Raw genomic sequence first — 57,671 nt, 5'->3', positions numbered from 1 at the left:
TGACTGTTCATATTTTAAAATGCCAAAAACTCGTACCGAATTCTGGAGCAGTAAGATAGCTGCAAATATCCGACGGGATGAAAGTGCAATTTGCGCATTACACAGTCTGGGATGGCGCGTCCTAGTGGTTTGGGAGTGTGCACTGAGAAAAAAAGATGATGCATTAACCGCTCATGTAGACGAAATAGAAAAATGGATATGCGGTGGACTATCCGCAAAAGACGCTGCTTATGATCGATAACTTATGAAAAAGACGAATTCTCTATTTCCTGAATTAACTCAAAAAAAATTAGCCCTCGAAACCGTTGAAGAACCGGCTGTAAATGCTTTGAGCATTTTGATGGACAGCTCAGAGGAACTGTTTATAAAAAAAATGTCCCTCAATGACTGGGAGTGGACAATAAAGAAAAACAAGCATCAAAACGGTCCTCTTATTCCAAAAGAACAGAGAGACAGTGATTTTTTTCCCGCCCGCGCCCTTCTTGATCGTGAACCTGGAAAAGCTGAAATCTGGCTTGCAAGATTCGACATCGTATGGCCACAGACCGGCGAGGTAAAACTTGCCTCGTTGCGTTATTTCACGAGTAAGAACGAAGCGCATTTAACCGGCGTACCAAGCTATCTTTTTTCAGAAATTGCTCCGGCATCCTTTATCGTAATCGGTAAAAACACGAAAGATTCGGCAGAGCACGCCAGCTATCTGGCAGTTGTGATCGATTCAGAAAGTGAGGAGGCAGATGCTTTAGTAGATATGTTCAGTTTGGGGCCTAAATTCCAAAGTGGATTATTTATTCCAGCGATAGCTGTACGGTCCTACCAGGATAAAGTTTTCGACTTCGTTGATCAAGCTCTTGCTGCTTTCAAGGCAGGAAATCTGGATACATTCGCCAGAAATCATGCTTCACTACCGGAGCCGAATGAGATTGCATTGATGGCGCAACGAGAGTATCAAAAACGAGTCGGAAAGCTCACTAACTTTGATCCATTTTTAATGTCCACCCCAGGCGATTGTCTGCTGGAAATAAGTCGGGGTATTGAGCTTGAAATATTTCGCGAATACGAACTTCGTCAACGATCACTTGAGTTAGTAAAAGTAATTTTGGGATCCAGCCCGAACGGCAATAGCATTGAATCGGTATTCCGCAACATCATTCAAAACTTCCCGCTAATCGATAAGATACTTCTATCTGCATCTCAAACTAGGAAGTCGAGAGCAGGTAGGTCATTTGAATTTCACATTCAAACAATGTTGGAAGACGGTAAGGTGCCACATGAAGTTCAAGTCGTCATGGCTTCGAAACGACGCCCTGATTTTATATTGCCAAGTTTTGATCTTTATAACCGAAGAGGTAGAGAGCATAAACATGCATTAGTCTTAAGCGCCAAAACTACCTTGCGCGAACGCTGGAAGCAAGTAGAGGGAGAAATTAAAGATTGCGACCTCTATCTTGCCACCGTGGATGACAAAATTGCTGAGAATGCAATCCAATCAATGCAAGCTTCAGGGATAAAATTGGTCGTCCCAGAGTCACTAAAAAAATCGGAAATTACCACATACAAAAATCAAGAGAATGTAATTTCTTTTAAAGAATTTTTTCATCGTCATCTAAAAGATGATCGATATCCAGACTGGCGCTCTATGGGGATTATTATTTAATAAAAAATATTAATCCGGTAGATGATCTATGTCCAGAAGCTTGATCGAAAGCACCAGCGGTTGCTAGCTCTGTCGAAATATCTGCTCCGAGTGCTGAGCCTTGCATGTCTTTGTTCAGACGGATCAATTCAAAACAGACGAACAATACGACAACGGCCGCACCATCCCACTACCAAGCCCCAGCGCAGATCTTCGTGTACTGAACAAAGCCGCCCTAGGGGGTTTAAAAAAAATATTCATACCAGAATTACGCTACAAAAAAGCCGGTGTCATCCTGATGAACCTCGAGCCGCGCAAGGCAATGCAAGGGATTTTGTTTGAAAACGGTGTATCAAAACAAGACTCCCCTGCCTTAATGAATGCCATGGATGCGATAAACAAGCGCTACGGACACGACACCTTACGCTTAGGGTCTGGTGCTGGTTTTGGACGATGGAAAGCCCGTTTCGACAATAAAACATTCCACTACACGACGGATTGGTCTGAGCTACCAAAAGCGTTTTAGTAAAAACCGTTGATACAGCTATTTTTAGCCGTGAACTTCACCGAAGCATGCTGCTGATATTTGTTTGATTGGCAATGGCGTGCAAATTTCGAACATCAATACTTTACTAAAGGGCTGGTAGGAAGCATAACCGGAAAAGAGATAGTAAATATCTTCGTCGGCAACTCATCAAAAGCCCTCCAAAATCACGAGACTTCCATCCTGAAGTATTCAGAACTTACCTCGGCATATGCGGGAAATTCGCATTGAAAATTTTTCGATTTTTTGGACGTAAAAAAAGGCCCTCACAAACGGAGGGCCTTTTTTTAGTAATACTGGTGCTGGCTGCAGGACTTGAACCCGCCACCCCCTGATTACGAATCAGTTGCTCTACCAACTGAGCTACATCAGCGCGGACGAAATTATAGCGTTTTCATCAATTTCAACGCAAACCTCAAGCGCTCGCTTCATCGGCTGCAATCCCCTCCCCCAGCTCACGCAAGCGATCATTCAGACGGCCTAACAAACGCGCCAGCTGGGCCTTCTCTTCATTGCTGAGAACTTCAAATAATTGCTCGGTAAAACGTTCTCGCAAGGGCTCGGACTGCTGTAACGCCGTCACGCCTTCCGGAGTCAGCGAGATGTATTTGACGCGGCGGTCTACCGTGTCGACAACGCGCTCTACCAACCCATCCTTTTCCAACGCATCAAGCGCTTCGGTAATGGTGCGCGGTGCAAAACCGAATGCTTCCACCAGATCGGCAGAACGTACTTTGCCCTGCCGATGAATGAACAGCATCGTTTTGGTCTTGGCCAGCGAGACCCCTTTGGATGACATCAAACGGTTCAGCGTGCGCTGTGATGTCTGATAAAAGTCACGCATCGCGTCAACCGCAGCCGTGTGCTCCGCTGCAGATGAGAAGGTGTTGGACATAATTTCCTTTAATAGCATATTATATGGCACCTCCACTAATTATTGGTGCCATGATTTATTCCCTGGTGCCGAGTGTTTCATATTGATCAGGACAGAACAAGCATGAGTGCAACGGACAACACCACTGATACTCCCGGGAAACGCCTTGGCGGCGGAGCCACTATCGTCTTGCGCTGTGGCGCAGCGCTGGCGGTCATCGCACTGGGAGGCTGGCTCTTTTATCACGAAACACGCGGCAAGTATCTTGAAGGCACCGACGATGCCTACGTCTACGCTGATACGGTGACGGTGTCACCGAAGGTGTCGGGCTATGTCGAGCAGGTCTATGTTGCCGACAATCAAGAAGTCAAGGCTGGCCAGCCGCTGGTACGGATCGACCCGCGCGATTACGCGGCGCAAAGTGCCCAGTTCAAGGCACAAATCGCGGCCGCAGCGGCCAGCGAAGATGCCGCCAAGGCTTCCCTGCTGGAACAAAAAAGTGCGATTGAGCAGGCGCGTGCGCAGCTGAGCTCCGCCGAGGAAGATGCGCGTTACGCCAATACTGAAGCGCAGCGTTATACGCCATTGGCGGCCAGCGGAGCAGAAACCCAGGAAAAACTGAACTCACTCCGTAGCAAAGCGATACAGGCCAATGCCACCGTGCAGCAACGGCGTGCTGCATTGGATGCGGCCGAGGCCAAAATCAGTTCGATTCAGGCGCAGGTCCGTCAGGCACAAGCGCAGGGTGAAAATGCGCACGCCCAGCAAGACGCTGCCAACGTCAATCTGGCGGCAACCGATATCAAGGCCAGTACCGATGGCCGTATCGGTGACAAGTCGGTGCGCGTCGGCCAGTTTGTGGCCGCGGGTACGCGCCTGATGTCGGTGGTGCCATCGGCGTTCTATGTGGTGGCCAACTTCAAGGAAACCCAGATCGGCCTGATGCGCGTTGGGCAGACGGCAAGCATCAAGCTCGATGCACTGCCGGACCAGCCAGTGATCGGTCATGTGGATAGTATTTCGCCAGGCACAGGTGCGCAGTTCTCTCTGTTGCCACCGCAGAATGCGACGGGCAACTTTACCAAGATCGTGCAGCGCGTCCCGGTGAAGATCGCCATCGATGCCACACCGGCGTTGCGTCGCCTGCTGGTGGCTGGTCTGTCGGTGACGGTGGAGGTCAACACCCGCACTGACCAGAATCAACCAGAGCAAAGCAAATGAGTACGCCATCGCAGGCATCCTTGCCTGAACGCGCTGATGCAGCGGCGTGGCTGGCGGTTGCTGCCGGCACGCTGGGTGCCTTGATGGCAACGCTGGATATTTCCATCGTCAATTCATCACTGCCAACCATTCAAGGGGAAATCGGGGCCAGTGGTACCGAAGGCACCTGGATTGCGACTGCCTATCTGGTGGCGGAAATCATTGTGATTCCCTTGTCCGGCTGGCTGGTGAAACTGCTGGGCTTACGCACACTGCTATTAACGGCGGCCAGTTTGTTTACCGGCTTTTCAATGTTGTGCGGTATCGCGGACAGCCTGCCGACCATGATCATCGGTCGGGTTGGTCAAGGCTTTACCGGTGGCGTGCTGATCCCGACGGCAATGACGATTATTGCGACGCGTCTGCCGCGCTGGCAGCAGCCGGTTGGTAATTCAATGTTCGGCGCCACGGTCATTTTAGGGCCGGTATTGGGGCCGGTGCTGGGTGGCTGGCTGACCGAGAATATCAACTGGCACTATGCATTTTTTATCAACCTGCCGGTTGGTATCGCCTTAATTACGCTGCTGCTGGTGGCCATGCCAGCGGCGCGACCAAAGTGGGAACAACTGCGAGAAGCTGACTGGCTGGGCATTCTCGGCATGGCGCTGGGCTTGGGGGGATTGACCGTCGTTCTGGAAGAAGGCGAGCGCGCGCAATGGTTTGCCTCGACCGATATGCGCTGGCTGGCGGCAACATCGCTGCTGGGATTCGTGTTGCTTGGTATCGGCCAGTTACGCGCCAGCCATCCGGTGATTCAGTTGCGCCTGCTGCGTGACCGTCAATTTGGTGCGGTAGTGGTCATGGCCATGGTAGTGGGTGTGGCGCTGTATGGCACGGCGTATGTCATCCCGCAGTTCCTCTCGGGGATTGCTGACTACAACTCGCTGCAGTCCGGTGAGATTGTGTTGCTCTCAGGTGTGCCGATGATTTTGATGATGCCGTTCACGCCGCTATTGATGCGTAAGGTGCATATCCGGCTGGCGGTGGGTGGTGGTTTGCTGATGCTGGCCATGAGTGCGTTTCTACAGACGGATCTGACGCCTCTGTCCACCGGTGGCTCGTTTGTGGCTTCACAATTATTGCGTGGGCTGGGAACAGTGTTGTCGATGATGTTCCTGAATCAGGCGGCGATCCGTTCGGTACCAGCTTCACAGGCCGGTGATGCGGCAGGTTTATATAGCGCCGCACGTAACTTGGGTGGATCGCTGGCACTGGCGGGGATCGCCGTGATTCAGGATCAACGGGTCTGGCTGCATAGCCGTCGTCTGGAAGAAAGCATGTCGGCCAATTCGGTGCTGGTGCAGAACTACATGCATGCGCAAACCAGCGCTCTGGGTAGTCAGGCGACCGCCTTCCAGGCGCTGGGCGGCAGCATTCAGATTCAGGCCCTTACCATGACCTATGCCGATCTGTTCTGGATGCTGGGCGTGGGAATCATGTTCATCACGCCGCTGGTGTTTTTTCTGCGCCCCCTGCCAATGTCGGCACCTCCGGTGGCGGCTCATTAAAGAATATTATGCAACCTTTGACTCCTTTCACTCGACGTTTCCTTCAGCAGTTCACACTGCTGGCACCTCTGGCATTGTTCACATTGCTGTCGGCATGCACCCTCGGGCCTGACTATGCAGGACCACCCGAGGCGGCTCCCCATGCGCTACAAAGCGCGCATTTTGTGCGTGCCGATGGCGCATCGATGTCAGCCAGCATGCCTGTCAATCAATGGTGGCAAGGCTTGTCGGACCCTGTGCTCAATGACTTGATTGCACGCGCCTTGCAGGCCAACCCCAACCTCAATATTGCCAAGGCACGCCTGCAGCAGTCGCGTGCGGCACTGCATCTGGAGCAGGCCAATGCGCTACCTTCCGGCGGTGCCTCGGCAATTGCCGCACGTGCTGACCTGCCATCATTGACGACCAGCGGAAAGTCGACCGACTTCAACCTGTTCACTACCGGTTTCGATGCCACCTGGGAAGTCGATATTTTTGGCGGGCACCGTCGCAGTATCGAAGCTGCCAATGCCAGCGCAGCAGCGGCCGAAGCCTCGCTGGCAGACGTTCAGGTCAGTCTGGCGGCGGAAGTGGCCAATGCCTACATCAGCCTGCGCGAACGCCAGCAACGTCTGGCGCTGGGCGAGCGCATCATGCAGTTGCAGCAACAAATGATTGCTCTCACGCAGCAACGGGTGACGCATGGCACAGCAACCAGTCTTGATCTGATCCGCGCCCAGAATCAGCTTGATGCAACGCGTGCTGATCAGGTCCCGCTCCATACCGATTGCGAGATCTATGAGAATCAACTGGCAACCTTGCTGGGACAAGAGCCTGGCGCGCTGGACCAGCAATTGAACCTGCTTGCGCCCTTGCCATTGCCACCTGTCTCGGTGGCAATCGGTGACCCGGTGCAGCTGTTGCGACATCGTCCCGATATCCGCGCGGCAGAGCGTACCCTGGCAGCCGATACGGCCAAAATTGGTCAGGCCGAAGCCGCACGTTATCCAAGCATCAAATTATTGGGCGTGATTGGCCTGGGTGGTACACAAGTCTCCGATATGACGCATCTGGATGATTTTTCAGGGATCATCGCCCCGACCCTGAGCTGGAGTTTCCTCGACTTCGGTCGCAATGCGGCGCGTGTGGATCAGGCCGAACAGGTACGTAACGAGGCGGAAATCAAATACCGTCAGAGCGTACTGGAAGCCCTGCGTGATGCCGAAGATTCGCTGTCACGCTTTGGCCATGGACGAACTTCGGTGGCGACGCTGGCGCGCACCAAGGCAGCGGCGGATCAATCGCTGGGACTGGTGCAGCAGCGCTATCATGCCGGTACTACCACCAGTATCGATGTGCTCGACACCACGCGCCAGCAACTGGTCGCGCAGCAGAATCTGCTCCAGGCAGAAGCCAATCTGACCCGCAGTTTTGTGGCGATTCAAAAAGCCCTTGGTCTGGGCTGGGGTAGCTGAAGGGAATAGCGGAAGAAGTGGCAGAAGCGGCAGCGGGTAAAATAGAATTTCACCGCTTCCTGTTTTTTGCGTTCTCTACTCTGCCCGCTCCATGAAACTCTCTGCTCTGGCTCACTCTCCCGGCGTCAAAGCCGCCTTGCTGGCGGCTTTGCTGTTTGGCGCTGCCACACCGCTGGCAAAACTGTTCCTTCTCAACAACTCGCCTTGGATGCTGGCTGGTTTGTTCTATATGGGTTCAGGACTGGGCCTGACCGTCTATCGACGCCTCACGCACGCTGAACCGGTGGTATTGCCTGCTGGCGAACGCTGGTGGTTTCTCGGTGCGGTCGCCGCTGGTGGTGTGATCGCGCCGGTACTGATGATGGTCGGTCTGACGCATATGCCAGCTTCGGGCGCTTCCTTGCTTTTGAATGCAGAAGGAGTTTTGACGGCCTTGCTGGCATGGTGCGTCTTCAAGGAAAACGTGGATCGTCGTATCGCGCTGGGCATGCTCGCCATCGTTGCCGGTGCGGTGATCCTGAGCTGGCCGGAGCAAGCTTCACTGCGTGCGCAGTGGCCAGCATTGTTGATTGTGGCAGCCTGCCTGGCATGGGCCATCGACAATAATCTGACGCGCAAGGTGTCACTCAATGACGCTACCTGGGTGGCCTCAGTCAAAGGGTTGATTGCCGGTACCAGCAATCTGCTAATGGCGACGCTGGCTGGTGCTAGCCTGCCCTCTTTGCCGGTGATCGGCGGCGCCATGTTGCTTGGTTTGCTGGCGTATGGCGTGAGCCTGACCCTGTTTGTAATTGCGCTGCGTCACCTCGGTACTGCACGTACGGGAGCATACTTTTCCGTCGCGCCGTTTCTAGGGGCGGTATTGGCGCTGATCCTGGGTGAACCGGTGACTCCGGGACTGCTGCTTGCCGGCGGCTTGATGGCCTGGGGTGTCTGGCTGCATCTTTCGGAGCAGCATGCTCATGAACACGTGCATCCCGACACGGCGCATGAGCATGAACACACGCACGACGAGCATCATCAGCATGCGCATGATTTCCCGGTCCCAGCGGGGACCCGCCACCGGCATTTCCATCAACACGAACGGCTGGAGCATCGGCATGCGCATTATCCAGATGCACATCATCAGCATCGGCATTGATACTGATTTCGCCACACATCGTTGATCTCCCCTCTTCCCTGCATTCCAGAAAGGAATCTGCATGTCCAGCGCAACGGCATTACTCGTCATCGATGTTCAGCACGGCTTGTTTGTGACCTCTCCACCACCAGCGCAATCGGTGGAGGTCATTGAGCGGATCAATCTCTTGACTGAACGCGCTCGCGCCCATGCGGTGCCGGTCATCTTCATCCAGCATGAACAAGCCAGCGACGGTTTGATTCCCGGCTCTGCCGCGCATGCCCTGGATGCACGTCTACAGGTTACGGATGGCGACCTCCGGATTGGGAAAACCACGCCAGACTCGTTCTTGCGCACCCCGCTTGGCGACACGCTGAACGCGCTTCAGGTGAAACAACTGGTGGTCTGTGGTTACTCCACGGAGTTCTGTGTCGACAGTACCGTCCGGCGTGCTGCCGGACTGGGTTACCACGTCACGATCGCCGCTGACGCCCATACGGCACACGACAAACCACACGCCAGCGGTGAAGCGATACGCCGTCACCACAATGCAACCTTGCCGGCGATTTCCAGTTTCGGGGTCCGTATCGCCGCGATCGACAGCGCGGCAATTGGCTTTCGTGCAGGTGCACTGGCAGCATAAATCTGCGGTGTACCTTGAACTCAGGCTTTATCCAGAAACTTTCTGCGCCAGGGCTTGAGCACCAGCAATGCCAACACAGCGGTGACGATATCGAGTGTGATCGCGCTACTGAAAACCGGTACCCAGCTACCGGTTTTTTCATGCATCAAGGCAGCTAGCGGGCCGCCAAGAATCGAGCCGATCCCTTGTGAAATATAGAGCCAGCCATAATTGGCAGTGGCGTAGCGGGTACCAAAGGTGTCAGTCAGCGTTGAGGGAAACAAGGAAAAAATTTCACCCCAGCCAAAGAACACAACGCCCGACAACAGGACGAACAGTACTGCATTGTCGCGCGTGAGCAGCCACAGCGCCATGGCGATACCTTCTAGCGCAAAGGCCATGAACATGGTGTTTTCGCGGCCAAAGCGATCGGATACCCAGCCAAAGAAAGGCCGTGTCAGACCATTGGTCAGGCGATCGATGGTCAGTGCCAGTGGCAATGCAGCGAGCCCGAGCACCATCACGCTGGCAACACCAAAGTCACGCGCAAACGTTGCCATTTGTGAGGTCACCATCAGCCCGGAGGTGGACATCATTGTCATCATGGTGAACATCAACCAGAACAGCGGCGTACGCAACATTTGCCGCGGGGCCATGTCCCTGCCGTTGTTTTGACCCAATGCAGGCGCTGGCAAAACAGTGGTGGCGTCCGGCGAACGCAAGGCTTGTGAGGCAATCACGCCAATGACAGCAAACAGCAAGCCAAATTGCCATAGCGTGGTTTCCAGCCCCTTACCGGCCAGTGCAGCTGAAATCGGGAACGTCGTCAGAATCGCTCCCATGCCGTAACCTGCGGCGACCATGCCGACCGCGAATCCGCGACGGTCTGGGAACCAGCGCACCATCTGCCCGACCACACCAACATAAACAATTCCGGTACCGAGGCCGCCGACCAGACCATAACTGAGGTAGAGCATGCCAATAGTGCTGGCCTGGGATGCCAGCACCCAGCTCAAACCCGACATCAGCGTACCAAGCCCGATCAGACGTCGTGCGCCGAAGCGCTCAATCAGACTGCCTTGAAATGGCGAGAAAAACGTTTGCAGCACGATTAACATGGAAAAGGTGATCTGCAACTGCGACAGAGGAACACCCAGTTTGACAGCCAGCGGCTTGGTGAAGAGGGTCCAGACATACTGCGGGCTGGAAATCGCCATCATGCAGATCAGGCTGATGATCAGTTGCAGCCAGCGGTTTTGCAATTGCCCGGCAGCCCGGGCGGATGCCGGCGGGAGGGATTCGGTCAAGGTAGCCATACATTTCTCCTGGAAGATGAATTGCGTAACGTAGTACCGACAGAAATTTATGTATGCATAAATTTTGACGAACTAGTTGCACGATTCATGCCACCAGGAGAGGCGATGACAAAGCACGAGGATAAGGATTAATCGTCGCTAATAAATTATTTTAGGCAAGAAATAGCCATGAATACGCACCACAATCAACCAAAGCGCTTGCGCCGTCCGGGTGCGGCAGCCGGTTGCTGGCCCAGCTCGGTGCGCACCTGCTCGAGGCGGTCAATGGTGATCTGTTCGACCACGGTATGACTGTCCTGAATATGCTGGAGCAGCAATACCTCGGTCTGAGCGACATCACCGGCATCGAGTGCGTCGAGAATGGCGATATGTTCTTCGTAGGTATCGCGGATGCAATCGCCATAGGCGAAATCGAGACGGCGCATGATGCGGATATGCTCGGTCACTTGCCGATAGACCAGATCGGTTTCCGGATTGCCTGCGGCCGCTACCAGGGCGATATGAAAACCTTCATCCAGCACTGCGAGCTCAAGTCCGTCGGTTTCGCGCTGATTTGTAGCAACACGCCACCTTGCTGCGACGTCTCCCAGCAGTTCCTCGCATGCCGGGCTGCGCGGCTGCTTCTCGGCGATACTCTTGGCAACGCGCTTGGCGGCGTGCAACTCAATCATTTCACGTAACTCGTAAAGCGCCGCGAAGCGTCCCAGATCAAGCGGTACCACTTCCCAGCCGTTACGAAAATAACCGCGTACCAGACCTTCACTCTGCAAACGCATGAGCGCTTCCCGAACCGGTGTGCGCGAGACTTGCAGGCGCTCAGCCACATCATTCTCCGCAAAGCGGTCACCGGGCATGAGTCGGAATGCAAAAATATCTTCACGCAAACGCTCGTAGACCGACTCGGCTAGTCGAATGATGGGACGACGGGTGGATTTATCAGCGCTGATGAGAGGCAAAATCTGTTTCATACACGAACCATAAACCTTGAATGGAGACCCTAGGAAAGGAACCAGAAAACAAAGCAAGACAACACAAAAGAACGCAAAACAAGTTGCACGATGCTACAACAAACAATAGCAGCGGCGCGACATGGTATCGCAGGCGCTGGCAGAGTTGTTATCAGGGAATTTCTGAGCTGTGGTAAGGATTGGCGATTACCAAATCCGCACATCGTCATGAATGGCCGAAGATAAGCATACTTGGTGCCAGCTTACACCCGTGGTGAAGGTTAAAATTGCAGGATTGCCAAAAAAACTCGTTTTTATTTCCCGCATGACAACTTCCAACACAGTACGTGGTATCACCCTGTCGGTGAGCGCGTCCATCCTGTTCGCCACCATGTCTGCCTATACCCAATGGCTGTCACCGCTGAGCGGTCTCGATCTGCTGGCATGGCGAGTACTGTGGACTTTACCAGCACTACTGGTGCTGCTGTGGTGGAAGGGGCTCGGGCAAGCATTGATAGACGCCATCGGCAGTATGCTAAGACGCCCTTTGCTCGGACTTTTCTTTCTGGCGCTGGCAGCAATGCTGGGTGTGCAGGTATGGCTGTTTCTGTGGGGCTCAGTCAATGGACGTGCCCTGGAAGTGTCGCTCGGTTATTTTATGCTGCCCTTGACGATGGTGCTGGTGGGACGCTTCTACTATCGGGAACAGCTTGATATCTGGCAGCAACTCGCCGTCTTTTGCGCCTGCGTGGGTGTATTGCATGAGCTCTGGCTGACGCGCGCGTTCGCCTGGCCAAGCCTGGTGGTGGCTCTGGGTTATCCACCTTACCTTGTCATGCGTCGCCAAGTCTCCTTGAATTCATTGGTGACGTTCGCGCTGGAGATGCTATTGCTGGCCCCAGCTGCAATATGGGTGCTGGCGCACAGCCCCAATCTGGCTATTGTGACAGCACGACCACCATTGCTGTGGTTGCTGCTGCCGGTGCTGGGTCTGCTGAGCACCATGGCACTGGCGTGTTACCTGCGGGCCAGCGGCATGTTGCCGATGGCCTTGTTCGGCATTCTTGGTTATGTGGAGCCGGTGTTGCTGGTGATTGTGGCAACCGCCTTGCTGCATGAATCACTGACGCTGGCAAAACTGGGAACCTATGTGCCGATCTGGCTGGCTGTCGGCTTTACCGCTATCCATAGCGTCAAGCTGATGCAGAAGCGCTGACCGGTTTGTCCACAAAAAAGCCGTTACCCGAATCGCGGTAACGGCTTCAACTGAACAGCGGTGATGCTTATTGCTGGTGATACGAAGTCACGCGTTCAACTTCGTTTTTCGAGCCCAGGAACACGGCGACACGTTGATGCAGCTTCTCGGGCTGGATGTCGAGAATACGTTGCTTACCATTGGTCGCAGCACCACCGGCCTGCTCGACGATGAAGGCCATTGGATTGGCTTCATACATCAGACGCAGCTTACCCGCCTTGTCCGGTTCACGGGCATCGGCTGGATACATGAATACACCACCGCGGTTGAGGATACGATGGACATCCGCCACCATGGAGGCGATCCAGCGCATGTTGAAATCCTTTTGGCGTGGTCCAGTCGTGCCGGCCAGCACTTCGTCAACATAACGTTTGACCGGTGGATACCAGTGCCGTGCATTGGAGGCATTGATGGCGAATTCCTTGGTATCTTCAGGAATCTGCATGTCACGCTGGGTCAGTACCCAGGCCCCCATTTCACGGTCCAGCGTGAAGCAGTGGACACCGTCGCCAGTGGTGAGCACCAGAACGGTTTGTGGACCATAGACGGCATAACCGGCAGCAACCTGCTTGCTGCCGGGCTGCAGGAAATCCTTTTCGGTTGGCTGTGTCATGCCTTCAGGCGCCTTGAGAACCGAGAAAATGGTACCGATCGAGACGTTCACATCGATATTGCTGGAACCATCCAGCGGATCGAACATCAGCAGATATTCGCCCTTGGGATAACGGTTGGGGATCGGATGGATGGTTTCCATTTCTTCCGACGCCATACCTGCCAGATGTCCGCCCCATTCATTAGCTTCGAGCAGAATTTCGTTGGAAATTACATCGAGCTTCTTTTGCACTTCGCCTTGCACGTTCTCGCTGCCGGCGCTGCCCAGTACTTCACCCAGTGCGCCCTTGCCGACGGCATGGCTGATGCTCTTGCAGGCGCGACCGACCACTTCGATCAACAGGCGCAGCTCCGAAGGAATCTTGTTATGCAGGCGCTGCTGCTCAATCAAGTGTTGGGTAAGGCTGATACGTTTGCTCATGATGCTCTCTCTTTCAATAACAAATTTTTAATGCAATTCAGTTGGCGAGCGATTTGCTGACCACTTCGGCCACATCGCGCGATAAGTTGGGACTATCGGCCACTTGTCGCAAGGCCGCACGCATACGCTCCTGCAGCGCTGGGGCAAATTTGCGCCAACGGTCCAGGCTGCGTGCCAGACGGGCTGCAACCTGCGGATTAGTGGCGTTCAGGGCAATAACCTGTTCGGCCCAGAACGCGTAGCCGCTGCCATCGATGGCATGAAACGCCGAAGGATTACCGTTGCAGAAACTGAAAATCAGGCTACGTGCACGGTTCGGGTTCTTGAGGGTAAAGGCAGGATGCTGCGCCAATGTCCGGATCGTTTGTACATCAGCAATACGGGCCGTCGCTTGCAGGGTGAACCATTTGTCGATCACCAATGCCTCTTGCTCAAACTCGGTGTAGAACGATTCTAGCGCGCTCGCCTTGCCAGGAGCCTGACTATTGGTCAACGCAGCCAATGCTGCAAGCCGGTCGGTCATGTTGTTGGCGGCATCATTTTGCTGTTGAGCCAGCGCATGCGTTTGTTCGTCGTCCAGCTCTGATAGATAGGACAACACGATATTTTGCAGTGCGCGCTTGCCGCAGGAAACCGCATCCGGACGATATGCGCCTTCGGAGCGATTGGCTTGGTAGGCGGCCAGCAGGTCTGCACGCAGTGCACGTGCCAGCGAGCGACGCAGGAATTGACGGGCCACGTGGATGGCTTGCGGATCGATGACCTCCATCTGCTCGGCAATCATGGTCTCCGATGGCAAGGTCAGTACGACCTCACGGAAGGCTGGGTCCAGTGTGGTGTCGTTGAGGGTAGCGCGCAGAGCATCAGTCAACGCGCTGTCCTGCTGCTCATTGACCAATGCCGCTTCCAGCGAGACCACTTGTCCCGACTGGCGTGCTGCCTGTACTGCGCTCGTGAGACTGAGCAAACGACGCGTCGCCAGTCGCTGACCGGCTTCCCAACGATTGAAAGGATCGCTGTCATGTGCCATCAGGAAGGCCAGCTCAGCATCGCTATAGGCCACGTCCAGTACCACAGGAGCGGAGAATCCGCGCAGGATGGAGGGCACCGGTGCCTGTTCGACATTGATGAAGGTAAAACTCTGTTGCGCCTTGGTGAGCTCCAGCACGCGCGTGGTCGGACTGGCTTGCTTGCCGGAACGGTCACCGGCCAATGTCAGCGGGATGTCGCGACCGTGGCTATCGAGCAAACCGATGGCCACTGGAATATGGAACGGTAACTTTTTCTTTTGTCCGGGTGTAGCCGGGCACGACTGGGTCAAGGTCAGTTCGGCGGTCTTGCTGGCGGCGTCATAACGCAACTCTGCGCTCAGACGTGGCGTACCTGCCTGACTGTACCAACGCTCAAACTGCGATAGATCGCGCCCATTGGCGTCGGCCATGGCAGCACGGAAATCGTCGCAGGTAACGGCTTGTCCGTCATGACGGGCGAAGTACAGGTCCATCCCCTTGCGGAAGCCTTCACGGCCGAGCAGGGTCTGATACATGCGCACCACTTCGGCACCCTTTTCATAGACCGTGACGGTGTAGAAATTGTTGATTTCCACAAACGAGTCAGGACGCACCGGATGTGCCATCGGACCGGCATCTTCCGGGAACTGTGCCTGACGCAGTACGCGTACGTCGTCGATGCGCTTGACAGCGCGGCCGCTGTCGGAGCCGATCATGTCAGCCGAGAATTCCTGATCCCGGAATACCGTCAAGCCTTCTTTGAGCGAGAGCTGGAACCAGTCGCGGCACGTCACGCGGTTACCAGTCCAGTTATGGAAGTATTCATGTCCGACCACAGCTTCGATATTGGCGTAGTCGACATCAGTGGCAATCCGTGGATTGGCCAGCACGAACTTGGTGTTGAAAATGTTCAGGCCCTTGTTTTCCATGGCGCCCATGTTGAAGTCACCGACGGCGACGATCATGAAACGATCCAGATCAAGTTCCAGGCCGAAGCGTTCTTCATCCCAGCGAATACTATTCTTGAGCGACTCCATGGCGTGCTGGGTCTTGTCCAGGTTGCCGTGTTCTACCCAGACCTGCAGCAATACCTCGCGGCCGGACTGGAGACGGTAGGTTTCTTCCTGACAGACAAGATTGCCAGCCACCAGTGCAAACAGATAGGAGGGTTTTTTGAACGGGTCTTCCCATTTGGCGTAATGACGGCCGTCACCGAGATCGCCCTGTTCGATCAGATTGCCGTTCGACAGCAAGACCGGATAGGCTTTCTTGTCAGCGCGCAGCATCACGGTGTATTTACCCATGACGTCAGGGCGATCCGGGAAATAGGTAATCTTGCGGAAACCTTCGGCTTCGCATTGGGTGAAAAAATTGCCACTCGACACGTACAAGCCCATGAGCGACGTGTTGATCTCGGGCACCGTGGTGGTTTCGATTTCAAGAACCACCTTGGCAGGCGCGCCAGAGATGCGTAACACGCCGTTGTCTATTTGATATTGCCGCTTGTTCAGGACCTTACCGTTGAGGCGCAGACTGACCAGGTCAAGTTCTTCGCCGTAAAGTTCGATGTCCTTGCCGGCCGCATCGGGATTGCGCCGCATCTCAATGCGGGTGGCAACACGAGTCAGTTCTGGCGCCAGATCGAAGCCCATTTCGACGGTATCGACAAAATAGGTGGGAGCCGCATAATCTTTACGGTAAATCGTTGGGAGCGTAGCGTTGCGCATGGATAAAATCCGATAATTTGAATGCGAGGGAACGAACAGAACTGTCAGCAGGTCCAGATTTTACCAATCTGGCGCCCGAATAGGCAGAAAAGGGCGACAATAACCGCCGCCAGCATTTTTGGAGATCTTGATGAAACGCTTTTTTTGCATCTTCTTTGCCTGTACCAGCCTGTTACTGGGCGGTTGTGCCAGCACCATTACCAGTGACGTCACTACGTTCCACGCGTGGCCTGCATCACTGAGCGACAAGTCCTTCGTCTTTGCGCCAGAACCACAACAGGAAGGTAGTCTGGAATACCGTAACTACGCACAATTGATTGGCGGGGAGTTATTGCGACTGGGATTTTCCGACGGTCAGGATCTGAATCAGGGGCAGGACGGCAAGATCCCAGCACTGACAGTGCGCTTCCAGTTTGGGATGCGTACCGGCACACTGGTAGTGACTGAGCCTGCCTACGACCCCTATATGTTTGGCCCTGGCCGCCCATGGCGTCGAGATCCGTTCTATGACCCTTTCTGGCCGCGTCCGGTGCAACAAACGGCGTTTCCTGTGTTCCACAGACAACTGCATTTGACGATAGAACAGACCCGTACTACCGAGAAACTTTATGATGTCACCGTCGATAGTGCAGGTTATGAAGGTACCCTGCCGATGGCCATGCCATATATGGTCCGTAGCGCGTTTGCCGACTTTCCTGGGCCAAGTGGTGTGACGCGCCACATAGCGCTGGACGTCAAATAAAAAAGGCCACGACCGAGTCAACTTCGGTCGTGGCCTTTTTCACGTTCGTGCAATGGCAGTTGTTACCCTGCAAGCATCTTCAGGAATAGTAAGCCTCACTGCCAAAGGTAATCAGCACAATCAGCAATACCGTCAAAATCAGCACCACCAGCAGACGCCCGAATTTGGGCGATCCATCAACACCCGTGGGCTGCTCATCGGGATGCCGCATAGGGCTTTTCCCAGCTTCACCTTGTTGGTCCATCGCCATTCTCCTTGAGCTTCAGATTGTCACTCAAGGAATCAGGATTGTCGAACCAGTCGTCTTGCGCGCTTCCAGATCGCGGTGCGCCTGCGCCACATCCTTGAGTGCATAACGCTGGTTGATGTCGATCTTGATCTTGCCACTTTCGACCATCGCAAACAGCTCGCCGGCAGTCGCATCGAGCGCTGCACGGGTGGCCGTATAGCTTCCCAACGAGGGGCGCGTCAGGTAGAGCGATCCGCGCGAAGCCAGCTCACCCGTACCAAATGGTGGTACCGGCCCGGAGGCATTGCCGAAACTGACCATCAGGCCACGTGGCTGCAGGCAGTCGAGCGAACTACTGAAAGTGTCCTTGCCAATGGAGTCATAGACCACCTGTACGCCCTTGCCACCGGTAATTTCCTTGACGCGCTCAACAAAGTTTTCGGTTTTGTAATTGATCACGTGAGTGCAGCCGTGGTCCTTGGCCAGCGCCGCTTTTTCATCGGTGCTGACGGTACCAATCATGTTCACGCCCAAGGCCTTGGCCCATTGGCAGGCAATCAGGCCGATACCACCAGCGGCAGCGTGAAACAGAATCGTCTCGCCAGCTTTGAGTGGGTAGGTTTGACGCAACAGATATTGCACAGTCATGCCTTGCAGCATCATGGCGGCGGCTGTCTCAAAATTGATGCTGTCTGGTAGCTTGACCAGACAATCAGCAACCATCACCCGTGCCTCCGCATAGGCACCATTACCCCCACGTCCAGCATAGGCAACGCGATCGCCAACCTTGAAATCGGTCACTCCGGGACCAACGGCTTCAACCGTACCCGCCCCTTCTTGCCCGAGTCCGGAAGGCAATGGCTGCGGATACAGCCCGGTGCGGAAATACACATCAATGTAATTGAGACCGCAAGCTGCATGACGGAGTCGCACTTCGCCGGGACCAGGTTCACCAACCTCGACATCGACATATTCCATCACTTCGGGCCCACCCACCTTGAACAACTTGATCGCTTTTGTCATTTCCGTCTCCTGTCTCTGATCAACCAACAACTAATAACCAATAAGAACTTCAAGCCAACATCAAACCTTCTTGCGTGACAGCATATAAATTCCCGACAAGACCAGTGCCGTACCGATCAGCTGGATCATCGTGATCGGTTCATCGAGCAGCATCGCTCCCAGGAACAAGGTCGAAACCGGCCCCACCAACCCTGCCTGTGCCGCGTTAGGCGCACCAATTCGAGCCACCGCCACCATGGTCAGACACACCGGCAAGACGGTACAGAATACGGCATTGATCAAGGACAGCTGATAGACCTCAACCGGCACCAGCAGCGCCGATGGTGCACGCAGGATAAAAAACTGGACGATACAGGCAATCGAGGAAACACACATCGCATACGCCACCAGACGCATCGCACCGACGCGTCGCACCAGTTCACCCGAGAAAATCAGATACAAGCCGTAGGAGATTGCAGCACCCAGTACCAGTGTGCTGCCCAGCAGGACGTTGCTACCGCTCCTGAGATCGTGCAGCAGCACCAGTGCAGTACCGGCATAAGACACCAGCAAGGCACCCCACTCCAGCAACGTGACGCGGCGCTTGAGGAAGAAAAACGAAATCAGCAATACAAAGGAAGGCGTCAGAAACAGGATCAGCCGCTCCAGACCAGCTGAAATATATTGCAGCCCCAGAAAATCCAGAAAGCTCGACAGGTAATAGCCAATCAAGCCAAGAAAAATGATGCGGCCGTAGTCACGTTTGGCCAGTGGTGGTGACTTGCGTGCCTGCCACACTGCCAGCGCCGCAAACATCGGTAGCGACAGCATCATGCGCAGCGACAGCACCATCACGGCATCAACGTGATATCGGTACATCAGCTTGGCGACAATCGCCTTGGCGGAAAAGAAGATGGCGCCGACCACGGCCATCGCTAGACCAGTCAAAAAACTACGACGACTGGCGGTTGAGTGAGCAAGAGTGAGCGTAGACATCGGGCGATTGTAAACCGTCTTCGATTTGGCTGCCTTAGCCTACCCGCAGTGGACTGAGCAAATCGGCCAGTTCAGCTTCACCGAATTTGGGCGCCAGCCCTGCATCACTGCCCAGAATCCCCTCAGCCAACACCGCCTTACGCTGCTGCAGGTGTTGAATACGCTCTTCGATACTGCCTTCGATGATGAGCTTGTAGACCACGACCGGCTGCTGCTGGCCGATGCGGTGCGCACGGGCGATGGCTTGCTCCTCCACCGCTGGATTCCACCATGGATCGACCAGAATCACGGTATCGGCAGCTGTCAGGTTGAGACCGACGCCACCTGCCTTGAGACTCACAAGCATCAAGGCTACCTCGCCGTCCTGAAACGCTCGCACCACCTCAGCGCGCCGGCTTGCCTGAACGGCGCCAGTCAGACTGCTATAAGGCAATTGCAGATCGTCCAGTTCCACCGCAATCAGGCTGAGCATGGACGTGAATTGCGAAAATACCAGCACACGTCGTCCCTGCTCAAGCAGCGCCGGCAGCATGTCGCGCAGCATGGCGATCTTGGCAGATTCGACCGGCACGATTGACGTCACCCGTTCTTCCGCTCTGAGCAAACGCGGATCACAACAGACCTGGCGTAACTTGAGCAAGACATCCATGATGCTGATCTGGGTGGTGTTCACGCCGCGCCGTTTGAGCAACTCTCTGACCTGCTTATCGGCTGCTACGCGGACACTTTCATACAGGTCACGTTGCCCGGCCTCAAACCGCAATAGCTTGATGGCATCGGTTCTCGGAGGTAATTCAGTGGCAACCTCGGCCTTACGCCGCCGCAGCAAAAACGGCCGCACCCGGGCTGCCAGCAATTGGGCACGTGCAAGATCCCCGTTTTCTTCAATCGGCTTGCGCCACCAGCGCGTAAAACTACGTGCCTCACCAAGAAATCCCGGCATCAGAAAATGAAACTGACTCCATAGTTCGCCCAGATGATTTTCCAGCGGCGTGCCGGTCATGCACAGACGATGCCGCGCCCGTAACCGGCGTACCGCTCTGGCGGCCTGCGCTGTCGGATTCTTGGTGATTTGTGCCTCATCCAGAATCAGGAGATGAAACGACTGCGATAGCAAGGCATCAAGATCGCGCCACACCAGCGCATAAGTCGTCAGGATCAGGTCATATTGCGCCATGCGGGCAAAGTCATGGTGGCGCTGTTCGCCTTGCAAAGCCAGCACCCGCAAACCCGGTGCAATGCGCTGCGCCTCGGCCTGCCAGTTGAATACCAGCGACGTCGGTAGCACTACCAGGGCGGGGCAATCGAGTCTGCCCGCCTGCTTTTCCAGCAAGATATGCGCGAGAACCTGCGCGGTTTTACCCAAGCCCATATCATCCGCAAGAATGCCGCCCAAACCCTGTGCGCGCAGATATTGCAGCCAGGCCACACCATGTAACTGATAAGCACGTAGCTGTATCCCCAGTCCATTTGGCGGCGCTATCGAAGGCGGCGTCCCGGCCGCACGCAAACGCTGCGCCAGCGAACGCAAACCCGTATCAGGAAGATAGCGCCAGGCACCGAGCGACGTTCCGTCCGCCAACTGCTGACCAAGCTCATCGATGCGACACGCATCCCACGCCGATGCTTTTAATACACCCTGCTTGCGGCGTGGATCCGTCAGCAAATCGAGCATCGCGCTCATGATCAATTTGAGTGTGGTCGCTGGCGCGTTGACCCTCCGGCCACCAGGCATGCGTAAGGAAATCACAGCTTTGGCATCGATTTGTGCGATTTTTTGCAGGTCTAGCCAGCGTGCATCGCGCCGCATCAGATCCGTGAGCATCGGCAACAGATCGCAGCGTTCGCCCTCGATCTCGACGCCGAGCGTAATCAGCCAGCCGGCACCGCGGCCTGCAGCGCGCAAGCCACCGAGGTTGGCGAGTTGCCGGACGGCTTGCTGAGGTATGGCAGAGGCAGGTTCCTTACCGAGGACCTCGCCGCTGACAGGGCTGACAATCAACCGCCAGGCATCCACGTTGACGCTTTCATGGGCAAAACCCGGGCTGACCACAATACGCCACCCCTGTTGTTGCAGAAGTGGCACAACATCGGCCCAGAAATCGCTGAAATGTTCTTCCTGCACCAGCGACCACAGGGATGCCGGCAAATTACTCAGCGCCACACCACGCCACTGGATTGCGCCCTCGTGCAACGCGTGCATCCCGTGACTGAGGATCAGTTCCAGCGCTGCCGCTTCCGCCGCCAGATCACGCTGTATCAGCCAGCGCTGGCCATGCTCATCCTGTAGCTCCTGGCTGGCCGCTGGTGCAACCGTCATCAGGGTGACCGGCGCGGGGGTTTCCCAAGTCAGCCCATGCGCTACCTGATAGGTCCAGTCGATACTGGCAACGGTGACATTGCCACCGCGCGGTCCGAACAAGCCTCCGGGGCGCAAACCCAGCACGCCATCGCCACGTGTCAAGGTTTGCAAATGCAAACGGGGCTGGAAGCGGCAAGGAAGATCGGACATCGGCATGCGACTTGTGCAGGAGCAAAAAGCAATAGGGAAGCGTTGTGGGTGGGCTTGAGGATCGGACGGTATGATAAAATTCCGGGTCGATTATAACTAGAACACCTTTCGTCAATCGGCTGCAATCGCGTTCAATCCGGGAAATTCGACGAAGTTCTTTGACTTCCCCGGCTTCCCTGACGATACGCGAGGCTGTTCGAAGGTGCTTCATCAAGGCAGGAAAGATTCATCATGGCTGGACACAGCAAATGGGCCAATATTCAACACCGTAAGGGCCGTCAGGACGAAAAGCGCGGCAAGATCTGGACGCGCCTGATCAAGGAAATCACTGTTGCTGCCCGTATGGGGGGGGGCGACGCAGATGCCAACCCGCGTCTGCGTCTGGCGGTCGACAAGGCGGCCGATGCCAACATGCCCAAGGACAACGTCACCCGTGCGATTCAGCGCGGCACCGGCACCCTGGATGGCGTGAACTATGAAGAAGTGCGTTACGAGGGCTATGGCATCAATGGTGCGGCCATTATCGTTGACTGCATGACTGATAACCGTATCCGCACCGTGGCTGAAGTGCGTCACGCGTTCTCCAAGTTTGGCGGCAACATGGGTACCGAAGGCTCGGTCTCCTTCATGTTCAAGCACTGTGGTCAATTGCTCTACGCGCCCGGCACCAACGAAGATGCAGTCATGGAAGCTGCCCTCGAAGCGGGCGCTGAAGACGTCATTACCGACGACGAAGGTGGTATCGAAGTGTTGACGCCACCGCACGATTTTGCGGCCGTCAAGAGCGCCATGGAACAAGCTGGCTTCAAGGCCGAAATGGCAGAAATCATCATGAAACCGGCTACCGAGACCGTCTTCACCGGCGACGATGCAATCAAGATGCAGAAACTGCTCGACGCCCTGGAAAACCTCGATGATGTCCAAGAGATCTATAGCAACGCCGTGATCGAAGAGTAAGCTGGTCAACCTTTAAAGATAGTGCTTCCCATGAAAATTCTCGTTGTAGGTTCTGGCGGTCGCGAACACGCACTGGCCTGGAAAATCGCCCAATCGCCCCGCATCCAGACCGTCTATGTGGCGCCCGGCAACGGCGGTACTGCACTCGATGAGCGCCTGGAAAATATCGCCATTACCGATCTCCATGAGCTGGCCGACTTTGTCGAAAAAGAACATGTCGCCATCACGCTGGTTGGCCCTGAAGTGCCGCTGGCAGCTGGTATCGTGAATGTGTTTCGCGCCCGTGGCCTGAAGATTTTTGGTCCCACACGGGAAGCCGCGCAACTGGAAAGCTCCAAGGACTTCGCCAAGTCCTTCATGCATCGCCACAACATCCCAACTGCCGAATACCAGACCTTTTCCGAACTCAAGGCGGCCCACGACTACATCGATCAAAAAGGTGCACCGATCGTGATCAAGGCCGACGGCCTGGCTGCTGGCAAGGGCGTCGTGGTTGCGATGACGCTGCAGGAAGCGCACGACGCAGTCGACATGATGCTGTCCGACAACAAGCTGGGTGACGCTGGTGCACGCGTGGTGATCGAGGAATTCCTGGCCGGCGAAGAAGCCAGCTTCATTGTCATGGTCGATGGCAAGAACATCCTGCCACTGGCAACCAGCCAGGACCACAAGCGGCTGCAAGATAACGATCAGGGTCCCAATACCGGCGGTATGGGTGCTTACTCGCCAGCGCCAATCGTCACGCCAGCACTGCATGCACGTGTAATGCGTGAAATCATCGTGCCGACCGTACAAGGGATGGCCAAGGATGGTATCAACTTCACCGGTTTCCTGTATGCGGGCCTGATGATCGACGACAAGGGCAATCCGAAGACACTGGAATTCAACTGTCGTATGGGTGACCCGGAAACCCAGCCGATCATGGCGCGTCTGAAGACCGACCTGTTGACGGTACTGGAACACTCGGTGAGTGGCACGCTCGACTCGATTGAGCTGGAATGGGATCGCCGCACTGCACTAGGCGTAGTGATGGCTGCGGCCGGTTACCCTGATGCACCGCGCAAGGGCGATCTGATCACCGACATCCCGGCCGAGACTGAAGATTGCGTCACCTTCCATGCTGGCACCACTTTGCATGACAGCAAGCTGACCACCTCCGGTGGCCGTGTGCTGTGCGTGGTGGGACTGGGCGACAGCGTCAAGATGGCACAGAAACAAGCCTATGCCGCTACTGATCTGATTCACTTCGAAGGTGCGCAACTGCGCCGCGATATCGGCTGGCGCGCACTCAAGCGCTGAGCCGAAGCGCGGCTCACCAGAAGCCTGCGCGCTGAAACCTCGCAAAACCAGTGTTTGCGAGGTTTTTTCAATTTTGTACTTAGCCCGGTGCAACAAATCAGCCTAGTTGGTGCACTAAATCAGCACCTGACTACCCAAGAACAAAGGAAATACCGTGGAAAAACATCTGCTCAATCTGGACAACCTTATCAACAATATCCTGATGCCATTTGGCCTCAAGGTATTACTGGCGATCGCGATCTGGGTCGTCGGCAGCATGGCCGTCAATACGTTCGCCAAGGTCATTCGGCGTATGCTCAATACGCGTCTGCTAGAGCCGACGCTGGTCAACTATGCCATCTCTGCAATACAGGTCGGTCTGCGGATCTTCCTGGTGATGGGCATTCTGGAAGTGTGCGGCGTACCAACCACCTCATTTGCAGCCATGATCGGAGCGGTTGGCGTCGCGCTGGGCGTGGCCTGGTCGGGCCTGCTCTCGAACTTTGCTGCAGGGGTATTTCTGGTGGTGCTGCGCCCGTTCAAGGTCGGTGACTACATCAGCGCAGCCGGTCAGACTGGCAGCATCACCGAGATTGGACTGGTGACCACCACCATGCTCACCGACAACAACCTGCGCGTGACCATCGGCAACAACAAGCTGTTCTCTGACATCATCATCAACTACAACGTTCAGCCAACCCGCCGCATTGATCTGCGTTGCCAGATCGCCTATGGCGTTGATCCCAGCGCAGCCATTGAGCGTCTGAGCGCCAATGTGGCAAAGATTGCCAACGTGCTGGAGACCCCTGCGCCATCGGTACTGATTGTGGAATTCAATGCGCTCGGTACCTTGCTGGCGGTACGCGTGCATGCGCCGACGCCCTCCTATGGCCAGGTCTATAACGATACCAACCGTATCATTGCCGCAACTTGCGCTGAAGCAGGATGGCCGGCACCGGCTGCTTATCAGGTTATCAATCAAGGCCGCATTGCACCAACCCCACAATCACCTGAGCTCAAGCAGGCTGACTGAACACCGTAAAAACCGGACGGGCTATCCCCGGACGGGCCGGCAGGGTACAATCGCGGGGTATTTTTGCGTGACAAGCCTGTCAGATCATTGTTGCAGAGTCTGATGTTCAGACTGAAGTGACGTCTCAACCTGATTTTGATGATAAGCACACTGCACGCCTTCCCACCCATGCCTCGCTACCGTTTCGCGCCGTGACATCAACCACCCCTGTTGCTTCTGCATCTATTGTCAAAGCCTATCTGCAAGATCTGCAACACCGCATCGTCGCGGCACTGGAGCAGATCGATGGCACCCCTTTCCTGAGCGACTCCTGGCAACGTCCAGAAGGCGGTGGCGGGACATCACGCATCATTGAGGAAGGCCAGGTTTTCGAGCGCGGCGGCGTGGGATTTTCCCATGTCATGGGTACCAGCCTGCCGCCCTCAGCCGCCGCTAATCGGCCTGACATTGCTGGACGTCAATGGGAAGCGATGGGCGTGTCGCTGGTGCTGCATCCACGCAATCCTTATGCGCCAACGGTACACATGAATGTGCGCTTCTTCATCGCCAGTGCCGAGGGCCAGGAACCGGTCTGGTGGTTTGGCGGTGGAATGGATCTCACACCGTATTATGGTTTTGTGGAAGATGCTCAACACTTCCACCGCAGTTGCCGTGATGCGCTGGCACCGTTTGGTGACGATCTGCATGCCCGCTACAAGCAATGGTGTGACGACTACTTCTACCTCAAACACCGCCAGGAACCGCGCGGGGTTGGCGGGATCTTCTTTGACGACCTCAATCACCTGCCCTTCGAGGACAGCTTTGCGCTGCTGCGTAACGTCGGCGACAGTTTCATCGGTGCCTATGCACCAATTGTGCAACAGCGCAAGGATCTGCCGTTCGGTGAGCGCGAACGTGATTTCCAGGCGTATCGCCGGGGTCGCTATGTCGAATTCAATCTGGTGCTTGATCGCGGCACCCTGTTTGGCTTGCAATCAGGAGGCCGCACCGAATCCATTCTGATGTCGCTGCCGCCGGTCGTGAAATGGCGCTATAACTGGCAGCCACAAGCGGGTAGCCCGGAGGCCGCCCTTTACAGTGACTTCCTGGTACACAAGGATTGGCTGTCATGACCCATTCCGAGCAACAGGCACGGCGCTGCATCGCCGTGCTGGGTGGCAGTTTTGATCCGGTCCACAACGGTCACGTCGCGCTGGGCGAGCATTTTGTCGGCTGGTTGCAGCCGGATGAACTACGCGTCATTCCTGCCGGCAACCCCTGGCAGAAACACGGTTTGCAAGCGTCACCCGCAGACCGTGTGGAAATGGTACAACGCGCCTTTGGTGCACAACTGGTACCGGTCGTGATCGACCAGCAAGAGATTCGCCGCACTACCCCAACCTACACCATCGACACCCTGCAAGCCTTGCGCGCTGAACTGGGTGACGAAGTATCCATCGTCTTTCTGATGGGTGCCGATCAGTTGCAACACCTTGACACCTGGCAAGGCTGGCAGCAACTGTTCGACTATGCGCACCTGTGCGCGGCCTCTCGCCCCGGCTTCGGCATCGATGCCGCACAGGTACCGAAGGTGGTGATGAAAGAATTTACCCGCCGTGCCGGCACCCGACAGGAAATACGCAACACCGCGCACGGCAAAGCCTATCTGGCATCCAGTCTGGAGGTTGACATTTCATCAACCGAGATCCGTTCCTTGCTGCAACGCGGCGAAAGACCGGAGTCGCTGATTCCGGCCGGGGTGCTAGACTATATCGAACAACATCATCTCTATCAAAACTAATGGACATCAAAAAACTGCAAACCGCCGTCGTCGACGCACTGGAAGACGTCAAGGCGCAAGATATCAAGATCTTTGACACCACCCACCTGACCAGCCTGTTTGACCGCGTGGCGATTGCTTCCGGCACCTCCAACCGGCAAACCAAGGCACTGGCAGCATCAGTGCGCGACAAGGTCAAGGCCAAAGGTGGCAATGTCATCAGTATCGAAGGTGAAGACACCGGCGAATGGGTACTGGTTGACTTGGGCGACATGATCGTCCACATCATGCAACCGGCTATCCGTGCCTACTATCGCCTGGAAGAAATCTGGGGCGAAAAGGAAGTCAAGCTCGGCGCTGCCAAGCGCGTCGCATCGACGGCTGCGGCCAAACGTGCAGCAGAAGACAGCCCACCAACCAAGATGCGTCGCACCCGTGCCCAGGCTGAAGCGGTCGAGGCCAGCCAGGCGTTGGATGATGACGAGCCAAAGAAACCGGCCCGCAAACCGCGCGCTGCTACTGGCACTACTGCGGCAACCAAAACCGTACGCACCACCACTGGTACCGCACGCACAACCCGCAGCACCAGCTCGGCGACAGGAAGCAGCGCTGGCACGACTGGTAAAACAGTACGCAAGCCACGTGCATCGACCACTGCCGGTACCACCAAGACGGCAACTGGCACCGCTAAAAGGGCTGCGCCAGCGAAAAAAGCTGTTGGCAAGACCATCAAGGTCGCCGCACCGAAGAGCGCAACTGCTCCGAAGAAGGCGCCAGCCAAGCGTGCACCGCGCGCCAAGGCTTGATGACCGCGTCGGCATTGTGAGCCATGCAGCTCATCATTACCGCCGTCGGCCACAAGATGCCGGACTGGATTGCAACCGGCTTCAATGAATATAGCAAGAGGATGCCGGCGGAATGCCGCATCCTCCTGAAGGAAATCAAGCCGATTGAACGATCCGGCAGTAGAACCGCCGAAACCGTGATGGCTCAGGAACGCAGCAAGATTGAAGCCGCCCTGCCAAAAGGAGCGCGCATCGTCGCTCTGGATGAACATGGCAAGGACCTCACCAGCGTGCAGCTGTCGCAGTTGCTGACGCAATGGCAGCAGGATGGCCGTGACGTGGCCTTCATCATCGGCGGAGCCGATGGCCTGGATGCTGGCTTCAAGGCCAATGCTGACATGCTGGTACGCATTTCCAGCATGACCCTGCCACATGGGATGGTGCGTGTACTGCTGGCCGAACAGCTCTACCGGGCTTGGTCGATTACTCAGAATCATCCGTACCATCGCGTCTGAACATGCCGAGCAAGTGCGCCAGCCGCAAGTCGGAACCATACCGAAAAGTGTTGTCTCATGAAACTTGCCGACAAAAAGATTTACCTCGCTTCCAAAAGTCCACGTCGCCGTGAGTTGCTGCGCCAGATCGGCATCGACTTTGAACTGCTGCTGACCGACAAGGAAGTCGATGAGCAGGTACTGCCCAATGAAGCACCTGCCGACTATGTCGCCCGCGTCACGCGCGACAAGCTCTTGTCAGCACGCCAGACCATGTTGCACCGGCAATTGCTGGCCCGGCCGATACTGGCCGCCGATACGACAGTAGTCGTAGACGAACTGATTTTGGGCAAACCCGCCGACTTCAACGAGGCAGTGGCGATGATCACACGCCTGTCCGGCCGCACCCACCAGGTACTGACCAGCATCGCCGTGGCCTGGCAAGAACAGATGTGGCAAATCACCCAATACTCCGACGTTGCCTTCGATACGCTCAACGAAGAGACTATCCGCAGCTACTGTGCCACGCAGGAGCCTTACGATAAGGCCGGTGGCTACGGCATTCAGGGTCTGGCCTCGATGTTCATCAAGGAGATTGCCGGCAGCCACTCCGGGATTATGGGACTGCCCTTGTACGAGACGACACAGTTGCTGCAAAAGGCCGGGTTGCGGATGCTGCCACCGACCACACTCTGATACCGCGCCTGCCCGTGCTCCCGTCATTCCCCATTTAAACAATAAAACAACAGGTCACATGAACGAAGATATCCTGATCAACATCACCCCGCAGGAAACCCGCGTTGCCCTGATCCTGCAAGGCGCGGTGCAGGAACTGCATATTGAGCGCACGTTGTCGCGCGGACTGGCCGGCAACATTTATCTGGGCAAGGTCGTGCGCGTCTTGCCGGGCATGCAGTCAGCCTTTATCGACATCGGTCTGGAACGCGCTGCCTTCCTGCACGTCGCCGATATCTGGGAAGCCAAGGCACATGATGGCCATGGCGGTCAGAGCGCACCGCATATTCCGATCGAGAAGCTGCTCTTCGATGGCCAGACCATTACCGTGCAGGTGATCAAGGATCCGATCGGCACCAAAGGGGCACGGCTTTCGACGCAAATCTCCATTGCCGGTCGCATGCTGGTGTATCTGCCGCAAGATCATCATATTGGTATTTCGCAACGCATTGAGAATGAAGCCGAGCGGGACCGATTGCGCAGCAAGGTACAAAGCCTGTTGCCGCCGGAAGAAAAAGGGGGGTTCATTATCCGCACCATGGCCGAAGATGCCGCCGATGCCGATTTGCAGATGGATGTGGAATACCTGCGCAAGACCTGGGCCAGCATCAGCAGCCAGACCAAGACCAAGCCACCGACCACGCTGATGTATCAGGATCTGAATCTGGCGCAACGCGTGTTACGTGACTTTGTCAGTGACGACACCTCCAGCATTCAGGTCGACTCGCGCGAGAACTTCCAGATGCTGCAGGAATTTGCCACGCTGTACACCCCGTCGGTATTGCCACGGCTGATGCATTATCGCGGCGAACGTCCGTTGTTTGATCTGTATGGTGTCGAGGAAGAAATCGAACGTGCGCTGGGGCGCCGGGTCGATCTCAAGTCGGGGGGCTATCTGATTGTGGACCAGACCGAAGCCATGACGACTATCGATGTCAATACCGGCAGCTTCGTCAATGGCCGCAACTTCGACGACACCATCTTCAAGACCAATCTGGAGGCGGCGCATGCCATTGCGCGCCAGCTGCGCCTGCGTAATCTGGGTGGAATTATCATCCTTGATTTCATTGATATGGAGAACCTTGAGCACCGGGCAGCTGTCCTGTCTGAGCTGAACAAGGCGCTGCAACGTGACCGCACCAAGATTTCCGTCTCCAGCTTCTCGACGCTGGGGCTAGTGGAAATGACGCGCAAACGCACACGAGAGTCGCTGGCACACATCCTGTGTGAAACCTGTCCTGCCTGCCAGGGCAAGGGCCAAGTAAAAACGCCACGTACCGTGTGCTACGAAATCCTGCGCGAAGTACTGCGTGAAGCCAAGCAGTTCAACCCACGTGAGTTCCGCATCCTGGCGGCACAGGTGGTGGTTGATCTGTTCCTGGAAGAAGAATCACAGCATCTGGCCATGCTGGGCGATTTCATCAAAAAACCGATTTCGCTGCAGGTGCAAAGCGACTATCCACAAGAGCAGTACGACATCATTCTGATGTGATTGCTGATCATCCTGCTACTGCACTGCTGATCAGCGCGTCAGCAGTGCAGAGCAGAATATAAACCCCACTGAAGCATTCAATAAGCACTCGGCAGGTGCTTGAATATCTGCACCAGATTCCCTGCCGTCATCTCGATGTAGCCCCCCAATCTGAGCTGTTTGAGAATCGAATGGGCATGCGCCTTGGAAACGCCGGTACGCTCGCAGACGAATTTCACCACCGAGATATGATCACGAAACTCGGCCGATGCCTTGCTCAGTAACTCCAGTGCAAACTTGACCTTGCCGTAGGCGTCTTCCCTGAGCATGACCGAGACATAAAAGGCCATCACCATCGCCTGCCAGTTGATATGCTCTGCAATGGCCAATACGACTCTGCCATCGTCCAGATGGTGGAGAAAATGCTCGACCGGGCATACCGTATAACGCGTATCTTCGACAACTTCGAGATAGTGATCGGGCATCCCCCCCTGGAAGATATTGTTGACGCCGATTAACTGATTTTTGCCGAAATTGGCAATGCTGTACTGGGCATCGGTCCGCAAGAGCAACACACCGCTGTCGACCCAAAATACCTGGCTATGGAAATCCGCATCGCGAATCATCTGGCCGGCGCGCGCATAATGCGTCTGACCATACCTCTTGATGATGTCTTTCAGTAAATCGACGGATTGATGTGGAGCGCTTAACTCAGGTGACATGTAGTCTGGGCAAGTTTGGTTGTTATTCATTTTGTTTTTCCTCTGACAGCATTTTCAACACAATCTGGGCACAAGGGGTGAGCAAGTACGCAGAATCCCTGAAACAGTCGTTGCCGCGATTCTCTGTTTTTGCAAAGTCTGCTTCAGGAGCTAGGCTGCACTGAATCCGGGAAAAACACCCCCCCCATGATGGGGGGGAATTCGGAGGAATGTTGGGGGGGGATAGGCCTGCAGAAGACGATAAACAAACCAGACAGAGCCGATTCGACCTCTGTGGACCTCTATTTATTTTCCCGCAATTAACTATTGCCGATGACCAATCAGACTAAACGAAAAACGCCATCGTCATAAGCACTGGCATAGGTTTTCCAGTCCTCATTGACTTGCGATGCCAAGTCATCGCATGCCTCCAATAATTTGCCCCGCCATTTCTGACGGGAAGAAAATTCAATCAGTTCATCCGCAATCGCCGATCCTTCACGACCGGAGCTGCGCAACTGAGCCCAGGCAAGACATTGCCCCATCACCTCCAGCACACCACGCAGATGCTCAGGGTGGTGCTGCTGGCCAGCCAGCGGCACGCGGTCCTCGCTAGGTTGCAGGGCGCGCAGCACGTACGACTGCTTACCTATTGTGACTGCCTGCAAAAATGCCATGGAGACTGCCTGCATACGACGCTGAATCGTCACCACCCGTTCAGCCTGATGCCTCCATGCTGGTTGCAGATCGGGCAGATGAGCGGCAATCGAAGAAGGCAGCGCCTGCTTCAGATCTAGCAGATAATTCTGGTCAGGCGAGCCTTTACCCTGCACCAGAATGGCATAACGCTCGACGCCGAGGCTCCCGGTACCTGCGACCCGACGCGCAATGTCTACGACGCGATAAAAATCTGGATGTGGCTGTGGATGCGAAGCACGAAAGGTCGCCATGAATTGCTGCACCTTGTGCCGTTGTTCATCCGTGACCGCAAGGATCTTCCTGCCGTCAATACGAAAGCGCCGTTCTCCACCCTTCTTCTGGGTACGTCGATTGAGGAACATCACGCGCGAGCGATGCTGTAGTTGATGCAGCAAATCTCCCACCAGACCGGCGCTGGTTTCGCGTTCGACCCAGCGCGCTTTGCCCAGCCTGAGCGCATCACTGTAAGCCTGCATGAAATGCGCCGCCAATGCGAGTGCGTCATCGTGCGACAAACCCAGTCCGGGTGCGGCAACCAGAATGCTGACCATCAACCGTGATAGTTCCCAGGTCACCGGTGCTTTGGCGGCTTCATCAAAATCATTGAGATCAAAGTAGGCCAGTCGATTGTCACCCTTGTAGCTGCCAAAATTTTCCAGATGCAAATCGCCACAGCACCATGCCACCGGTGCTGACTTGAAGATGCCACTCTTGGATTGACGGTCATAAAACAGATGACAGGTGCCACGCAAAAAAATGAAGGGATCAGTACGCATGGCAGCATACTTCATGGCCAGACGCTCGGGATCTCGTCCTGCATTGGCCTTGTGTATGCGATTGATGATTTTCATCCAGTTTCCTTTATTGGTACGAGCAAAAGTACCCGCAGCAATACGCAATTTATCCCAGCAGGTTCAGGGAGGCAATCAGAGGATCAGAGGAAAAGAAAAATCATCTAAAAAAAGCCCACACCGAATGGTGTGGGCTTTGGACGGCGAGTTTACGGCTACTTTATTTAGTGTGATTCCGGACTTTTCTCGGCACTGATATCAGCATGCCACCAGCCGCCACCCATTGCCAGGAACAAGGCTGCACTGTCAGCATAGCGACTGGCTTGCGCCTGCGTCAGACTGATCACCGTCTGCTGATAGGCCTGGATTGCGGTCAACAAACTCTGTGGTGTCGCGTCACCCAGCTCAACCGAGCGCCTTGCAATGTCCAGACTCCTGGCTGCAGCCCGTTCGGCGAGCGACTGCGTACGCAAGGTGTCAGCATCAAACTGCAAGGTACGTAAAGCATCGGACACATTCTGGAAAGCCTTGATCACCGTGCTCCGATATTGTGCTGCCGCCTGATCCAAGGCGGCCTCAGCCGAACGCTTGCGATGCAACAGCGTGCCACCAGCAAACAGCGGCTGGGTCAACCCGCCAACTACGCTCCAGATGCCATTGCCGGAGGTGAACAAATCACTGAAGCCGTATGCGCTGCTGCCAACACCAGCGGTGAGCGTGATCTGCGGCAACATATTGGCTTTGGCGATACCGACGGCGGCGGTGGCAGCATGCAGCTGTGCCTCCGCGGCGGCGATATCCGGACGTTGAGCCAGCAATGCAGACGGCAAACTGACTGGCATCTGCGCTGGCAACTTCAAGGACTCCAGCGTGAACGTTTCTGGCAGTTCCTGATCTGGCAAGCTACCTGTCAGTGCCGCCAACAGATGACGTTGCTGCGACAAGGCGCTTTGCAACGGCGGCAGTGTGGCATAAGACTGCGCCAATGCAGTTTCCTGCGCAGCGACATCTGCCTGCGCCACATCACCGAGGGCATATTGGCGCTGCAACAGCTCGAGCAACTCTTCCTGCACGCGGATGATTTCCTGCGTCGCACGAATCTGTGCACGCAAGGAAGCTTCCTGTACCGCAGCCGCCACAACGTTTGAGGTCAGGGTCAGATAAGCCGCCTGCATCTGATATTTTTGTCCTTCGGCCACGGCCTTCAGGTTTTCCACCTGACGCTGATTACTCCCAAACACATCCGCTGTATACGCCACATTCAACTGTGCAGTGTGCAAGGTGTACAGCGCAGGCGTATTGTTGACGACCCGCTGGCGCGACGGAATATATTGCGCATTGACCGTCGGGAAGTAGGCACCCTGCTGTGCCGAGACGTTTTCCTGCGCGACTCGCAGTGCCGCCTTGGCTGCTTCCAGGTCAGCATTGGCATGCAAGGCGCGCTCGATGACGGCATTGAGCTCTGCCGAGCCAAACAGGGTCCACCATTGCGCCGGAATGTCCTGATCCATCACAAACTCCTGCGCGCCGCCAGCGAGCGTGCCATCGACTTCTTTAAGCGGCGCCAACGGCTCCGGTGTATAGCCACTGGCCTGAGGTGCCGCCGGCTTCTGATAGTCAGGACCGACCGCGCAAGCTGTCAGCAGCATGCTGGCAACTGCCGCAGCGACGATAGTCAGGCGCGCTGGCAGCTGCATGGATGATTTTTTACGTAAGGTGATCATGGTTCTTACCTGCCATCCTGAATTTGTATGGTGCCGCGACGGCTCTCGATAAAGCGCTCCATCGCAAAATAGAAAGCCGGCAAGATGAACAATGTCAACAATGTCGCCACGACCAGCCCACCGACCACCACGGTCGCAAGGCCGCGCTGTACGTCGGTGCCGACACCAGTTGCCAGTGCGGCTGGCAACATGCCGACCGAGGCAACGGTCGCAGTCATCAACACCGGGCGAAATCGCTCTGCCGCACCGGCCAAGACAGCCTCCTTGAGCGACAGTTCGGGATCACGTACACGATTGATATTGGAAATCATGATGATGCCGTTCTGTACCGCAACACCAAAGAGCGCAATGAATCCAACGCCAGAAGCCACATTGACAGTACTGCTGGTGAGATGCAGCGCAATCAGACCACCGAGTGCGGCCAACGGCACCACACCCAGAATCAGCATGGCATATCGCAGTTTGCCAAAGCCCGCATACAAAATGATGGACATCAAACCGATCACGAGGGCAAATACCAGAATCAGTCGTGCCTGAGCGCGCTCCTGATTTTCAAACTGACCGGCCCATTGCAGGCGGTATTTGGTCTTGTCGAATTTGACTTCGCGTGAGACCCGGTCCAGCGCATCGTTGTAATACGACAGTAAGTCACGATCCGCATAGTCAAGACGAATGGTGATCTGACGGTGGGTCGATTCATGGGTAATCGTGCTTTCACCAGTGGCCATCCGGATGTGAGCAATCTGCGATAAGGGAATGCGGGCACCGGTTGAGGATGTCAGCAACAGGTTACCCATTGCCTCGACGCTACTGCTTTGCTTCTTGTTGAACCGCGCTGTGACGTTGTAGATGCGATCGGCCACATACAGCTGCGTGACTGCACCACCACCAATCCCGGTCTGAATCAGATTGCTGACATCGGCGATATTGATCCCCAGACGTGCCGTTGCTTCGCGATCAATATCAACCACGATTTGAGGAATCGGCGGCTCCTGGAAAATCGATGCTTCAGCAGTTCCCGGTACCGTATTCAATACGTTGATGATGTCATTACCAATACGTCGCAGCTCCTTGAAATCGTCACCGTAAACACGGATCGCCAACGGACTATGCGAACCACCAACCGCATCGTTGACGCCATCGCTGATGGGCTGACTGATACCAATCGACATCCCTGGGATTTTCGCCAGACGCGCATTTAGCCGTCGCATGAATGCGGCCTTATTTTCTCCGGCCGGCCAGGTATCGTAAGGCTTCAGTCCAACCGGTGCCTCGATATGCGAAGGTGTCCATGGATCGGTACCGTCATCACTGCGACCAAGCTGCGTCACTGCAAAAGAAATTTCTGGAAATTCCAGCAAGGTGCGACGTAATTCACCGGCCATGTCACTGGCCTTCTCCAGGGAGATACCAGAAGGCAACTGCACCTGCATCCACAAGGCGCCTTCGTCCAGTTGCGGCATGAACTCGCGGCCAACAGTGGAGCCCAGTCCGATCACACCAGCCAGCGCCACAGCACCAATCAGATAGGCGATAGCCGTATTGTCCAGCAAGCTTCCCAGCAACTTGCGATAACCATTGCTCAGCCATTCCAGCGGCTTGTTGTGAAATATCTTGCGTGGCTTACGCAGCGCCATGTAGGCCAGCCCGGGAATCAGCACCACGCTGCAGATCAGCGCGCCGATTAATGCATAGCTGACGGTAAAGGCCATCGGCTGCAACAGCTTGCCTTCGGCACGTTCAAACGCGAACAGTGGCAGATACGCACTGATGATGATCAGCGTCGCGAAGAAGATCGGTTTAATCACTTCTGTCGTCGCCGCACGCACCTCGTTCTCGGTCAGTTCCACGGTCGGCTCAGCTTCACGCCGCCGCAGAATCGCCTCGGTGACGACGATGGCGCCATCCACAATAATGCCGAAGTCGATCGCTCCCAATGAAAACAGGTTGGCCGGCATCTTGGTCAGATACATCATGATGAACACTGCCACCAGTGCCAGCGGAATCGTGACAGCCGCTACCAGCGCACTACGCGGGCTGCCCAGAAACAGGATCAGCACAATACAAACCAGACCTATGCCTTCGAGCACAGTATGACTAACCTTGTGCACGGTCAGTTCGATCAAGTCATCTCGATCGATATAGGGCACGATACGCACACCCTGTGGCGCCAGCTGTGCCTGCAGCTCCGTCACCTTGGCATGCACCGACTTGATGACTTCCGAGGCGTTCTGATACTTGAGGAGCAGCACGATACCTTCAATCGTATCGGGATTATTATTCTTGCCCAGAATCCCCTGCCGTTCCTGATGGCTGTTTTGCAGCTTGCCCAGATCACGCACCAGAATCGGCACACCATTACTTTGCTTGACCACGATATTGCCGAGATCAGTCAGGCTATGCAGCATCCCGATACCGCGCACAACGTAACCTTGCTCACCACGGGTAATACGACTACCGCCGGCATTGGCATTATTATTGTTGATGGCGCTGGTGACATCGCTGAGCGCAATGCCAAAACGTTGCATCTGGTTTTGATCCAGCTCAATCTGGTACTCCATGGTGAAGCCGCCAAAATTATTGACGTCAGCAATCCCTTGCACCTGTTTGAGCGCCGGTATGACGACCCAGCGCTGAAGCTCCGAAAGCTGCATCAGATTCTTGGTATCGGACTCCAGTGTGTAGCGAAAAATTTCACCCGCGGCACCGCTGACCGGATCGAGCGAAGGGGTAATGCCACTAGGCAGGGTCGCCTGACCAATGCGCTCAGTGACGCGCTGGCGCTCCCAGTAATCTTCCGCACCATCCTTGAAGGTCAAGGTAATGAGCGACAGTCCAAAGGTACTGGACGAACGCATGTTGACCAGTCCAGGCGTACCGCTCAGCTGACGCTCCAGTGGAATCGTGATCTGCTGCTCGATTTCCTCGGCAGCCAGACCAGGAGCCTGCGTGGTGACCTGCGCCTGCACGTCTGCCAGTTCCGGATAGGCCTCAACGGCCATTTTGGTCCACGAAAAATAGCCAAAGATAGCGACCAGAATGGTCACCAGAATCACGGCATAGCGTTTCTTGAGGCAATAGCGAACGATGTCATTAATCATTGAGCAATACTCCACCTGCACCAATGACGCGTTCACCTACTTTGACACCACTGAGGATACGGACTTGCCCATTGTCTTCAAAACCGGTTTCCACAGTCCGCCGGGTGAAGGTCCAGGGTGCAACTTCCACGAACAAGGTAGTGCTGTCGTTATTCATCAGCAACGCTGAGGTGGGCACACTGGCGCTGACTGCCTGCGGTACCGGGAACGACGCGGTGGCATACATATTGGGCTTGAGCTTGCCCTCCTTGTTGTCGAGCGCGATGCGCACTAGCGAGCGACGGGTATCCGGTTGCAATACATCACTGATGAAGGAGACCTTGCCCTTGAACTGGGCATCCGGGTAGGCATTCAGGCTCAGCTTGACGCTCTGCCCTTTGCTGACATAAGACAGCATGTTTTCCGGCACGTTGGCAGTGACCCAGACCGAGTCCAGATTGGAGATGGTCATCACCGAAGCTGTTGCATCGTTGACGTTTTGCCCCAGACCGATACTGAGCGCAGTGATGCTGCCGGATACCGGTGCAAATACGGTCAGGCCACGACCACTGAGATCGGTACCGATATCGCCCAGGGCATGTACCCGGGTATCGGCGCGATTAAACTCATAGAGCGCCTGCTCGTAAGCACTTTCGGCCGCTTCCAGATCCTTCTGTGCACCGGCACCGGCCTGCTGCACGCCGCGCTGACGCTCCAGCGTCCGTTTCGCCAGTTGCAGGGCATCGCGCGCCTTTTGCTGATCCGAGGCCGCCTGGGCAAAGTCGCCCGAAGCAATCACCAGCAATGGCTGACCTTTCTTGACGCGATCACCCAGACCAACCTTGAGGGCGACAACCTTGCCCGTCAGCGGTGGCAAAATATTGACCGTCGTTGCCGGGTTGGCCTCAACCTGGGCTGGTAGCTCAACGGCATGCGCACTATCGGCCTGACTGGCCGTGACCACGCTGATACGCTGGCGCAAAGGTGAATTGGCTGGAATGACAATGTTGGGTCCCTGACGGACCATGAGCGCTTCCGGCTGGTTTTCCGCATGAACGAAACTACTGCGCATGCCAAGACTGATCGACAACAGGACCGCAGCGCCGAGCGCGGCACTGATGGCAATCGTCAAAGGACGCTTGGCAAGGGAATGAAATTTGTTTTGCATGACTGTGTTGGTTCAAGGTTTGAATTTCCGACACATTCTCATCTGACAATGTGGTCGCTGCTTCTGAATGCTCTGCTGCGATCCGACTTGCAGCTTGAACTTGCTGAATTTGCTCTTTTGGGGCGTTTATCCGACCGCTAGAATAAGCCATCGTCCTGTCGCGAATATGACACGACCCTGACAATAAACTGACAAGCCCACAATTTAAGAAATAGGGAAAAAATGAATCCTCCATTTTATGCAGCCGTTCTTCGCAGCTAGAATGATGCCCATTCATCAATGGGATGATTCGACCTGCTGCCGTTGTTGCGTTGTGGCGTTGTTGTCGTGTCATCATGCTGTCATCCCCACCTTCTTCCTGTCACCACCATGCATGTTCTTTTAGTTGAGGACGATCTCATTCTGGCCGATGGACTGTCGCGCGTGCTGCGCATGCACGGCATGGCGGTCGATATCGTTGCCACCGGTGATATGGCCGACATGCTGCTGCAACGTACGGATATTGCGGTACTGATACTCGATATCGGTCTGCCGGGTATCGACGGCTTTGAAGTGGTGCGACGCCTGCGCGCACGAGGCAGTTCGCTGCCAGTGCTGTTGCTGACGGCACGTGATGCCATTTCGGATCGCGTGCGCGGCCTTGAGCTGGGCGCTGACGATTATCTGGTCAAGCCTTTCGCTACGCCTGAACTGGTGGCCCGCATCAAGGCACTGGTACGCCGTAGCAGCCCGCAATCGCACGAATTGCAGATCGGCAATCTGTCACTGGACCAGTTCAGCAAGCGCGCCTACATCGATGGCAAACCACTCGAACTATCCGTACGGGAATGGGCGGTGCTGGAGTACCTGATCCAGCAAATCGGCCGGGTTGTCTCAAAGCAGCAGATTATTGAAGCCATTCTGACCTGGAATGAAGAGGTTTCACTGAATGCAGTCGAAGTCTATGTGTCACGTATCCGTACAAAAATTGCCGCGTCCAACCTGAACATCCGTACCATCCGCGGCTTCGGCTATGTACTGGAAAAACAGGAACAACAAGACCCGCGCGGGCCCGAGCATGCATAGCATCCGAGTAACATTGTTGAAGTGGCTGATCGCGCCACTGGTCCTGACCAACCTGATCGGTGCTGGCCTGACCTATGGCCTGGCCTGGGTTCCCGCACAAACCGCCTTTGACCAGAGCCTGGCCGATGGTATGTGGGCACTGATACCGCGTATCCGCGAAGTCGATGGCCAGCTACAGGTCGATCTGTCAACCGAGGCTGAACAGGTTCTGCGGGTGGACCATTTTGATTCCATGTTCTTCGTGGTGCGGACAGCGTCAGGTAAACCAATCGCCGGAGATCATGATTTTCCGGCGCTCAATCCAAGTGCAGAAATCAACGAACCGGTTGCCTACGACGGCTTCATGCGCGGTGAGCCGATCCGCATTACCACCATTCGCACCCAGATCGGCGATACCCCTGTCTTCATTGGTGCTGCCGAAACACTGCGCAAGCGTGAACACATCCGCAATCTGATTCTGAGTTCTCTCGTGGCGCTGGAAATCCTGCTTACACTGATCCTGATCGGCATCATGTGGATCGCGGTAACACGCGGTCTGCTGCCACTCAAACGTATGCAGTCGGATCTGGGACAACGTGACCACAATGATTTTTCGATCATCGAAAACCGCCATCAGCCGCTTGAACTGCAACCCGTCAGCAATGCTCTCAACAGTCTGCTGGACAAGGTCCGCGAGAGCGCGGCCGGCCAGCGCAATTTCCTGGCTGACGTCGCGCATCAGCTACGCACTCCGCTGGCTGGGATCAAGCTGCAGCTTGAATGGCTGCAGCCCAAAGTCCAGGAAGATCGCGAAATGGCGCACTCCACCAAGCTGATGATGTCGTCGACTCAGAAGATGATCCGTCAGACCAATCAGTTGCTGGCACTGGCACGGGCCGAACCAAGTCGCTTTGAGAAAAAACAGCTGGTGCCGTTGGATCTGGCCAAACTGGTAGAGTCCTCGATTCAACATTTCGTCACGGAAGCCGACAAGAAAAACATTGACCTTGGCTTTGATCTGGAACCCACCCTGATCAAGGGAGATCCTTACCTGCTCGGCGACATGATCGACAATCTGATCGACAATGCGATTCGCTACTCGCATGTTGGCGCTGCAGTAACGGTGCGTTGCTACACCGATCCCGGTGATGGCATGGGCGTATTGTCAGTGGAAGACTCGGGACCAGGTATCGCGCTGACCGATCAGGAACTGGTCTTCAATCGTTTCTACCGCGTGAGCAACAAAGTTCATGGCAGTGGTCTGGGGCTCTCGATTGTGCGTGATATCGCCAATGATCACGATGCACAGATCAAGCTGATTTCCGGCGGTGGCCAGCCAGGAACGCTGTTTATGGTGCGCTTTCCACCGATGTCACGTTGAACACGTCGAGACCGGCTTACGACAATGTTTCATATTGGAAATACTTCTCAAATCAACCAAGACTTCGCGGCTTCTTTGCGGGTGTCAAACCGTCATTTCGCCATGCCCTTGCATTACAATGACCGGTTTATTTGACATTGTCGCTGCAGCACGGGAGACCAGCTTCATGGTGCCAATCCATTTGCCGTATTAAGTAAGGAAGAACATGTTTTTGCCGTCCAATATGAAGAGGCTTGCGAGCCTGCACTGGCCCTATAAACAACGCCTGGCACTGGCGTTTCTCGCGATGATCGTTACCGCAGCGACCGAACCGGTTGTGCCGTACATTTTCCAGGTATTGCTGGACAAGGGTTTTGTGGGTAAGCCTACCTTTTCATTGTGGCTGGTTCCGGCGGCAGTGATCGGAATCTTCTTCATCCGCGGCATCGCTACTTTCACCAGTTCTTACATGATGACCTGGGTTTCGACCCGTGTGCTCAACGAACTACGCCGGCAGATGTTTGCCCGCATGATCGATCTGCCAGTCAATTTCTACGCCACCAATACCGTGGGCAAAGTGATCAATTCGATCATGTTTGAAGTGCAGCAGATTATCGATATGGTGACCAAGGTATTTACCTCGATCATCCGCTCGCTACTGACGGTGATCGGCCTGCTGGGATGGCTGTTGTACCTGAACTGGAAACTGACGATCGTTACGTTGATTCTGTTGCCATTGGTGACGGTGGTGGTACGCATGACCGGCAAGCGCCTGAAAAAACTCAACCGCGACTCGCTGGCCGTCAATGCCGAGATGACCCAACTGATTGAGGAGACCACCCGTGCCCAGCAAGTGATCAAGATTTTCGGTGGCCAGCACTACGAAAAAAATCGTTTCCATGAGCGTGCAGAAAATCTGCGTCGCTACACCATGCGTATGACGACTGCCTTTTCTGCAACGGTGCCGATCACCCAATTGATGACCGCTATTGCCGTGGCAGCGGTGATTGTGCTGGCGCTGGTTGAATCCGGCAATGGCCAGATTACCGTCGGTGGCTTCGTCTCGTTTCTGACTGCCATGCTGATGTTGCTGGCACCGCTGAAGCAATTGGCGGAAATCAACGGTCCCCTGCAACGCGGCATGGCGGCTGCCGAAGAAGTCTACAAACTGATCGACAAGGATACTGAACGAAGTGGTGGCAAGCCCCTGGCGGCGCGTAGCACTGGACGTCTGCAACTGGTGAATGTGGATTTCTCCTATCCAGGTCATGAGCAGCTTGCCCTCAAGGGCATCAACCTCAGTGTGCAGCCGGGCGAGACGATTGCCTTCGTGGGCATGTCGGGAGGCGGCAAATCGACATTGGTAAGCCTGATTCCTGGCTTCTATTCCGCCACAGGTGGTGAAATTCTGCTCGATGATGCGCCGATTGAATCCATTTCTCTGATCAGTCTGCGGCAGCAAATTGCGATGGTGAACCAGAATACCGTTCTGTTTGACGATACGCTTGCTGCCAATATTGCCTATGGTGATGCGACACCTGACCCACTTCGGATAGCCGCAGCAGTCGAAGCCGCGCATCTCAACGATGTTGTGGAGGGAATGCCAGAGGGTCTGCAAACCCGAATTGGCGACAACGGTTCGCGCCTCTCGGGTGGTCAGCGTCAGCGGGTCGCCATTGCGCGTGCGATCTACAAGGATGCGCCGATCCTGATTCTGGATGAAGCCACCTCAGCGCTGGATACGGAGTCTGAGCGTGCAGTACAGGCAGCACTGGACCGTCTGATGGAGGGTCGGACCACGTTTGTCATTGCACATCGTCTCTCGACCATTGAACGCGCTGACCGGATTGTCGTGCTGGCGCACGGACAGATCGTCGAAGTCGGCAGTCATCAGGCGCTACTGGCCAATGAAGGAACTTACGCCAATCTGTATCGCCTGCAATTCTCACAACAAGCTGCCTGACCCGGATTCACTCATGCCACAGACACTCATTCCTGCCGAGCTGCTCAAGAAATCCAACAAGATCTTGTTCATCGCCCACCTCGCACTGGGCGACTTCACTTATCTGCAGAATTTTTTTCAGGCGTTCGCTCGCGCAAATCCACACCTGGAAGTGCATCTCTGGGTCGATGAGGTCCGCCGCACGAGCGACACAACACAGTGGGGGCATCTGCAGAAATACGCACTGTATGACTGGGTCGAGGCTTGCCCCTTCTTCCACAAAATCTATCGTCGCACCTACAGTCCCGCACTGTATGAGGAGTCGATCCGCGAAGCGCAACAGGAGCAGTATCCGATTGTAGTGTCACTGGCAACACTGCGGCCGCATCTCTATGCAGAGCTGGCACGCAGTATCAGTCCCGATGGACTGGTGATCGGCATGCGCGGTCGTGTCAAACTATTGACCCTGCATCATCTGCTGGCCTACCGCAAACTGAATGCCAGCTTCGCCCCGTTCGCTGCGCAACGTGACAAACAAGCCCATATCACGGATGTCTACGCCGACTGGTTTTCCCAGCTCAGCGGCTTGCAACTGATGCCAGGCGAACGATTTCCGTTCGTCGACATTCCTGCACAATGGAACCAGTACGCTTCTGAAAAACTGGCATCGTGGGGCGTACAGGGGCTGCAACCACGTGACAATGGCAAACTGGTCTTCATCAATCCGTATGCCAAGACAAAAAAGCGCTGCTGGACCCTGGAGCAGGTAGCAGAATTGATTGTCGAGCTGCAGCATCGTCCACAATGGCGCGACAGTACCTTTATCGTCAATGCCGTACCGCAGGAACTGGCGCATGCGCGTAGTGTCATTGGTGCGCGCCAATTGCAGCGCACAGAACTCTTCAGCGCCGAAGAAAATTTCTTTCAATTGCCAGCTATCCTGGCGCAATGCGACCTGATCATTTCGGTAGAAACTGCCGTCATGCACCTAGCCAACGCGGTGCATGTACCAGTCATCGCCCTGATGCGCCAAAAGAACCCGGAGTGGGTACCCTTCGATCACAGCAATAGCATCGTTATTACTGCAGCACGTCGTCGCGACTGGGTCAAAGCAGTCGCTGTTGAACAAGTTCTGAAAGTGATTCCATGAGCCAGCCTCAAGCGCAAGACAACTCGGTTATACCCACGATGCAATCTCCGCTTCGTGACAACAATGGCAGTAATGGCAGTAATGGCAGTAATGGCAAAGCCTCGTTTCATATTGCCTTTTGTGTGGATAACCATTACTTCCGCGCCATGGGCGGTACCATTGCCTCCATTATTGCCAACAACCCGGGCCAGCATTTCACGTTCCACGTCCTGGCGTTCGAAGTCTCAAAGGAGCATCAGCGGCGACTCAAGCAGCTGGAACAGATGTACCCGGTCAGCACCCAGTTGCACCTGGTAGACATGTCGATCTTCAGCCAGTTTTCGCATCTGCTCGGTCACACGCACTACTCGTTGGCCATTTTCTCGCGCCTGATGATTCCCAGTCTGGTGCGCGAACAAACTGATCGTGTGCTGTATCTGGACGCTGACATCCTGTGTTTTAGCGCCGTTGATGAATTAGTAGACATGGATATCAGTGCCGATATCGCGGTGGTAGTGCCAGATGCCCCTGTGACACGACAACGCCGGATTGCAGCGTTGGGCCTGAAGCACGAAGAGTATTTCAACAGTGGCGTGCTGTTCATCAATGTCGAGAAGTGGATTGCGAACGGCATGACCGAGCAGACCATGGAAGTACTGCTCAACAGCAAGGGTGACATGCGTTTCAGTGACCAGGATGCGCTCAACATTGTCTTCAATGGCAAGGCACGCTATATTTCCCCGCGCTTCAATTATTTGTACGACCTGATTCACGACCTCAACGTCAGCAAATTTGCGATGCGCCCAGTCGGCAAGGCTGTGTTCGTGCACTTTGCGGGCTCAGTGAAGCCTTGGACCGAATGGAGCGGGCACGATGCTCGCAACCTCTTCCGCAGCTATCTGGCCAAGTCCCCGTGGGGCGACATGCCGCTCGACCCGCTACCGATCAATACCAAAGAAATGCGCATGCATTCCCGCTTCATGTTCCGCCAGGGGCGACCATTGGAAAGTTTGAAATGGTATATCCGGTATTTGCGCAAGCGGCATGCGAAATAGACTTCCTACAACGTCGTCAAGATTCAGCTTCAAAGTTCAACTATATGCAAATTCAAAGTTCACATATTCTCGTCTACAGAACAGATAATATCGGCGACGTTATCTTGACTTTGCCCATGATTGCCAAGCTGAAGCAAATCTTCCCACAGACAAAAATTAGTGTTTTGTGCCGAGCCTATGCAGCACCGGTCGTACGCTATTGCACCGATGTCGATGAGGTTATCGAGCTGGAAAGCATTACTGGCTCTGTAAAAGATTTTCTTAAACAGTCAGACATTGATACAGTCATTGTGGCGCAACCGGATAGAGCACTGACCAAGTCCTCATTCTCGGCACGGATAAAGCATCGTATTGGTAACGCCAGGCAGAAACTGTATCTGTTGTTTTACTGCAATCGCCGAGTACGATTTAGCAAAGGATTGTCTGATGATCATGAAGCACAGATCAACTTCAACTTTCTGCGTCCCTATGGTATTACCGCCATTCCGGATCGCTCGGAAATTCCATCTCTGTACCATTTCAACATCCCGGTCGACAGTGATATAAATCAGCAGTTTTCATCCTATGCATTCAATCTGGTATGCCATACCAAATCAAACGGCCATGGCCGGGAATGGCCGATCGGACATTACCAGCAATTGGCACAATTGCTAATCGCGCAGCCTGGAACACACATGTGGTTGACCGGTAGCGCTAAGGAAGGAAAATGGCTGGAGGAGAACGCGCAAGAATTACTTAGTCTCCCGAACGTCACCAATGTCTGTGGCACTCAATCACTGGCGCAACTTACCGCTTTCATCCATCAAGCAGATGGACTCATCGCAAGTGGAACTGGTCCGCTACATGTGTCTGCGGCGATCGGACAACGCACACTAGGGCTGTTTCCACCAACGCGACCGATGCATCCAGGAAGATGGGCAGCACTTGGCACCAGAGCAGAAAATTTGTGGATTGAGGACGGCTGCCCTGGCTGCAGGAAAATTGAAACCCCAAGCTGTGCTTGCATGCAACGCATCACTCCTGAGGCCGTACACAAGACTGTCTCTGCATGGATAAAAGACAAATCAATATCAAACTGACTCAAATTAGGCGGGAGGAAAAACTACTCCTCCCGTTTCTTCCTGTTTTCCTGCTTTGATGATCATTGCCAAAAAAATTGAAATCAAGATCACGTAGTAACCACAAAGAACTGTCCAGAAGAACATTAGATCGGTCAGCCCAAAAGCAAAAAAACCAATCACAACAATACACCCAGCTTGCGCTGCAGCCCTGACCTGCGACGACTTACTCCTAAGCTCACTCACGAAGTAATAACCAGGGACAATATAAAGTGACAAGGTGGAAAGAAGTCCAAATATGCCGGAGATGGCCATATTGAAAAAGATTTCGTTATGGGAGTGTGCCAACGTCGTTAATTCTTTCGTCACCTCTTTCCGCTCCGCCATTGCCTTGATACTTGGCCCATAGTTCTCACGGCCAATACCGAATATAGGATGCTCCGAAAAAAGCTTCAGCGCAGCTCCCCACAACTGCAAACGAATCCCAGTTGCTGTGTCGCGCCCCTCTCCTTCTGAATAGCTGATCAAATCAGATTGTGTCCCATTGAGGCGAGTCCGCGCCTGCTGATTAAATGAGACCATCACCATTACCACCAGAAATACTCCAGCGACCCAGCCAATTTTTTTTCGCCAGGTGATCGGAGAGACAGTCAGAAGGAAGAACAAATATAATAGCGCAGCAACCCAACCTCCTCTGGTTGCTGTCAATACACTGGTATAAGCGCCTGCAATACATGCGAGGACCATGAGAAAAACGACGCTCTTGCGTTGACGAGTCTCGGCAACAAGCGACAAGAGGCTCAGGACGCCCGTTAACATAGCGATATCGGAATAGGCAATAATTGAGAGAAAACCTATATTTCCAAACCTGAATTGACCACCCTGGGTGAAAATAAATGCCTTGATCATTACGATGAGGGTCGCAGCAAAGAAACTCCAGCGCAACACCCGGAGACGGTCAGGTGGAACTATTAAAACCACCCAGAAAATAAGTGGGAACAGGGCAAGCCGCCAACCTCGGTCGTAATATTTGAATGCGAAATTGCCGCTCGACAGCTGATTTAAAAAAACAGCCAAGACAGACGAAGCAAAGGCTAAATGCAATGGCCAATAGTCTTTAAGCAAATTCAAAAATTGGAAATCGTTTTGCTGGCGGCAAAATATCAACATAATCAGGGCAATCAAGGCCAGAATATAGTAAATACCATTACCTGCGTCATGCACCGTCAACGCAACCAGTGGATATAAAAACAATAATGTTGCAATCCACTTTACCGGCGAACGTACTTCTTTTAACGTCATATTTTTCAACTTGTTATTCACTCTTAGTACTCCACTACAACGGCTTCCTGCCCAAACGATTCACGTAACGCGAATTGAAGTCCATCACTTGGCACCACACGCCAGGCATCCCCCAAGACCACCTCGCAACCGACTCCCGATTTGACGTACTTCATCACGAACGGCAAGCCCTGCTCCTGACGGTAGGTCGATAAGGTATCGCGCAGATACGAGGGCTCAATCTCTCTGGACAAGGACACCACGACACGCTGACCGTATTGGATACGTGCGGCGCCGATATCCATCACCTTCTCTGCGGAAATCCGCAAACCACCACTGAAACGGTCTTCCGATACCTTGCCCTGCACAATCAACAATTCGTCTTCCTTGAATAAAGCCTTGTTGGGCTCAAACAACTCGTTATAGACCGTTACGTCAGCGACTGCGCTGCCATCATCGAGTGACACGATCAGCAGTTTTCCGCGCTGTGTCATCTGCACCCGAATGCCGACGATAATACCCGCCAGTGAACGCGGATCACGTCCAGGCTCAAGATTCGATATCTTGGTCCTGACGAATTGCCGGACTTCTTTTTCATAGGCATCAAACAAGTGCCCCGACAGATAAAAGCCGAGCGCGGTCTTTTCTTCAGTCAAGCGCTGCTTGTCAGTCCACGGGCGAACCTGCACATATTCCAGCGGCGCTTCCAGATCACTGTCATCACCACCGAACAGACTTACCTGATTGGCCGCTGCATCAAGCTGCTCAGCATTTTCCCAGGCCAGACCGACCGTCGCCTGCAAAATCGCCCGATCGACACTGAAGCAGTCAAAAGCGCCAGCGCGAATCAGCGAGTCAACCGTACGGCGATTGATCTGACGCTTGTCGACGCGTTTGGCGAAGTCGAATAAATCCTTGAATGGTCCATCCTTGCGTGCAGCGATGATGGCTTCGATCGCGCCCTGTCCGGAACCTTTGACCGCACCCAGCCCATAGCGGATATGGACTGCCTTCTTGCCCGGCTCACCGACCGGTATGAAGCGGTAATCGGAGAGATTGATGTCGGGCGGCAACAGCGATAATCCGCAGATATCAACGGCATCTTCGACCAGAATCTTGATCTTTTCCGTATCGTCCATGGCCAGCGACAAGTTGGCTGCCATGAACGCGGCGGGGTGATGGGCCTTGAGATAGGCGGTGTGGTAAGACAGCAAGGCATAGGCTGCGGCATGGGATTTGTTGAAACCGTAGCCGGCGAACTTCTCCATCAAGTCGAAGATTTCGTCGGCCTTTTCCTGAGACAAACCATCCTTGGCAGCACCTTCGCGGAAGATCTGGCGATGCTGCGCCATTTCCTCGGCCTTCTTCTTACCCATCGCCCGTCGCAGCAAGTCGGCGCCACCCAGCGAGTAGCCTCCGACGACCTGCGCCATCTGCATCACCTGCTCCTGATACACCATGATGCCGTAGGTTTCGGACAGGATGCCCTCGGTACGCGGATCCGGATAGTCGAATTTTTCACCGTGCTTACGTTTGCAGAAGTCAGGGATCAGATCCATCGGACCCGGACGGTACAACGCCACCAGCGCAATAATGTCTTCGAAACGGTCTGGCCGTGCATCCTTGAGCATGCCTTGCATGCCGCGACTTTCCAGCTGGAATACGGCGACCGTCTTGGCCTTGGTCAGCAGATCGTACGAAGCGCGATCATTGAGCGGCAGCTTGGCCAGATCAAAATCCGCCATCTCGGGATCCAGCATTTTGATATAGCGGACCGCCCTATCAAGAATGGTCAGTGTCGTCAGTCCCAAGAAGTCGAACTTGACCAGACCGACGGCTTCGACGTCGTCCTTGTCGTACTGCGAGACCACGCCGGCGTCACCACCCTGGGTGTACAGCGGACAGAAATCCGTCAGCTTGCCGGGAGCAATCAGCACGCCACCGGCATGCATACCGATGTTACGGGCAATACCTTCGACCTGTTGCGCCAGACCCATCAATTGTTTGACTTCTTCTTCGTTGTCCAGCCGCTCTTTGAGTAACGGCTCTTCTTCGATCGCATCGGCCAGCGTGACCAATTTACCCGGCTTGAACGGAATCAGCTTGGAAATACCGTCACAGAAGTTGTAACCCAGATCGAGTACCCGACCGACGTCACGCACAGCACCCTTGGCTGCCATGGTACCGAAGGTAGCGATCTGCGAGACCGCCTCCTTGCCATAACGGTCCTTGACGTACTGGATGACGCGGTCACGCCCTTCCTGGCAGAAGTCAATATCGAAGTCGGGCATCGATACCCGCTCAGGGTTGAGGAAGCGCTCAAACAGCAAGTTGTATTCCAGCGGGTCCAGATCGGTAATCGAGAGACTGTAAGCCACCAACGAACCAGCACCAGAACCACGCCCCGGCCCAACCGGTACGCCATTGTTTTTGGCCCACTGGATGAAGTCAGCCACGATCAGGAAGTAGCCCGGAAATTTCATCTTGATGATGGTGTCATTCTCGAACTTCAGACGTGCCTCATAGCGCGGCCGTTCCTTCTCCCGACGAGCTTCGTCAGGGTACAGATGCTTGAGTCGATCCTCCAGACCAAGCTTGGTCTGCGCTACCAGAAAATCATCAATGGTCATGCCATCGGGCGTCGGGAAGTTAGGCAGCTGTGGTTTGCCCAAAGTCAGCGTCAGGCTGCAACGCTTGGCAATTTCGATCGTGTTTTGGATGGCGCCGGGCAAGTCCGCAAACAAGGCTGCCATCTCAGCCTGGGTCTTGAAGTTTTGCTGCTCGTTGAAGCGCTTGACGCGCCGTGCGTTGGCCAGAATTTCGCCTTCGGCGATGCAGGTCCGGGCTTCATGGGCAATGAATTCATCAGCTGAAAGGAACTGAATCGGATGCGTGGCCACGACCGGCAACTGCAAACGGGCTGCCAGCGCCACCGTCTGGCGTACCTGCAACTCCATGTTATGTTGTTGATAACGCTGGATTTCCAGATAAAACGCGCCTGGAAACATCTCGCTCCAGCGTTGCGCACAGCGCTCAGCCGCAGCCACGTTGCCATTGTCGATGGCGACACCAACATCACCCAGCTGCGCACCGGAGAGCGCGATCAGTCCATTGCCACCTTCTTCTTGGCGCAATTGTGCCAGCCACTCGGGACGAATCTCCGCCCGACCACGGTGCAGATTGGTCAGCCAGGCCTTACTCAACAGGTCACATAACTGCAAATAACCGTGATGACTCTTGACCAGCAACAACAAACGCGTCGGTTTGTCGCGGTCTTCATCATTACTGATCCAGACGTCGCAGCCTGCAATCGGCTTGACGCCCTTGCCACGCGCTGCCTTGTAGAATTTGACCATACCAAACAGGTTACCCAGATCGGTCACGGCCAATGCCGCCTGGCCATCCTTGGCAGCGGCTTTGACAACATCGTCGATACGCACCAGGCCGTCGACAATGGAATATTCGGAATGCAGTCTTAAATGTACAAATTGCGGTGTAGTCATAGGCTCGCATTTTACCGGCTCTATATGACATACCGCTCGGTATTTATGAATGGGGCACTGAGAATGTGGACCATCGCCAGCACAGAGGAACGGTGGCCCGCAACCGCTTCACCAACAGCGACGAATTGTTGGCAGATTACGACCAGAATCTGGGAAACTACAGGCCAAGGCGTTTATAATGCTGTCAATTCAAAGACTTAGGCATTTTCATCATGCAACAAAACACGTCCAACGACGCGCAATCTTACGTCAATATTGCTGCTTACAAATTCATCACCTTCGATGACACGGCTGAAAAACGCCCGGTCTTCCTGGAATTTTGCAAACAACACAATCTGCGTGGCACGATCATCCTGAGCCCGGAAGGAATCAACCTGTTTCTCGCAGGCAAACGCGATGACATTGATGCATTTCTCAGCTGGCTGCGCGCTGATAGCCGCTTTTCCGATATCGAAGTCAAGGAAAGCCTCTCCGAAAAGCAACCGTTCAATCGCATGCTGGTCAAGCTCAAGGCTGAAATCATCACCATGAAGCATCCGCTGATCAAACCCGAAGAGGGTCGTGCGCCCTTCGTTAATGCACCTACACTCAAACGCTGGCTGGATCAGGGACATGATGACAATGGCAAGCCCGTGGTCATGGTGGATACACGTAATGCCTTCGAAGTCGATGTCGGGACGTTTGAAAATACCATCGACTATCGCATCAACAAATTTACCGAGTTTCCACAGGTTATCGCCGACCATAAGGATGAGTTGAACGACAAGACCGTGGTGACCTTTTGCACCGGTGGCATTCGCTGCGAAAAAGCGGCGATTCACATGCAGAACATCGGCTACAACAGCGTCTATCAACTCGAGGGCGGTATTCTCAAGTATTTCGAAGAAGTCGGTGGTGCCCACTATCAGGGTGATTGCTTTGTATTTGACTACCGCACCGCGCTCAATCCGCAATTGCAGGAAACGGCGACCGCGCAATGCTTTGCCTGTCGCGCCGTCGTAACCCCACGTGAACAGCTCTCCCCTGCCTACGTGCCCGGTAAATCCTGCCCGCACTGCGCACCTGAGCTGGTGAAAGTGGCAAGCACGACAACTGCGGCACAAGCGCCTGCCTGAATCTGCATACACAGCACCAGACTGAAAAGCCCATCGGCATACTCTGCACGATGGGCTATTCGTTAAGTCAGTATGGTGTGCTGCGTTGGCATTTATTTCTTGAACTGGGCTGCCGTCTCAGCAACACGCTTACCGAACAGCTTGGCCGTTTCCAGGTCTCCCGGCAACGGTCCTTCCTCAGGGGAAGAATCAGACGGACTTTGCGCCATCAGACCACTGAAAGAGCCCACATAGTTGATGTCGTTACGCTGCGCTGCCTTGGAGTTCGATGGCATCAGGCCAGTACCGACCCAGATCATGCTGTGTTGCATGCCAAACGTGAACAGATAGTGCAAGGTTGATAACTTGTCACCATTCATGGTCGCCGAATTAGTAAATCCAGCACCGATCTTGTCCTTCCACTTCTGGCTGAACCAGGGCTTGGAGCTGGCATCGGCGAATTTTTTGAATTGCCAGGAGACGGTACCCATGTAGGTCGGCGAACCGAAGATAATAGCATCTGCCGCATCCAGAGCGGCCCATTCGGCATCGGTGATCGTGCCTTCAGCAGTAATGGCGATCAACTCAGCGCTGGTACCTGCAGCGCCTGCGGCACCGGCCTGTACTGCTTCGGCGAGCTTCTTGGTATGACCATAACCGGAGTGATAAACAATAGCGATTTTGCTCATGAGATTGTCCTTTGGTTAAAAGGTTAAAAGTAGTCCTGCATGCGACCAGTAAAGCGACGAACATCCTTGCGATAAAACTCTTCTACTATATGCTTTCATGTAACGCTTGGTAAGCATCACAATGTGAAGACGCAATTCAAGAAAACGGAACAATCGCGACCTGCCTATCGCACCTGCAACCACCATGATGTCGACGTCCCCCCAACGGCCCTATGTGGGCCGCTTTGCCCCCTCCCCATCAGGACCGCTGCATGCCGGATCTCTGGTAGCTGCACTGGCCAGTTATCTGGATGCGCGTGCACACAACGGCCGCTGGTTGCTACGAATTGAAGATGTCGATGAAACGCGTACCATCCCCGGCGCAGCCGATGCGATCCAGACTGCACTGTTGGAATTGGGAATGCAATGGGATGGTCCGGTGCTCGTGCAGAGCAAGCGCACGGACCACTATCGCCAAGCATACCGGACGCTGGAAAAACATGTCTATCCTTGCGGCTGCTCACGCAAGGAGATCATGGATTCACGCTTAGGTCTGGCAGCTGATGGAGCGACAATCTATCCGGGCACCTGCCGCGCTGGTCTGGCAGTTGGCAAGCAAGCTCGGGCACTGCGGTTAAGAGTCCCCGATACAGGCCAGTCTGGCGAGCACCAGCAATTTGAAGATCGCTGGCTCGGACAGCAGTCTCAGCATCTGGCCAGTGAAGTCGGTGATTTTGTATTGAAACGTGCAGATGGGTTCTGGGCTTACCAGTTGGCCGTTGTCGTTGATGATGCGCAACAAGGCGTCACCCATGTGGTGCGTGGCGCAGACCTGCTGGACTCAACCGCACGACAGATGTACCTGCAGGATTTACTGGGCTATCCCGCGCCAGCTTATCTGCACCTGCCTCTGGTGCGGCACAGCGGTGGAGAAAAGCTTTCCAAGCAAAACGGCGCGCAGGCACTTGATCTGTCACAGCCTTTGGCAGAACTGCAGTCTGCCGCGCGGTTTCTGGAACTCGATCTGCCATCGACACCGTCGCTGGCAAAATTCTGGGATCAGGCGCAAGCGGCCTGGCTACGCAAACTGGCGCGCTTGCCAGTGCGTGCCTGATACGGCAATCAGCGTTTGGGCAAGCCACCCAGCAAAGCCGCCACCTTGTGCTTGGGAGCCTTGGCGTTCGTCGGCTTGGCTGCGGCAACCGGGAGACTGTCGCTACTGGCGCTGGGTTCATAGGGCTTGAGGAACCAGGGGTCGACCTTTTCCTTGCGTGGTGCACCGCCGTTGCTGCGACCGTAGGATTGGGTATCCCTTACCGCAGGAGTACGCTCGACACGGTCAGCTCTACCACCCCGCTCACCGCGGTCTCCGCGTTCACCGCGCTGGCGTGGCACAAAACCTGTCAGCTCGGCACGCACAAATTTGATCTTGATCAGCTTCTCGATATCGACGAGCAAACGCTCATCCTTGTCACTAAACAACGAAATCGCGTCTCCGGAAGCACCCGCACGGCCAGTACGGCCGATACGGTGCACATAGTCTTCCGCGTTATAGGGCAGGTCGATATTGATGACGCACGGCAGTTCAGCAATATCGAGGCCTCGCGCAGCCACATCGGTGGCGACCAGTACTTCGACCTGACCTTGCTTGAAGGCTTCCAGTGCCGCCATACGCTCGCCTTGCGACTTGTCACCATGAATCGCGGAGGCCTTGACACCATCGTTCTCAAGCTGACGCGCCAGCTTGGAAGCACCGATCTTGGTGTTCGAAAAAACAATGACCTGCTTGAGTTGACGTTCACGGATGATGTGCGCCACAGCATCGCTCTTGGCGTCTTCATCAACCTTGTAAATGGTTTGCGTAACACGCTCGGCAGTTGCGTTGCTGCGCGCCACTTCGATAGTCACCGGGTTGTTCTGGAAGCTGGCTGCCAACTTCTTGATTTCAGGCGAGAATGTTGCCGAGAACAGTAAATTCTGACGTTGTTTGGGCAACAGATTGATAATACGCTGCAAGTCTGGCAGGAAGCCCATGTCCAGCATGCGATCAGCCTCATCCATGACCAGTATCTGGGTCTGCGACAGGTTCACAGTTTTTTGCTGCACGTGATCAAGCAGGCGTCCCGGTGTAGCAATCACGATTTCCACACCGCCGCGTAAGATGGCAGTCTGCGGTGCCATGTCGATACCACCAAACACGACGGTCGAACGCAAGGGCGTGAAGCGTGAATAGGCTTTGACGTTTTCAGCAACCTGATCGGCCAGCTCACGTGTGGGCGTCAGAATCAGGGCACGTACCGGATGGCGTGCCGGTGACATGCTGGTACTCGCATGCGCCAGCAACAATTGAATGATCGGCAGCGAAAAACCAGCAGTCTTGCCAGTTCCTGTTTGCGCCGCGCCCATCACATCACGTCCTTGAAGCACCACAGGAATGGCCTGCGCCTGAATGGGAGTCGGGTGAGTGTAACCCTGCGCCGACAAGGCCTTGAGGATATCGGGAGACAGGCCGAAGTCCTCGAAGCGGACGCTAGGCATTTCAGGTGTTGCAGTTTCAGGCAGCATGGTTTATAGCGAACCCTGCGTGAATCGGCACAATGTTCTGCTCAGCAGATTGCGACTGACACATTCGCGAAAAGGCTCTGTAACTTTCAGTGGTAACGGGTGGTGGAGATTGGTCTCGGCGAGCAACATGGAACAACGGCATTGCGTGATAACAGCGGCGATCAATATTGCTGTCGGTACTATTAACAACACAAGCCACCAGAGGCCAGAGATTGCCCGACAGAAACTGCCGGGCAATCGCTTATTATACGCCCTCCGCCATTTGCATCCGTGACAGTTTGATGTCTGGATGCAGCAAAGAGCGAAACTTGCACAAACAATTGCTAAATTAGCAATATTTCTATCTATGTTTAGCCAATTGTGATGTTCAGCGCAGGCAAACCATCAACATGGCCTTGCAAATGATCACCCTTGACCACCGCGCCAACACCTTCCGGTGTGCCGGTATAGATCAGATCCCCCGGGCACAGCTCAACCAGTCCCGACAGGTAGGAAATGGTTTCGGCGACGCTCCAGATCAGATCTGACAAATCGCCTTGCTGGCGCACTTCACCATTGACCTTGAGCCAGATTGTCCCCTTGTCGAGATGACCAGACTGAGTCACCGGCACTAGTGGTGCGCACGGTGCAGATTGATCAAAACCCTTGGCCATATCCCAGGGACGGGACAGCTTCTTGGCTTCGCTTTGGATGTCGCGACGCGTCATATCGAGACCGACCGCATAGCCAAACACCAGCGACAGTGCCTGTTCGACGGAAACATCCCGACCGCCTTTGCCCAGTGCAACGACCAGTTCGATCTCATGCTGATAATCGTTAGTCTTTGCAGGATATGGCACGACAGTGTCAGTCGGCACAATCGCATCGCTCGGCTTCATGAAGAAAAATGGTGGTTCGCGATGGGGGTCATGCCCCATTTCGCGCGCGTGTGCAGCATAGTTGCGACCAACGCAATAAATACGGCGAACCGGAAATGGATCACCACCGACAACAGGCACAGTGGTTATAACAGGAGCAGGAATGGCGTAAGTCATGTCAGGGGTCCAGAATGAAAACGATGCCGGAAGTGTAAAAGAAAACGCCTGCATCTGTCATGCGGAACCTCAGCAAGCAAATTAACAACCACTTCAGCCAGCAAATCGTGACTCTGGCAAGCCACGAATACCATCGAGTGTGATCCCAAACAATCCACCGGCAGCAAGCTCATTGAGGCGTTGTGTGGCATTCATGCCCTCGTGGGCAGTCGTGATATAGAGAGTATCGAATGCGGCGCCACCGAGTGCAGGACAACTGGGTTGAGATACCGGCAACGAGATACTGCGATCAAAGCTGCCATCAGGCGCATAGCGCGCGACCCTGGCAGCCCCCCATTGCGCATTCCACAGATAGCCATCGGCATCGATCAGGGAACCATCCGGCCCGCCTTGCACATCAGACAGATCGACGAAGACACGTTGATCGCCGATGGTGCCATCTGCATGATAGTCACAGCACATGATCTTGCCTTGCAACGTATCGCAAAAATACATACGGCTGCCATCCGGACTGAAGCAGACACTGTTCGAAATTGCGATCGAAGGCAAAGGCAAACGCTCCAGCTTCAGGTCTGCATCAAGTCGATAAAAACTGCCGATGGGAGCACGCTCGCTATCTTCATTCAATGTGCCGAATACGAAGCGCCCGTGACGGTCACAACGACCATCATTCAGGCGTGTCGTCGGCAAATCAGGTTCGACTTCACAAATCGGCGTGATGACCTCGGTCACCAGATCAAAAAATGCCAGGCGCGAAGCCAAGCCGATCAGTAATCGCTGCGGTTGTGCTGTCAACGCGAACACCGATAAGCGCTCCGGCATGCTCCAGCTGCGTAATGCGCCGTCTGCAGGGCGATGATTCCATAACCGTGACGCCTGAATATCAGTCCAGTAAACAGACTGACTGCGCTCACACCAGATTGCACATTCACCAAGTTCATGTTTACCGTCAACGATCAGTCTGGCCTGCATAGGATGCTTCCTCCTGGATAAGTGGCTCCATTTGCCACTGCACTAATAAACAAAGACAGTGGCAGCACAAATGAAAGAAGGCAAGTCGAAACTTGCCTTCTTTTTACGACCTTGCTACTTTTTTTAACAATCCGACAGTTGCCTGTCACGCTGCATCGCCCCCCGTAATGATCGGATCCTCATACGATCAGAACGAGTGGCTCACGCCGAAGTACAGGGCATTCATGTTTTGACCAGCAATATTGCCCTGGCCAGTCTCGATCGTGAAGCTGTTCTTCGAGCTGTTCTTCAGTGTACCAACGCTCACATACAGCAACGTGCGCTTGGACAGGCTGTAGTTCGCACCCAGCATGAACAGGTTCGAATCACCATAACCCTGGTTCACAGTCGCGTGATACGCCGCTGCAATCAGTTGCAGCGCTGGGTTGTATTGATAATTCACACCCAGCCAGTATTGATTCGATGTCGTTGGTGTCGCGGTCGCGGTCGGTGCGCGCAGATTTT

General features: G+C 54.8%; 48 protein-coding genes and 1 tRNA gene (1 of these 49 running past the window's edge). 27 read left to right on the top strand and 22 right to left on the bottom strand.

Annotated elements, in window-relative coordinates; translation table 11 throughout:
• From FHW66_RS19085 to FHW66_RS19075, 3 genes are all read left to right on the top strand, one after another.
• Nucleotides 1-241: the 3' portion of a very short patch repair endonuclease gene (locus FHW66_RS19085; RefSeq protein ID WP_183381418.1), read on the top strand. 212 nt of this gene lie to the left of the window's left edge; only the last 241 of its 453 coding nucleotides appear in the window; its start codon lies beyond the left edge, outside the window; it ends in the stop codon at nt 239-241.
• A gap of 3 nt (nt 242-244) precedes the next feature.
• A complete protein-coding gene (locus FHW66_RS19080; RefSeq protein WP_183381417.1) occupies nt 245-1,657 on the top strand; it encodes a type II restriction endonuclease in 1,413 nt (470 codons plus the stop codon).
• Between the two features lie 100 nt (nt 1,658-1,757).
• Nucleotides 1,758-2,162, top strand: a complete 405-nt coding sequence (locus FHW66_RS19075) for a DUF4113 domain-containing protein (RefSeq protein ID WP_255459069.1) — start codon at nt 1,758-1,760, stop codon at nt 2,160-2,162.
• Between the two features lie 315 nt (nt 2,163-2,477).
• On the opposite strand, the gene FHW66_RS19070 is transcribed toward FHW66_RS19075, so the two are convergent.
• Together FHW66_RS19070 and FHW66_RS19065 are read right to left on the bottom strand one after the other, a co-directional pair.
• A tRNA-Thr gene (locus FHW66_RS19070) sits at nt 2,478-2,553 on the bottom strand.
• Between the two features lie 42 nt (nt 2,554-2,595).
• Nucleotides 2,596-3,075 (bottom strand): MarR family winged helix-turn-helix transcriptional regulator, encoded by a 480-nt coding sequence (locus FHW66_RS19065; protein WP_255459068.1) that lies wholly within the window; start codon nt 3,073-3,075, stop codon nt 2,596-2,598.
• Between the two features lie 102 nt (nt 3,076-3,177).
• Here FHW66_RS19065 and FHW66_RS19060 point away from each other — a divergent pair, with 102 nt between their 5' ends.
• From FHW66_RS19060 to FHW66_RS19040, 5 genes are all read left to right on the top strand, one after another.
• Nucleotides 3,178-4,275 carry an HlyD family secretion protein gene (locus FHW66_RS19060; RefSeq protein WP_183381415.1) on the top strand — a complete coding sequence of 366 codons (1,098 nt, stop codon included), beginning with the start codon at nt 3,178-3,180 and terminating at the stop codon, nt 4,273-4,275.
• A complete protein-coding gene (locus tag FHW66_RS19055; RefSeq protein WP_183381414.1) occupies nt 4,272-5,822 on the top strand; it encodes an MDR family MFS transporter in 1,551 nt (516 codons plus the stop codon). Before FHW66_RS19060 ends, FHW66_RS19055 begins: the two co-directional genes overlap by 4 nt.
• Nucleotides 5,823-5,830: 8 nt before the next feature.
• Entirely contained in the window at nt 5,831-7,276 is a 1,446-nt protein-coding gene (locus tag FHW66_RS19050) for an efflux transporter outer membrane subunit (protein WP_183381413.1), read from the top strand.
• Between the two features lie 91 nt (nt 7,277-7,367).
• Nucleotides 7,368-8,417, top strand: coding sequence for a DMT family transporter (locus FHW66_RS19045; protein WP_183381412.1), 1,050 nt, complete (start codon nt 7,368-7,370; stop codon nt 8,415-8,417).
• A gap of 61 nt (nt 8,418-8,478) precedes the next feature.
• A complete protein-coding gene (locus FHW66_RS19040) occupies nt 8,479-9,039 on the top strand; it encodes a cysteine hydrolase family protein (protein ID WP_183381411.1) in 561 nt (186 codons plus the stop codon).
• Between the two features lie 20 nt (nt 9,040-9,059).
• On the opposite strand, the gene oxlT is transcribed toward FHW66_RS19040, so the two are convergent.
• Complete coding sequence (oxlT, locus tag FHW66_RS19035) at nt 9,060-10,334, bottom strand: oxalate/formate MFS antiporter (RefSeq protein ID WP_183381410.1); 1,275 nt, start codon at nt 10,332-10,334, stop codon at nt 9,060-9,062.
• 185 nt (nt 10,335-10,519) lie between these two features.
• Nucleotides 10,520-11,302, bottom strand: a complete 783-nt coding sequence (locus FHW66_RS19030; RefSeq protein WP_183381409.1) for a GntR family transcriptional regulator — start codon at nt 11,300-11,302, stop codon at nt 10,520-10,522.
• Between the two features lie 304 nt (nt 11,303-11,606).
• Between FHW66_RS19030 and rarD the strand changes: the two genes are divergently transcribed.
• A complete protein-coding gene (gene rarD / locus FHW66_RS19025) occupies nt 11,607-12,497 on the top strand; it encodes an EamA family transporter RarD (protein WP_183381408.1) in 891 nt (296 codons plus the stop codon).
• A gap of 67 nt (nt 12,498-12,564) precedes the next feature.
• Here rarD and FHW66_RS19020 read toward each other — a convergent pair whose 3' ends face one another.
• Complete coding sequence (locus FHW66_RS19020; RefSeq protein WP_183381407.1) at nt 12,565-13,569, bottom strand: class 1 fructose-bisphosphatase; 1,005 nt, start codon at nt 13,567-13,569, stop codon at nt 12,565-12,567.
• Nucleotides 13,570-13,606: 37 nt separating this feature from the next.
• On the bottom strand, nt 13,607-16,306 hold the full coding sequence (gene pepN / locus FHW66_RS19015) for an aminopeptidase N (RefSeq protein ID WP_183381406.1): 2,700 nt from the start codon (nt 16,304-16,306) through the stop codon (nt 13,607-13,609).
• Nucleotides 16,307-16,436: 130 nt separating this feature from the next.
• On the opposite strand from pepN, the gene FHW66_RS19010 reads away from it, so the two are divergent.
• Entirely contained in the window at nt 16,437-17,048 is a 612-nt protein-coding gene (locus FHW66_RS19010; protein WP_183381405.1) for a DUF4136 domain-containing protein, read from the top strand.
• 79 nt (nt 17,049-17,127) lie between these two features.
• Here FHW66_RS19010 and FHW66_RS19005 read toward each other — a convergent pair whose 3' ends face one another.
• Genes FHW66_RS19005 through FHW66_RS18990 form a run of 4 tightly spaced genes read right to left on the bottom strand, consistent with a single transcriptional unit; the run spans nt 17,128 to nt 21,787 of the window.
• Nucleotides 17,128-17,292 (bottom strand): hypothetical protein, encoded by a 165-nt coding sequence (locus FHW66_RS19005; RefSeq protein WP_183381404.1) that lies wholly within the window; start codon nt 17,290-17,292, stop codon nt 17,128-17,130.
• A 30-nt stretch (nt 17,293-17,322) separates the two neighbouring features.
• Nucleotides 17,323-18,300, bottom strand: a complete 978-nt coding sequence (locus FHW66_RS19000) for a quinone oxidoreductase (protein ID WP_183381403.1) — start codon at nt 18,298-18,300, stop codon at nt 17,323-17,325.
• A 60-nt stretch (nt 18,301-18,360) separates the two neighbouring features.
• Entirely contained in the window at nt 18,361-19,275 is a 915-nt protein-coding gene (locus tag FHW66_RS18995; RefSeq protein ID WP_183381402.1) for a DMT family transporter, read from the bottom strand.
• Between the two features lie 34 nt (nt 19,276-19,309).
• Nucleotides 19,310-21,787, bottom strand: coding sequence for a DEAD/DEAH box helicase (locus FHW66_RS18990; protein WP_255459066.1), 2,478 nt, complete (start codon nt 21,785-21,787; stop codon nt 19,310-19,312).
• A gap of 231 nt (nt 21,788-22,018) precedes the next feature.
• Between FHW66_RS18990 and FHW66_RS18985 the strand changes: the two genes are divergently transcribed.
• The 9 genes from FHW66_RS18985 (at nt 22,019) to rng (ending at nt 30,320) form a co-directional block, all read left to right on the top strand.
• Nucleotides 22,019-22,744 (top strand): YebC/PmpR family DNA-binding transcriptional regulator, encoded by a 726-nt coding sequence (locus FHW66_RS18985; RefSeq protein ID WP_183381400.1) that lies wholly within the window; start codon nt 22,019-22,021, stop codon nt 22,742-22,744.
• A 30-nt stretch (nt 22,745-22,774) separates the two neighbouring features.
• Nucleotides 22,775-24,043 carry a phosphoribosylamine--glycine ligase gene (gene purD / locus FHW66_RS18980; protein ID WP_183381399.1) on the top strand — a complete coding sequence of 423 codons (1,269 nt, stop codon included), beginning with the start codon at nt 22,775-22,777 and terminating at the stop codon, nt 24,041-24,043.
• A gap of 154 nt (nt 24,044-24,197) precedes the next feature.
• The gene (locus FHW66_RS18975; protein ID WP_183381398.1) at nt 24,198-25,055 is read left to right on the top strand and encodes a mechanosensitive ion channel family protein; all 858 of its coding nucleotides are present in this window, start codon (nt 24,198-24,200) and stop codon (nt 25,053-25,055) included.
• Nucleotides 25,056-25,246: 191 nt separating this feature from the next.
• Complete coding sequence (gene hemF / locus FHW66_RS18970) at nt 25,247-26,167, top strand: oxygen-dependent coproporphyrinogen oxidase (protein WP_183381424.1); 921 nt, start codon at nt 25,247-25,249, stop codon at nt 26,165-26,167.
• A complete protein-coding gene (locus FHW66_RS18965) occupies nt 26,164-26,835 on the top strand; it encodes a nicotinate-nucleotide adenylyltransferase (RefSeq protein ID WP_183381397.1) in 672 nt (223 codons plus the stop codon). The genes hemF and FHW66_RS18965 overlap by 4 nt, the downstream gene beginning before the upstream one ends.
• Complete coding sequence (rsfS, locus tag FHW66_RS18960) at nt 26,835-27,620, top strand: ribosome silencing factor (protein ID WP_183381396.1); 786 nt, start codon at nt 26,835-26,837, stop codon at nt 27,618-27,620. The genes FHW66_RS18965 and rsfS overlap by 1 nt, the downstream gene beginning before the upstream one ends.
• A 23-nt stretch (nt 27,621-27,643) precedes the next feature.
• Entirely contained in the window at nt 27,644-28,114 is a 471-nt protein-coding gene (rlmH, locus tag FHW66_RS18955; protein ID WP_183381395.1) for a 23S rRNA (pseudouridine(1915)-N(3))-methyltransferase RlmH, read from the top strand.
• A 57-nt stretch (nt 28,115-28,171) separates the two neighbouring features.
• Complete coding sequence (locus FHW66_RS18950; protein ID WP_183381394.1) at nt 28,172-28,789, top strand: nucleoside triphosphate pyrophosphatase; 618 nt, start codon at nt 28,172-28,174, stop codon at nt 28,787-28,789.
• 58 nt (nt 28,790-28,847) lie between these two features.
• Nucleotides 28,848-30,320 carry a ribonuclease G gene (gene rng, locus FHW66_RS18945; RefSeq protein ID WP_183381393.1) on the top strand — a complete coding sequence of 491 codons (1,473 nt, stop codon included), beginning with the start codon at nt 28,848-28,850 and terminating at the stop codon, nt 30,318-30,320.
• A gap of 77 nt (nt 30,321-30,397) precedes the next feature.
• Here the strand turns inward: rng and FHW66_RS18940 are convergent, their stop codons facing one another.
• The 5 genes from FHW66_RS18940 to FHW66_RS18920 all read right to left on the bottom strand — a co-directional run bounded on the left by FHW66_RS18940 (nt 30,398) and on the right by FHW66_RS18920 (nt 38,462).
• Complete coding sequence (locus FHW66_RS18940; protein WP_183381392.1) at nt 30,398-31,051, bottom strand: helix-turn-helix domain-containing protein; 654 nt, start codon at nt 31,049-31,051, stop codon at nt 30,398-30,400.
• A 290-nt stretch (nt 31,052-31,341) separates the two neighbouring features.
• The gene (locus FHW66_RS18935) at nt 31,342-32,550 is read right to left on the bottom strand and encodes a DUF2252 domain-containing protein (protein WP_183381391.1); all 1,209 of its coding nucleotides are present in this window, start codon (nt 32,548-32,550) and stop codon (nt 31,342-31,344) included.
• Between the two features lie 164 nt (nt 32,551-32,714).
• On the bottom strand, nt 32,715-34,214 hold the full coding sequence (locus FHW66_RS18930) for an efflux transporter outer membrane subunit (RefSeq protein WP_255459065.1): 1,500 nt from the start codon (nt 34,212-34,214) through the stop codon (nt 32,715-32,717).
• 5 nt (nt 34,215-34,219) lie between these two features.
• Nucleotides 34,220-37,315, bottom strand: a complete 3,096-nt coding sequence (locus tag FHW66_RS18925; RefSeq protein WP_183381390.1) for an efflux RND transporter permease subunit — start codon at nt 37,313-37,315, stop codon at nt 34,220-34,222.
• On the bottom strand, nt 37,308-38,462 hold the full coding sequence (locus FHW66_RS18920) for an efflux RND transporter periplasmic adaptor subunit (RefSeq protein ID WP_183381389.1): 1,155 nt from the start codon (nt 38,460-38,462) through the stop codon (nt 37,308-37,310). The genes FHW66_RS18925 and FHW66_RS18920 overlap by 8 nt, the downstream gene beginning before the upstream one ends.
• A 369-nt stretch (nt 38,463-38,831) precedes the next feature.
• Between FHW66_RS18920 and FHW66_RS18915 the strand changes: the two genes are divergently transcribed.
• The 6 genes from FHW66_RS18915 to FHW66_RS18890 all read left to right on the top strand — a co-directional run bounded on the left by FHW66_RS18915 (nt 38,832) and on the right by FHW66_RS18890 (nt 46,071).
• Nucleotides 38,832-39,527 (top strand): response regulator transcription factor, encoded by a 696-nt coding sequence (locus tag FHW66_RS18915; protein ID WP_183381388.1) that lies wholly within the window; start codon nt 38,832-38,834, stop codon nt 39,525-39,527.
• Nucleotides 39,520-40,887 (top strand): sensor histidine kinase, encoded by a 1,368-nt coding sequence (locus tag FHW66_RS18910; RefSeq protein ID WP_183381387.1) that lies wholly within the window; start codon nt 39,520-39,522, stop codon nt 40,885-40,887. The genes FHW66_RS18915 and FHW66_RS18910 overlap by 8 nt, the downstream gene beginning before the upstream one ends.
• A gap of 205 nt (nt 40,888-41,092) precedes the next feature.
• Complete coding sequence (msbA, locus tag FHW66_RS18905; protein ID WP_183381386.1) at nt 41,093-42,829, top strand: lipid A export permease/ATP-binding protein MsbA; 1,737 nt, start codon at nt 41,093-41,095, stop codon at nt 42,827-42,829.
• Nucleotides 42,830-42,842: 13 nt separating this feature from the next.
• A complete protein-coding gene (locus FHW66_RS18900; RefSeq protein WP_183381385.1) occupies nt 42,843-43,958 on the top strand; it encodes a glycosyltransferase family 9 protein in 1,116 nt (371 codons plus the stop codon).
• A 38-nt stretch (nt 43,959-43,996) separates the two neighbouring features.
• Nucleotides 43,997-44,992 (top strand): glycosyltransferase family 8 protein, encoded by a 996-nt coding sequence (locus FHW66_RS18895; RefSeq protein WP_183381422.1) that lies wholly within the window; start codon nt 43,997-43,999, stop codon nt 44,990-44,992.
• A complete protein-coding gene (locus FHW66_RS18890; protein ID WP_370543519.1) occupies nt 44,953-46,071 on the top strand; it encodes a glycosyltransferase family 9 protein in 1,119 nt (372 codons plus the stop codon). Before FHW66_RS18895 ends, FHW66_RS18890 begins: the two co-directional genes overlap by 40 nt.
• Before the next feature lie 6 nt (nt 46,072-46,077).
• Here FHW66_RS18890 and FHW66_RS21295 read toward each other — a convergent pair whose 3' ends face one another.
• On the bottom strand, nt 46,078-47,373 hold the full coding sequence (locus FHW66_RS21295; protein ID WP_183381383.1) for an O-antigen ligase family protein: 1,296 nt from the start codon (nt 47,371-47,373) through the stop codon (nt 46,078-46,080).
• A gap of 2 nt (nt 47,374-47,375) precedes the next feature.
• A complete protein-coding gene (dnaE, locus tag FHW66_RS18880; protein ID WP_183381382.1) occupies nt 47,376-50,834 on the bottom strand; it encodes a DNA polymerase III subunit alpha in 3,459 nt (1,152 codons plus the stop codon).
• Between the two features lie 212 nt (nt 50,835-51,046).
• Here dnaE and FHW66_RS18875 point away from each other — a divergent pair, with 212 nt between their 5' ends.
• The gene (locus FHW66_RS18875) at nt 51,047-51,949 is read left to right on the top strand and encodes a sulfurtransferase (protein WP_183381381.1); all 903 of its coding nucleotides are present in this window, start codon (nt 51,047-51,049) and stop codon (nt 51,947-51,949) included.
• A 92-nt stretch (nt 51,950-52,041) separates the two neighbouring features.
• Here FHW66_RS18875 and FHW66_RS18870 read toward each other — a convergent pair whose 3' ends face one another.
• Entirely contained in the window at nt 52,042-52,617 is a 576-nt protein-coding gene (locus FHW66_RS18870; protein ID WP_183381380.1) for a flavodoxin family protein, read from the bottom strand.
• Nucleotides 52,618-52,804: 187 nt separating this feature from the next.
• Between FHW66_RS18870 and gluQRS the strand changes: the two genes are divergently transcribed.
• The gene (gene gluQRS, locus FHW66_RS18865) at nt 52,805-53,710 is read left to right on the top strand and encodes a tRNA glutamyl-Q(34) synthetase GluQRS (RefSeq protein WP_183381421.1); all 906 of its coding nucleotides are present in this window, start codon (nt 52,805-52,807) and stop codon (nt 53,708-53,710) included.
• Between the two features lie 8 nt (nt 53,711-53,718).
• Here the strand turns inward: gluQRS and FHW66_RS18860 are convergent, their stop codons facing one another.
• The 4 genes from FHW66_RS18860 to FHW66_RS18845 all read right to left on the bottom strand — a co-directional run.
• Nucleotides 53,719-55,161: a DEAD/DEAH box helicase gene (locus FHW66_RS18860; protein ID WP_183381379.1), complete on the bottom strand. Its 1,443-nt coding sequence runs from the start codon at nt 55,159-55,161 to the stop codon at nt 53,719-53,721.
• A 350-nt stretch (nt 55,162-55,511) separates the two neighbouring features.
• On the bottom strand, nt 55,512-56,195 hold the full coding sequence (locus tag FHW66_RS18855) for a fumarylacetoacetate hydrolase family protein (protein WP_183381378.1): 684 nt from the start codon (nt 56,193-56,195) through the stop codon (nt 55,512-55,514).
• A gap of 93 nt (nt 56,196-56,288) precedes the next feature.
• Nucleotides 56,289-57,167, bottom strand: coding sequence for an SMP-30/gluconolactonase/LRE family protein (locus FHW66_RS18850; RefSeq protein WP_183381377.1), 879 nt, complete (start codon nt 57,165-57,167; stop codon nt 56,289-56,291).
• 187 nt (nt 57,168-57,354) lie between these two features.
• Nucleotides 57,355-57,671 (bottom strand): porin (locus FHW66_RS18845; protein ID WP_183381376.1); only part of this gene is annotated, 317 nt, incomplete at its 5' end.

Origin of the sequence: Herbaspirillum sp. Sphag64, assembly GCF_014192645.1 — a bacterium.
In the GTDB taxonomy this organism is placed as follows: Bacteria; Pseudomonadota; Gammaproteobacteria; order Burkholderiales; family Burkholderiaceae_D; genus Herbaspirillum.
The sequence above is the reverse complement of the archived record's forward strand: the minus strand, read 5'-3'. Positions and strand labels throughout refer to the sequence as shown.

Bases quoted from the DNA above. Each gene is read 5' to 3' on its own strand.
- FHW66_RS19050 (WP_183381413.1), top strand. From the start codon at position 5,831: ATGCAACCTTTGACTCCTTTCACTCGACGTTTCCTTCAGCAGTTCACA.
- FHW66_RS18995 (WP_183381402.1), bottom strand. From the start codon at position 19,275: ATGTCTACGCTCACTCTTGCTCACTCAACCGCCAGTCGTCGTAGTTTT.
- FHW66_RS19005 (WP_183381404.1), bottom strand. From the start codon at position 17,292: ATGGACCAACAAGGTGAAGCTGGGAAAAGCCCTATGCGGCATCCCGAT.
- FHW66_RS19045 (WP_183381412.1), top strand. From the start codon at position 7,368: ATGAAACTCTCTGCTCTGGCTCACTCTCCCGGCGTCAAAGCCGCCTTG.
- FHW66_RS18855 (WP_183381378.1), bottom strand. From the start codon at position 56,195: ATGACTTACGCCATTCCTGCTCCTGTTATAACCACTGTGCCTGTTGTC.
- oxlT (WP_183381410.1), bottom strand. From the start codon at position 10,334: ATGGCTACCTTGACCGAATCCCTCCCGCCGGCATCCGCCCGGGCTGCC.
- FHW66_RS19060 (WP_183381415.1), top strand. From the start codon at position 3,178: ATGAGTGCAACGGACAACACCACTGATACTCCCGGGAAACGCCTTGGC.
- FHW66_RS18965 (WP_183381397.1), top strand. From the start codon at position 26,164: ATGACCCATTCCGAGCAACAGGCACGGCGCTGCATCGCCGTGCTGGGT.
- rarD (WP_183381408.1), top strand. From the start codon at position 11,607: ATGACAACTTCCAACACAGTACGTGGTATCACCCTGTCGGTGAGCGCG.
- FHW66_RS19080 (WP_183381417.1), top strand. From the start codon at position 245: ATGAAAAAGACGAATTCTCTATTTCCTGAATTAACTCAAAAAAAATTA.
- FHW66_RS18910 (WP_183381387.1), top strand. From the start codon at position 39,520: ATGCATAGCATCCGAGTAACATTGTTGAAGTGGCTGATCGCGCCACTG.
- FHW66_RS18850 (WP_183381377.1), bottom strand. From the start codon at position 57,167: ATGCAGGCCAGACTGATCGTTGACGGTAAACATGAACTTGGTGAATGT.
- pepN (WP_183381406.1), bottom strand. From the start codon at position 16,306: ATGCGCAACGCTACGCTCCCAACGATTTACCGTAAAGATTATGCGGCT.
- FHW66_RS18920 (WP_183381389.1), bottom strand. From the start codon at position 38,462: ATGCAAAACAAATTTCATTCCCTTGCCAAGCGTCCTTTGACGATTGCC.
- FHW66_RS18870 (WP_183381380.1), bottom strand. From the start codon at position 52,617: ATGAGCAAAATCGCTATTGTTTATCACTCCGGTTATGGTCATACCAAG.
- FHW66_RS18985 (WP_183381400.1), top strand. From the start codon at position 22,019: ATGGCTGGACACAGCAAATGGGCCAATATTCAACACCGTAAGGGCCGT.
- FHW66_RS19065 (WP_255459068.1), bottom strand. From the start codon at position 3,075: ATGTCCAACACCTTCTCATCTGCAGCGGAGCACACGGCTGCGGTTGAC.
- FHW66_RS19030 (WP_183381409.1), bottom strand. From the start codon at position 11,302: ATGAAACAGATTTTGCCTCTCATCAGCGCTGATAAATCCACCCGTCGT.
- FHW66_RS19010 (WP_183381405.1), top strand. From the start codon at position 16,437: ATGAAACGCTTTTTTTGCATCTTCTTTGCCTGTACCAGCCTGTTACTG.
- FHW66_RS18935 (WP_183381391.1), bottom strand. From the start codon at position 32,550: ATGAAAATCATCAATCGCATACACAAGGCCAATGCAGGACGAGATCCC.
- rng (WP_183381393.1), top strand. From the start codon at position 28,848: ATGAACGAAGATATCCTGATCAACATCACCCCGCAGGAAACCCGCGTT.
- rsfS (WP_183381396.1), top strand. From the start codon at position 26,835: ATGGACATCAAAAAACTGCAAACCGCCGTCGTCGACGCACTGGAAGAC.
- FHW66_RS18895 (WP_183381422.1), top strand. From the start codon at position 43,997: ATGCAATCTCCGCTTCGTGACAACAATGGCAGTAATGGCAGTAATGGC.
- FHW66_RS18890 (WP_370543519.1), top strand. From the start codon at position 44,953: ATGGTATATCCGGTATTTGCGCAAGCGGCATGCGAAATAGACTTCCTA.
- FHW66_RS18990 (WP_255459066.1), bottom strand. From the start codon at position 21,787: ATGTCCGATCTTCCTTGCCGCTTCCAGCCCCGTTTGCATTTGCAAACC.
- FHW66_RS18930 (WP_255459065.1), bottom strand. From the start codon at position 34,214: ATGATCACCTTACGTAAAAAATCATCCATGCAGCTGCCAGCGCGCCTG.
- FHW66_RS19055 (WP_183381414.1), top strand. From the start codon at position 4,272: ATGAGTACGCCATCGCAGGCATCCTTGCCTGAACGCGCTGATGCAGCG.
- FHW66_RS18860 (WP_183381379.1), bottom strand. From the start codon at position 55,161: ATGCTGCCTGAAACTGCAACACCTGAAATGCCTAGCGTCCGCTTCGAG.
- rlmH (WP_183381395.1), top strand. From the start codon at position 27,644: ATGCAGCTCATCATTACCGCCGTCGGCCACAAGATGCCGGACTGGATT.
- msbA (WP_183381386.1), top strand. From the start codon at position 41,093: ATGTTTTTGCCGTCCAATATGAAGAGGCTTGCGAGCCTGCACTGGCCC.
- FHW66_RS19040 (WP_183381411.1), top strand. From the start codon at position 8,479: ATGTCCAGCGCAACGGCATTACTCGTCATCGATGTTCAGCACGGCTTG.
- FHW66_RS18915 (WP_183381388.1), top strand. From the start codon at position 38,832: ATGCATGTTCTTTTAGTTGAGGACGATCTCATTCTGGCCGATGGACTG.
- FHW66_RS19020 (WP_183381407.1), bottom strand. From the start codon at position 13,569: ATGAGCAAACGTATCAGCCTTACCCAACACTTGATTGAGCAGCAGCGC.
- FHW66_RS19000 (WP_183381403.1), bottom strand. From the start codon at position 18,300: ATGACAAAAGCGATCAAGTTGTTCAAGGTGGGTGGGCCCGAAGTGATG.
- gluQRS (WP_183381421.1), top strand. From the start codon at position 52,805: ATGTCGACGTCCCCCCAACGGCCCTATGTGGGCCGCTTTGCCCCCTCC.
- FHW66_RS18925 (WP_183381390.1), bottom strand. From the start codon at position 37,315: ATGATTAATGACATCGTTCGCTATTGCCTCAAGAAACGCTATGCCGTG.
- FHW66_RS18900 (WP_183381385.1), top strand. From the start codon at position 42,843: ATGCCACAGACACTCATTCCTGCCGAGCTGCTCAAGAAATCCAACAAG.
- FHW66_RS18950 (WP_183381394.1), top strand. From the start codon at position 28,172: ATGAAACTTGCCGACAAAAAGATTTACCTCGCTTCCAAAAGTCCACGT.
- purD (WP_183381399.1), top strand. From the start codon at position 22,775: ATGAAAATTCTCGTTGTAGGTTCTGGCGGTCGCGAACACGCACTGGCC.
- FHW66_RS18940 (WP_183381392.1), bottom strand. From the start codon at position 31,051: ATGAATAACAACCAAACTTGCCCAGACTACATGTCACCTGAGTTAAGC.
- FHW66_RS18875 (WP_183381381.1), top strand. From the start codon at position 51,047: ATGCAACAAAACACGTCCAACGACGCGCAATCTTACGTCAATATTGCT.
- dnaE (WP_183381382.1), bottom strand. From the start codon at position 50,834: ATGACTACACCGCAATTTGTACATTTAAGACTGCATTCCGAATATTCC.